The sequence below is a fragment of the Sporanaerobacter sp. genome (assembly GCF_047830725.1).
GTDB lineage: Bacteria > Bacillota > Clostridia > Tissierellales > Sporanaerobacteraceae > Sporanaerobacter.
This window is the reverse complement of record NZ_CP181252.1, coordinates 2,017,452-2,075,122: the sequence shown is the minus strand read 5'-3', so window position 1 is coordinate 2,075,122 and position 57,671 is coordinate 2,017,452. Positions and strand designations below refer to the sequence as shown.

The window sequence follows — 57,671 nt, the reverse complement described above, 5'->3', positions numbered from 1 at the left end:
TTTGATGCTTTGTATTATTTTAAATCAGGTCTTAAAATACTAGCATCACGCAAATAAACATGACTTACTTGATTTTGTTCCATATTAGAATTACATAATATCATCACTCTAATGCATTTTTTTAAACTTCTCACAACTTCCATTTCATTGAAACACATTAATGCAGCTTTGGTATATCCCATCAATCTAGCAGCCTTTGCAGGATATTCTGCATTTAAATCTTTTGTAGTGGAAAATAAAATACTTATAACACTATTTGGGTCTATCTTATTTCTTTTTTCAATCTCTTTTATTAATTCAATAGTGCTATCGATTATATCTTCACTATTATTTTCATTTACAGTAATTGCACCTCTTATAGCAACTGTGTTCAAGTTATCACTATCCTTTTTAATTATATATTAAAAAACAAAATCACTCAAGCTATTTTAGCCTTACTTTGCCTAAAATTTCTATACTTTGAGATGTTGAAATTATAGTATCTAGCTTTGGATATTCAATATTACTACTAACTCCAACCACTTTCAATCTTACATTGTTTGTATATTTTGTTCCATCAATTTCAATTAAATCATTTTCATATACTTGTATTTTAAGCTCATCATTTTCTGAAAAATCATCTATTGGTTCGCCATTTACTAATATTTCAGTTTGTCTATACTCTTTATCAATGAGACTAAGAACGACAATACCCTTATCAAACTGCTTATCATTCAATGGCAAAAATTTGATTTCACTATTATACCCTGCAGTACTCATAATATTTTCATCTTTAACATTTATAAACTGTATACAAACCAATGTTAGCAAGCTTATAATTGACAATGTAAAAATTATGGATTCAATTTTATTGAACAAATTGTTCATAGCTACCTCCAAATAATATCATTTATTTATTTATTATTTTATGTAATAGTTATGAAAATAATGTATAAATGACATTACTTTGAAGCTAACAATTGACCCCGGCTAAATAGCCTGTTGAGTATGCAATTTGGAGATTAAACCCTCCAGTCAATGCATCTACATCTATTACTTCTCCTGCAAAATATAGACCTTCTACAATTTTGGATTCCATAGTAGATGGGTTAATTTCAAAAGTTGAAACACCTCCAGAAGTAACAATAGCTTCTTCTATAGGTCTAAATTTTTTAAATTTCAATTCAATATTCTTAAAAACTTTTACAAGCCTTAGTCTTTCTTCTTTCGTAATCTGATTTATAACCTTATCTTCATCTATATCAGAAAGTTTCAATACAACAGGTATTAAATTGAGAGGCAACAATTCTTTTAAACCATTCTTAATTGTCTTGTTATTATATTTATCAAAATCTCTAAGTATTCTATCATCTAACTTTTTCTCTGATAGTGCCGGTTTTAAATCTATAAACAATTTTATGTTTCGTTTTTGATATTTATTGATTATATTACTCATACTTAAAACTATGGGGCCAGAAATTCCAAAATGAGTAAATAACATTTCACCAAATTCTTCATGAATTTTTTTATTATTCACATATGCAGAAAGAAGCACATTTTTTAAAGTCATTCCTTGTAGTTGTTTAATCCAAGTCTCTTCAACTTCAATAGGTACCAGTGCTGGTTTTGGAGCAACTATTGTATGCCCTAATTTTTGGGCAAACTTATATCCGTCTCCTGTAGAGCCAGTTGTAGGATAGGACTTTCCCCCTGTAGCTATAATTATTTTCTCAAATTTTTCCTTTGAACCATCTCTAAATATCAATGTAAAAACATTACTTTCATATACGATATCTATCACTTCTTTATTTAGAACAATTTCTACACTATTTGATATTAAAAATTTTCTCATAGTAGAAATAACATCGCTAGATTTATCTGTTATTGGGAAAACTCTATTGCCTCTTTCAACTTTAGTTTTTAATCCATAACTATTTAAAAGATTTAAAATATCTTGATTGGTGAAGCTATAAAATGCACTATACAAAAATTCATTGTTAGTCATCACATTGTCAAAAAAATCTTCTATGGGAGCACTATTAGTTATATTGCATCGTCCTTTACCTGTTATATAAAGTTTCTTGCCTATTTTGTTGTTTTTATCAAAAAGCTTTACTTTTTTTCCACGAGAACCAGCAAATCCTGCTGCTATTATTCCAGCAGGTCCCCCTCCAATTACTGCTATATTACTCATATTTGTCCTCCTTTAAGTGACAAGTATCATTCAACAATTTTATCACATTATTGTGATCGCGAAACTCTATCATACTTAAACTAGTGTTGCCAATAGTCATTTTATTATAATATTTAATATCCATACCTACACATCCTAAAATAATAGTTTTTATTGTCGCACCATGAGAAACAACTAGAATATTTTTATCTGGATTAGATTTTAATATACTATCAATTTTATTCATTGCCCTATTCTGCACTTCATACAAAGTTTCAGCACCATCCATTTTAAAATTATGAGGCTCATTTATCCATATAAAATGCTCTTTAGAATTTTTTTCTGTTAATTCTTCTATGCTAAGGCCTTCCCAAGAACCAAATTGTATTTCTCTAAAAGCCTCAGATGGTGTTACTTTAAGATTTAATTTTTCTCCAATTATATTAGCTGTTTCACTAGCTCTTTTTAAATCGCTTGAATATATTATATCTATTTCTTCAAAAACTAATCTATTTGCAATTTTTTCAGCTTGTTTTTTGCCTTTTAGAGTTAAACATATATCTTTTTGTCCTTGAATTCTTTTTAAGTTATTCCATTCCGACTCTCCATGTCTTACTAAATACAATTTTTGCATATTTAATCTCCTTTCTTTTTTCATATATTATATAAATATTATAATACATTTAAAAGTTTTTTGTTTTTAAATGTATATCAATTATGATAAGATTTGTTATGATATCCATTTTGAAACTTTCAAAAAAAGTTTCAAAAAAAGGCTCCCATCGGAAGCCTTTTTTCTATCAATTGTTTTTATCCTTATTGTTTATATTATATATGCTATATTCTTTCCATATATTTTCTAAGTCTTCAAAGTAATTAGTTATATCTTCACGTTTTTCCATGCCTATAGCAATTATAAGAGAATTTATTAGACTCATTGGCGCCACTAATGAATCAACAAAAGAAACCATATTGCTATTGGCTATCAAAGTTATATCGGAAATTTGTGCTGCAGGCGAAAGTACGCTATCAGTTATACCTATTACTTTACAACCTTTATCTTTTACATAATTTAATGCATCTAAAGTTCTACTAGAATATCTAGGATAGCTAATTCCAATGACTACATCATTAGGATTTACTTTTAGCAATTGTTCAAATACATCACTAGGCCCTGCTGTTACAACTTTGACATTATTTAAAATGAAATTTAAATAAAATCCTAAATAACCTGCTAAAAATGATGAACTTCTAAGTCCTAATACATATACACATTCTCCATTTAGAATAGTTTCAACTGCTTTCTCAAAATTGTCATAGTCTAATTCATCAAAAGTTTTACTGATATTTGCTATATCCTTTTTAAAAACTTTTTTTGAAAGATTTTCTTTATTTGTATAATCATTTGTTAAAGATATTCTTTGTACTGTTGTTAATTTATTCTTAACCAATTCATGTAAATCACTTTGTAAATCTCTATATCCATCATATCCTAACGTATTTGCAAATCTAACTACCGTTGATTCACTTACTCCAACTACTTCTCCAAGCTTTGCTGCTGTCATAAAGGCAGCTTTATCATAATTAGCCATTATATATTCTGCTATCAATTTTTGACTTTTACTCAACTTAGAGAAATTCAATTGAATCAACTTGATTAAATCAGCATTTTCCTTCATAACACTCTTCCTTATGGTTTTTGATTAGATTGAAACCTTCTTCTAATGCTTTTTTATTTAATTCTTCAGTTCCGCGAGGTACCCTATTTAAAACAGCTTTTTCTAAAGAATCCTTATTTACTATTTTAGTAAGCTCATAAATACTTCCTAAAGCCACAATATTTGCAACCATTGGCTTCTTCAAATTTTCTTTAGCTGTTTTTAATATTGGAACACTGTAAGCTTTTATATCTTTTCTATTAGACTTATTTTCTACAGAGCTATCCAATATCAAGGTTCCACCCTCTCTTAAAAAATCTATATATTTATCATATGCTACTTGTGTAAGTGCCAATAATACATCACAATGTCTTACTTTTGGATAATTAATTTCATTCCCACTAATAATTACTTCAGCCTTGCTCGCCCCACCTCTTGCTTCAGGTCCGTAAGATTGAGATTGTACTACATTTTTCCCGTCTAAAAGTGCTGCTTCGGCTAAAATTATACCAGCTAAAATAAGCCCTTGTCCACCAGATCCACTTAATCTAAATTCTTGTTGACCCATAATATCTCTCCTTTAAAAATAATCAATTAGTCTTTGATATTCTTCTGTATATTCAGGCCTAGTATCTTTATACAACTCACCAACTAATATTTTCCCATTAAGTTCATCTTTACTCATCTTTTCAGCTGCCGCTATGTTAATTGAACTGTCCTTTAAATATTGCATCATATCCACAGCCTCACCTTTTTTATTCTTTCTACCATAATAAGTTGGACATATTGTCAATGTTTCAACAAATGAAAATCCTTTATTCTTTATTCCTTCTTCTATGAGCTTAATTATTAAATTTGGATTATATACAGTTCCTCTACCTACATAAGTTGACCCTGCCGCCTTAGCCAAATTGCAAAGATCAAAATTGCTGTCAATATTTCCATATGGAGCAGTAGTTCCTTTGTCTCCAGTAGGTGTAGTTGGTGAATATTGGCCTCCTGTCATTCCATATATGTTGTTATTATAAACTACTGTAGTTATATCTATATTTCTCCTAGCAGCATGAATTAAATGATTTCCACCTATAGCAGAACAATCTCCATCACCAGTAATAACTATAACATTTAATTCTGGTTTTGCCATTTTTATACCTGTAGCAAAAGCAAGAGCCCTACCATGAGTTGTGTGTATTGTATTAAAATCCAAATATCCTGATGCTCTTGAAGAACATCCAATACCAGATACAATACAAACTTTGTCTTTTTCTAAACCTAAATTATCTATGGCCTTAACTATAGAACGTGTTACAATCCCATTCCCACAGCCTGGACACCAAATATGAGGCAAACAATTTGTTCTAAAATACTTTTCTACCAATTCATTAGCCAATTTTTAAACCTCCTTAATTTTAGATAAAATTTCTTCAGGAGTTATTAGCTCTCCATTAACTCTACCATATTTATAAACTTCAGTATATTTTCCCGCTATTCTATCCACTTCTAAATAATATTGTCCTAAATTCATTTCAACTACAATTATTTTTTTAACTTTCTTAGCTAATTCTTCAACTTGTTTTTGAGGAAATGGCCATATTGTTATAGGTCTAAACATTCCCACTTTTATATTTTCATTCCTTGCAGCATTAACTGCACTCTTTACAGATCTTGCTGTTCCTCCATAAGCTACAATAGCTATTTCCGCATCATCTAATTTATATTCTTCATATGTAACTATATCATCAACATTGTTTGTTATCTTATCATTAAGTCTTTTTATCAAATTTTCTGCAATTTCTGGATTGGTTTTAGGAAATCCACTTTGATCGTGTACTAACCCAGTTACATGGAAACGATATCCATCTCCAAAAGCAGCCATTGGTGGCACCAATTCTCCTTCTTTAACTTCATAGGGATTGTATTTCTCTAGACCAATTTCTGGCTTCTTTCTATTTATTATTTCAATTTCATTATCATTTGGCAATTCCACTTTTTCCCTCATGTGAGCAATTACTTCATCCATCATTAATATTACTGGAGTTCTATATTTTTCTGCTAAATTAAAAGCTCTTATTGTAATATCAAAAGTTTCTCTTACAGATGATGGACATAAAACTATGATTGGGTGATCTCCATGAGTACCCCATCTAGTTTGCATAACATCTCCTTGCGCTGGTGATGTTGGAAGTCCAGTACTTGGTCCTCCTCTTTGAACATCTACTATAACACATGGAACTTCTGTAATAGAAGCATAACCAATATTCTCTTGCTTTAGGGAAAATCCAGGACCACTAGTTGCTGTCATGGATTTTAAACCAGCCAAAGAAGCACCTATTATTGCACCCATACTTGCAATTTCATCTTCCATTTGCACGAATTTACCTCCAACTTTAGGAAGTTCAGCTGCTGAAATTTCTGCAATTTCTGTTGATGGCGTAATAGGATATCCAGCATAAAACCTCATTCCTGCAGTTAAGGCACCTTCTACACATGCTTCATTACCTTGCATAAGTTTTATAACTCTTTCAGTCATTATTATTTACCTCCTAGATAAATAGCATAATCAGGACATCTCATTTCGCATTGACCACATTTAATACATGCATCTAAATCTTTAATATTTACCTTGCCATTCTTTAGTTCCAAAACATTTTTTGGGCAAAATGCTACACAAATTCCACAGCCTTTACACCAACTTTTATTAATATGTAGCACTTTAGAATTCTGTTCAGGCACTGTTTTTTCCCCCTTATTTAATTTTTCTAATTAAATAATATCAAATTAATTTTAATATTGCAAGATTTATTTCATTTTCTTATCATTTTATAAAAATTTGCAAGTTTTATTTCATATATGCTAATTTCATATATTTTCTCCAAAACAAAAGCCCCTAAGGGGCTTTTGTTTAAACTGGATAAGTCTTATATTCTTGATTTAACAAATTTGTGTCAATTTTATATTTTTCTGCTTGTCTATACTTAAAATAATCTATTGCTACTTGTGGGAATAGTGCATACGACAAAACATCTTCTTCTTGCTCCATGTATTCCTTTATATCTTCCCTTAAACTGTCTAATTCAGGTTCTAATAAATCTGCTGGACGACCAGTAAATACTTCTTCATCTCCAATAATCTTCTTCTTTATTTCTTCATTTATAGGAACTGTTGGTTTTCCATACAAACCTTTTACATAATTTTTAACTTCTGTAGGTACCATTTTGTATCTTTCACCTAGAACCACATTAAATACAGCTTGAGTACCTACCATTTGACTCATTGGAGTAACTAATGGTGGATAACCTAAGTCCTCTCTAACTTTTGGAACTTCTTCTAAGACTTCATCAAATTTATCTAAAGCACCTTGACTTTGCAATTGAGATACTAGATTAGATAGCATTCCTCCTGGCACCTGATATTTTAACGTTTTAGCATTAACTTCTAATACCTTTGGATTTAATAAACCTTCTTTAACATATTTATCTCTTAATCCTTTAAAGTAATCAGAAATTTCTAATAGCAAATCCATATCTAGGCCTGGATCATAAGGAGAACCTTTTAGTGAAGCCACCATTGGTTCTGTAGCTGGCTGGCTAGTCCCCATTCCCAAAGGAGAAATTGCAGTATCTATAATATCTGCTCCAGCTTCTATAGCTTTCATGTAAGTTTGATTAGCTATTCCACTAGTAAAGTGCGAATGAATTTGAATAGGTACTTTTACTGCTTTTTTTACTTTCTTTACCAATTCTTCTGCAGTATAAGGCAACAATATCCCTGACATGTCTTTTATGCATATAGAATCAGCTCCCATATTTTCTAACTCCTTAGCTAATTTTACATAATAATCTATATTATGAACTGGACTTACTGTATATGAAATTGCAGCTTGTGCATGACCTCCTGCTTTTTTTGTAGCTTTAATTGCAGTTTTTAAGTTTCTTGGATCGTTTAAAGCATCAAATATCCTAATTATATCAATGCCATTTTCAATAGATTTATTAACAAATTCCTCTACTACATCATCGGCATAATGTTTATATCCTAATAAGTTTTGACCTCTTAGAAGCATTTGAAGTTTAGTATTTTTAAATGCCTTTCTGAGTACTCTTAGTCTTTCCCATGGATCCTCATTTAAAAATCTCAAACACGAATCAAAAGTTGCCCCACCCCACACTTCCAATGAGTAATACCCTACATTGTCTAATTTTTCAGCAATAGGCAACATATCCTCTGTCCTCATTCTTGTTGCAATTAATGATTGGTGAGCATCTCTTAACACGGTTTCTGTTATTTTAACACCTGCCAATTTAATCCCTCCTAATAGTTATAATTTTTCTATGCCGTATAAAACTGGCGGACTATTTATTTGATTGATAAATTGAAACTTTAAAACATTGCATTCTTTTTGATTTATAACAGAAAAATATTTTTCTAATTCATTCTTTTCCTCTAATCCTCCTTCATGTCCAGTATAGCATATAATAAGTATAATTCCATTTTTAGATAGAATTTTTATACAGTTTTGAATTCCTAGAATTGTGGTATCTGGCCTAGTGACAATACTATGGTCTCCTCCTGGAAGATAACCTAAATTAAAAATTGCAAATTTTACTTCTTCATCTATGTACTTGAAAAGTTTTTCATGCCCATCATGGATGAGTTTAACCCTGTCATTTAAGCCTTCTCTTGTTAGTTTCTCTTGAGTCAAACTCAAAGCTTTATTTTGTATGTCAAATCCATAAACCTTACCTTTAGAACCTACAAGTTTCGCTAAATACAATGTGTCATTTCCATTTCCTACAGTACAATCAATCACAGTATCACCAAAAGAAATGATCTTATTCATTATACTTCTAGCTATTTCTAAAGCATTCATAAAATACTTATAACTCATTTCTTCCACTCCAAAATTTCATATTTCATATTGATACAAAATTAGACACTAATATTTACTAGTCAACTATATTATAATAAAATAACTTTCGTATTAAAAGGGTAAAAGAAGATTATAACAAAAACTTTAAACTTCAGAAAAAATTCTGAAGTTTAAAGTTTTTTCAAATATTCTATTTCATTGTCTTTAAGATATCTCCATTCGCCCTCTTTTAGTGTCCCCAATTTAATATTAGCAATACTTACTCTTTTCAATTCAATAACAGGATGATTTATTTTATCGCACATTTTTCTAACTTGTCTATTTTTGCCCTCGTGAATTTTTATCTCAACAATAGAGCTATCTGCATATTTTTTAAGAATATTTATCTCAGACTTTGAAGTAATATAATCATCTATTTTTAAACCATTTCTAAAATTGTTAAGCTCTACATGATTAGGTATACCTTGAATTTTAGCAATGTATACCTTTTCTATCTCAAAACTTGGATGAGTCAATTTATAAGTCAATTCTCCATCATTAGTTAAAAACAACAAACCAGAAGTATCATAATCAAGCCTTCCAATAGGATATATCCGCTCATCAATTCCGTCTATTAAATCAATTACTTTCTTGCGATTATATTCATCTTTCACTGTAGTCACATATCCAACTGGTTTATTGAGCATAATATATATCTTCTTTTTCTCTAATTTAATTTTTTTATTATCAACAGCTACTATATCTCTATTAGGATCAACCGTTGTACCTAATTCATTGACAACTTTTCCATTTACTTTCACTTTTCCTTCCTGTATCATTTTTTCTGATTTTCTCCTTGAAGCCACTCCACAAAGAGCCATGTATTTTTGTAACCTCATAAAATTCCTCCTATTTAAACTTTGGTTTACATAATATTTTTATCATATATCATATAGAGAGCCGTATTTTTTACCCTTTCTTTTATCGCATCTTTATCAGTTGTATACAATTTCAAAGTTTTCATTCGTTCGAAATAATTGCTACCTGCAAATGTATATCTTCTTCTAATCCCCTCTTTTGTTTCAAGCATTTCATTTGCATGTGCAATAATATCTCCAACTGCTAAAGTCCTAGGTAATTCTAAAAGTTTTTCCCCTTTAATCAATCTTACACTATTGTGTCCTGCCAAACTTCCAGTAGTGATCGCTTCTGTATGCCCTACAAATAATCCTGCTTTTTCTCCCCCACAAAAAAGATTATCAATTCCTTTAACTTTCATCGTATTTCCCCTTGGTGCCATAGATAAATATCTTACAGAATTCCCTATGCCCCCAGAATAGGGGTCTTCGTATCTAGCATTTTCTAGCCCTTTTATTTTTCTTAATTCATCCAATGGATAAAAAGATGTCATCATCTTTGCATGACCAGTATCCAATAATATAATGTTTTCTGCATATTCCTTTAAAGCATATTGCTGACAAACTTTCTTTGATAGTTTATCCATATTTACGTTTTCTTTAGGAACTGGTAAGATCACTACACCTTTTTCATTTAATTCCGTTCTTATTTCCTCACTTAAAGAATCTTTATTTAACTTACAAGAACCGCTAAAAGCACCATAAGTACCATCATCTTTTTGTCCCATTAAATCTCTTATTCCTGCCTTTTGACTAATACTTATTCTCGGACCAAAAGTCGGACATCTCAATATACACATTGAACATCCATTGCCATACTTTAAGCAATTCCCCATAGGTCCTGTTGAACCAGTAGTTTCAATAAATACATCTCCATAAACTACACTTTCATCGTCAAGAACTATTCCTTTTATTTTATTTATATCCATTATAACATCTACTGCTCTTTTTTTCGTCATTATTTCAATATCTAAATCATTAAGCAACTTTTTAACTTCTGGCTCTATTTTAGTTACATCATAAAGACTTGCATGTTCATGTCCAGGAAAATTTATATTCACATGTCTGGAAAATCTGTCGGTTATTTCAAATAATTCATATGCTCCTAAATTTATATTTTCCTCTGCTGCCGTAAATCGTCCATTATTTCTCATTATACCTCCAACATTTCCTAAACCCAGTAGCATATCAGTTCTCTCTATCAATATTACATTTGCACCTGCTTTTTTAGCAGTAATACTAGCAGCACATCCTGCCCATCCTCCACCTATTATAACAACATTTTTCACCATATCACCTCTAAATATAAAATATTTTAGGATTTACTTGTGCTTTGCACATTCTAACTTTATACCCACTTTTAGCTCTATTGATACAAGCCCCGCAAACGCCTTCCCCACAGCAAAATCTATTGTTATTTGTAGTTACAAATTTAATATCTGTATTGAATTCTTTTATTAGTTCATAAATAAATTTATGAACTAAATCTGAACCTGCACTAAATATTAATTCAATATTTTCTTCTTCAATTATTCTTCTAATTCTATTCTTACTCTCAAATATATGACCTTGATATAATTCCACATCTTCTTTATCAATAAAATCAAAAATATATGTTCTATTTAACTTTCCTTTATCTAAAAAAAGTACTATATTATTGCCATTTTTTTTCATAGTTTTAATTGGCAAAACTATAGATGACTGTCCAATACCTTTTGATATGACTAGGCAATTAGTATTAATTAATTTATTGAAATTTACAGTTCCTATTACCCCGTTCCAATAAGGTCCTCTAATTAAAAATCTATCTACATTGTTTAACGATTTTGTCTTACAACCTGTATTTTGATAAGCAATATAAATAAACTTGTCATCTTCAACATCTAAAATAGACATTGGTACATCAAAATAAGTTTTCTTATCTTCAGGTCGAATAAATACATATGAACCTGGCCTTTTTAATTCTTTTACCAATTCATCTTGAACTTCAATTTTTAAAATAAAAGAATTGTTCCCCATATCTTTGCAATATACTTTTTGTGCATTATAAGTTTTTCTACCCTCTTTTATTTTTTTATTACTCATATAGTATTCATTTAATATGCATACTCCATTCCAGCCACAGTCGCAGGTATCCTTTCCTTGAAGTAATGAACAAGATATGCAATTAAGAGTACCCGCCAGTTCACATGGACAATATTCACTTCCTGCATCTGTGCACTTAAATATATCTGTCATAAACTTTCCCCCTCTTTTGCCACTTAATAATAAAATATTATTTTTCAAAAAATATGTTCCTGTTTTAAGATAAAAAATAAAAGAGCCTAATTCTTTAGACTCTTCAAAATTCTCTTAAAATAGCTGATTTCCTTTACTTCATATTTAGAAATTAAATTGCTAGTATATAAGAGCTCCCCATCTAAATATACCGATATTTTCCCTATTTTATCGCCAATTTTTATTGGTGCTTGTATTTCATCAGGTAATTTTGTAGATATTTTTATTTTTTCTTTTTCATTTTCCTTTAAAGGCAAAACACATAAGTCATCTACAACTACAGGTAAAAAATCCAATTCTCCATTTATTACTTTTACATTACTTACAAATTGGCCAATATCATAGATAATATGTGAAGAATAATTTTCAAATCCATAATCAAGCATTTTATAGCAATCATTAAACCAATCTCCGTCATTTAACACTATCGCAATAATTTGCATACCTTCTCTTGTAGCACTAGAAACCAGACATCTGCCAGATCTCTTTGTATATCCTATTTTCACTCCATCTCCACCTTCATATTGCCAAAGAGTTTTATTTTTATTATAGAAATAATTGTTCTTATCTCTATTCGCAATATAGATCTTGGTTTTAACTATTTCTTTGAATTTTTCATGCTTTAATGCTTCTCTGGTAATTAACGCTAAGTCATAAGCAGTAGTATAGTGATTTTCTGCATCTAAGCCATTTGGATTGACAAAGCTTGTATTAATGGCTCCAATATCTTTTGCTTTATCATTCATCATATTTATAAATTTTTTTAAATCTCCTCCTATATAATTTCCTATTGCTACAGAGGCATCATTCCCAGACCTCAACATCAATCCATACAAAAGATCTTTTAGACTAATTTTTTCATTTTCATAAAGATAAATACTTGAACCTTCAATTCCCACTGACTCCTTACCAATTTCTACTATATCCTCCATATCACCTTCTTCTATAGCTATAAGTGCTGTCATTATCTTTGTTGTACTAGCCATGGGTAATTTTTCATGAGGATTAAATGAATAAAGAATTCTTCCAGATTTCGCATCCATAAGTATTGCACTCTCGGCTTTTATCTCAGGAACAGTAGCAAAAGAATAGGAGCTTATAAATACTAGGATTAACACTATTGCAATAACTTTTTTAATCACCATTTTCCCTCCATTACAATACAAATAATAGAAGCAGAAAATTTCTGCTTCTTAACTATTTTATATCACTCATATCAACATTAATCTCATTATCGCTTTGATTATCTTTACTAGTTAAATTAGTGATTAATTTCCCCATTAAATCAAATAAATTATTTAATGCATTGCTACCTTCATCTACTGGCATAAGCTTCATCTGATTGTTTCCTACAATCATAAATGCTACAGGATTAACTGTCACTCCAGCACCAGTGCCCCCTCCAAAAGGCAACTTTTCTTCTTCTGTATTGTCTTCTTTTCTACACTTTTTACCTAAAGTATTAAATTCAGTCCCTCCAGAAGCAAATCCAAAAGAAACCTTTGATACAGGTATAATAACTGAGCCATCCGGAGATTGAACTGGATCACCGACTATAATATTTACATCTACCATATCCTTTAAACTACTCATTGTTGTTTCCATAAGTCCTTGAATAGGATGTGTTGGCATTTTTTTCACCACCTTTAATTTTCATAATAAGTAGATATAAACTCACAATAATAATATAAACAAAATTCCAGCTAATTATACAACTAAATTGACTTTCTATATTGTCAGAGTTGAAATTCGGGAAAATATTTACATATATTTCTTTTACCTTTTTGTTGTTAGTAATAATCCCCAATACCCAATTCTTAACTGACCATAATATACCAGTACTAATCCCAGTCAAAGCTGCATCTCCCAATCCAAAGCTAGTTAACCAATATATTTTTTTAATTTTAGCCTTTCTCAAAAAACAATTTATCCATTTTTTATTGTTTGAATAATACTTCTTAATTTTTTTAATCATATCAAATATTTTTTTATCTTTGTGTTCTTTATATTTTTCTGAAAACTTCCCTTCATATTGGGATTTTATTTTAGCAGTATCAAATTTATATTTTATAAGTCCAAATAAAATTACTAAGCTAATTTTAATATTAAATTTTCCATTCCACTTTATTGAAATATGTATATGTATAGGCATAAATAGGAGTATAATCAAAATAAAGAGCAGTATCCATTTCATAAGTTCACCTCATTTATTTTAAGGCTATAAATATTGTCCCCATAAAAAAAGAAAAATAATACAAATAAATGTACTATTTTTCCTCTTCTATATCAACATCAAGTTTTTCTAAAGGCGGTAAATCATCTAAATTTTTTAAACCAAAATACTTTAAAAATTCTGTAGTAGTTCCATATAATATCGGCCTGCCAGTTTTTTCTAGTCTTCCTTGTTCTTCTATTAGCCCCTTTTCTAAAAGAGTATCTATTGCCTTATCACATCTGACACCCCTTATTATTTCTATTTCGCTCTTTGTTATAGGCTGTCTATAGGCAATTATAGATAAGGTTTCTAATGCCGCATTTGACAAATTTTTACTTGATTTTGGATTATATAATTTTTTTATCCATTCAAAATGTTCTGGACGAGTTGACAATTGATAACTATCATCAATTTGAATTATTCTTATACCTCTTCTCTCAAAGTTAAATTTATCCATCATTTCTTGCAATAATTTTTGTGTTTCTTTATCATCCAACTCAATTATATTAGAAATATCTTTTAACGAAAGAGGGTCTCCCCATATGAAAAGTAAGGCTTCAATTATAGATTTCATCTCTTTTTCATCCATACTCTAGCACCTCTTCTATTTACTTTTTAATCAAAATAATATCATCAAAATTCTTATATTGTCTAATTAATATATACTTTTGTTTTGCTAATTCTAATATAGACAAAAAAGTTACTATTATATCTGAACGAGTGGCTGCATCATCAAACAATTGGCTAAACTTAATTTTGTGCTTACTTTCAAGTAAATTTTTCAAATTGTCAATAGACTCTTCAATAGTAATTTCATCTCTCTCGATTTCATCTATGTCAATTGTTTTATTTTTCTTTTCCCTTTTTCTCAATACATTATTCAATACATCTACCAACTGCTCTAAATTCATTTCTTCTAAGTCTAGTTCTTCTTCTGCATAATAGCTCATATCTTCCCTAGGTTTATAAAAAACTTTATTTTGTATTTCTTCATGAATTTTAAGTTCTTCAGCAATTTTTTTATATTTTTTATATTCGACCAATTTTTTCACCAAATCTACTCTTGGATCTATTTCTTCCATTTCTAATTGATCGGTACTATTATCAACTTTTGACGGCAATAGCATCTTTGATTTGATTTCTAACAAAGTTGAAGCCATAACTAAAAATTCACTTGCTATTCCCAGATCTAATTCATTCATTTGACTTAAATACCCCATATACTGATTAGTTATTTCACTAATAGGAATATCATATATATCTACTTTTGCTCTTTCTATAAGATGCAGCAATAAATCCAATGGCCCTTCAAAAGCATTAAGTACTATTTTATATTCCATATTTATACTCCTAACTTACAATTTTCAAAAGTAACTTTAAACTCATATTTATTAACGGTCCTAATATCTTATCAATGGTATTTGTAATTATCAAAGCAACTAGTACTAAATATAAATACTTTTCATATTTATAAAACATATATTCATATTTAACTGGAAGTAAACTAGCTACAATTTTTGAACCATCTAGTGGGGGAAAAGGCAACAAATTAAAAACTCCCAACATTACATTATACCACAAAGTAATCACTAAGCTTTCCATAACTATATCATTTTTTATAAATCCCATAGAAATAATTAAAGCAGATATTGTAGCAACTACAAAATTAGTTGAAGGCCCTGCCAAAGACACCAATATTGTATCTCTTTTTCTGTTTTTAAAATAATTTGGGTTAATGGGAACTGGTTTAGCCCAGCCAAATCTAAATACAAGCATACATATAAATCCAACAATATCTATATGTTTAAGTGGATTTAATGTAAGTCTACCTGCTTCTTTTGCAGTAGGGTCTCCTAATCTATAAGCAGTATATCCATGAGCTACTTCATGAAAAATAATAGCAATAAAAAGTCCTGGAAGGGAAATTAATTTATCATATAGCATGTCCAACCCTCTCTTTCAAAATTAAGCTAGATATATTTTATAATTTATTTTTGAAAAATACAAATATATCTAGCTTTCATATAAAAGTATTTATTATTTTTCTAATAGATTTTTAAATACCTTTTTTAACATATCCTTAAAATTCGCTTTATCTACAGAATTTTTTGAGACTATATTTATCCTATCTATTTCTTTTCCGTTAAATTTTATTATCAATTCACCTAATTTCCCATGATTAGCAACAGGTGCCAAAATAGATTCTGACAATATAATTTCTTTTTCTAAACTTCCTTCAGAACCTTTTGGCAATAAAATATATGCATCCCTTTCCAAAACTGCTTCTACTTCCTCACTACTACCTTTTTCAACTAAAACTTTTCCCATCAAATCATTTTTTCTTCCAGCAATAATAGAATCATAGTTGGCAAAACCATAATCTAATAATTTTTTTGTTTCGTTAAATCTTATTTTAGACGTCTCACATCCCAATATTACAGCTATCAACTGTAAATTGCCTCTTTTAGCTGAGGCAGAAAGACAAAAACCAGCTTCAGAAGTTGAACCTGTCTTGATTCCATTAGCACCTTCATAATCTCTTATTAATCTATTAGTATTTACAAGACTTTGAACAACATCTTTATTCTTTCCAACTTTAATTTCACTCATCCACAGATTCAACCAATCATGTATTTTGGGGTATTTTAGAAGTTCTTTACTCATTATTCCAATATCATATGCTGTTGTATAATGGTCTTCATTTGGCAATCCTGTTACATTCACGAAATTTGTATTATTCATTCCCAGTTCTTTTGCATGTTCATTCATTTTTTTTACAAATAATTCTTCACTTCCTGATATATGTTCAGCAAGAGCAACACTAGCATCATTTGCAGATCTTAGACAAATTGCTTTAAGTAAATTTTCAATAGTTTGTATTTCCCCTTCTTCTAAATAAACTTGACTACCTCCCATCCCAGCTGCATTAGAACTTATAACAACTTCATCGTTTAAATTTATAATCCCTTTTTCTAAAGATTCCATTGCTATTAGTAAAACCATTATTTTAGTAATACTAGCTGGGGGAAGTTTCTCATGAGAATTTTTCTCATATATAATATTCCCAGAATTATAGTCAATAAGTATTGCAGCCTTCCCATTTATTTCAAAAATAGATTCTGCAAATGAAATATTTATTGAAGACAATAAAATCAACATCCCTAAAAAAGCAGAAAGATATTTCCTATTTTTGTGAAAAAAAATCAATTTATTACCTCCTTATCTCTCATATTTAATCTTATATTAACCATTAAATATGAACTTATTCGAAATCTATAAAATTTAGGTAATAAATTGATTTTTAATTAAGAAATTTAAAACACTAATATATGGGATAAAATATTTTTTTAAAAAAGCTCTGTTTTATCCTTATTTACTTCTGCATAAATTAATTTCTTAGTCTCAGCATTTTTTTCTCCAATTTGTATTATATTCCTTATGTTTTTTTCTACTTCCTCAATTTTTCCCATATCATTTCCATGCACATATGCAAGTACATCGCCTTTTTCAACCTTTTCATCAACTTTTTTATTTAAAACTATACCAGCCGATAAATCTATTTGTGATTCTTTAGTTTCTCTACCAGCACCTAAAATAAGTGCACATTTTCCAATATCCTCTGCATTCATAGACTTTATATAACCATCCATATCACTTCTAACTTCAACAACATAATTAGCTTTAGGTAAAAGCTCAGGATTTTCAATATAATCGGTATCCCCATGTTGATATCTAACAAGTTCTAACAACTTAGAATAAGCCTTCCCAGAATTCACAACTTCCATTAGTAGCTCTCTTGCTTCCACTTCATCTGAACATTTTTTAGCAAGGACTAATAATTTTGAACCTATTGCCAAACAAAGTTCATAGAAGTCTTTAGGTCCTTTCCCTTTAAGCGTATCTATTGCTTCTTTTACTTCTAATGAATTCCCAACTGCATATCCTAAAGGTTCATCCATATTTGTAACTAAAGCAACTGTTTCTCTGCCAAAACCCGTACCTATATCAACCATTTCTTTTGCAAGTAAAAGTCCATGATCTAAATCTTTCATAAAAGCACCACTTCCAACTTTTACATCAAGAACTATTGCATCTGAACCAATGGCTAACTTTTTACTCATGATACTACCCGCAATCAGAGAAATATTTTCTACTGTAGCAGTTACATCTCTAAGAGAATATAATTTTTTATCTGCGGGTGTAATATTAGCAGTTTGACTACAAATAGCTATATTTATGTCATTAGCATTTTTTACAAATTCTTCTCTTGACAATTCAACTTTAAAGTCTTTAATTGATTCCAATTTATCCAATGTTCCACCAGTATGCCCTAATCCTCTTCCTGACATTTTGACAAAAGGCACACCACAAGCGGCGATCATAGGTCCTAATGCAATTGTAGTTTTATCTCCTACTCCACCAGTACTATGTTTGTCTACTTTAATACCTTTTATATTTGATAAATCTACAATTTCTCCAGAATTAATCATAGCTTTTGTTAAATCTAATGTTTCTCTTTTATTCATTTTGTTGAAATAAATAGCCATTAAAAGTGAAGCAACCTGATAATCAGGTATATTCCCATTTGTATAATTTTCAACAAAAAAATTGATTTCTTCTGTTGAAAGTTCGCCACCATCTCTTTTTTTCTTTATGATATCATACATTCTCATTGCCATATAACCACCCCTAGTATATGTTTTTTACTATTTCTTTAACCAATTTTTGAAATGTTTCTTTAACTCTTTCAGAAGTCTCCATAACTTCTTCATGATTTAGTGGCTTGTCTAATATTCCAGCTGCCATATTAGTAATACAAGAAATACCTAAAACCTTTATTCCTCCATGCCTTGCCACAATTACCTCTGGTACTGTAGACATGCCTACAGCTCCTGCACCAACAACTTCTGCCAACTTTATTTCAGCTGGTGTCTCATAAGTTGGTCCAGTAAACCACATATAAGTACCTTCTCTTAAACTTACTCCAATATTATTTGCTGATTTTTTTGCAATATCTATCAATTCTTTATCATAAGCATTTGTCATATCTAAAAATCTTGGTCCTAATTCATCATAGTTTTTGCCAAGCAATGGATTTTTCCCTGTGAAATTTATATGGTCCCTAATAATCATTAAATCTCCAGGTTCAAAGTTTCTATTCACTCCCCCTGCTGCATTTGTAACTATAATAATTTCTACTCCTATAGCTTTCATAACTCTTATTGGAAATGTAACTTCTTCTAGTGAATAACCTTCATAAAAATGAAATCTTCCCTGCATAGCAACAACTCTTTTACCCTCTAATTTCCCAATAATCAATCTACCCTTATGTCCAGCCACAGTTGAAGTTGGAAAATTAGGTATATCTTTATAGTCAATAGCTACAGCCTCTTCTACTTGTTCAGCTAAATCACCTAATCCCGAACCAAGTATTATACCAATTTGAGGTTTTAAATCTATTTTAGATAAAATATAATTTGCACTTTCATCAATCTTTTTTATAAAACTCATGTTATCCCTCCTAAGCTCTTGGATGTGTTTTTTTATATACTTCTCGCAATTTTTTATCACTAGTTGCAAAAGAATACATTTGAGTAGTAGAAATATCAGAATGCCCTAACATTTCTTGTACTGATTTTAAATCAGCACCATTTTGCAAAAGATGAACTGCAAAAGAATGTCTAAGGGTATGAGGAGTTATCTTTTTATTTATATTCGTTTTACTTGTATAATATTTAATTATTTTCCAAAATCCTTGTCTTGTTAATCTTTTTCCATGGTAATTTATAAACAATGCCAATTCTTCATGATTTTTTAAAGCCTTATATCTATATTCTTCATTGTATAGTCTCAAACAGTTCAAAGCCGTATTGCCTATCGGTACTGCTCTTTCATTTGATGTATTTTTATCTAAAACAATATAACCAACTTCAAAATTTATATCATCTATATCTAACGCTATAAGCTCAGAAACTCTAATTCCAGTAGCATATAAAACTTCAAGCATAGCCTTGTCACGAACCCCCTTGAAGCTATCTGCTTCTGGCTGTGATAGCAACAAATCAACCTCTTTTTGTGTTAAAATCTCTGGCATTTTTTTATCTTGTCTAGGCGAGTGCAAATTTAATGTTGGATCTTCTTTTATTGTACCTTTGTTCAATAAATACTGATAAAAAGATCTCAATGAAGCCAATTTTCTAGATATAGTTGACGTTGCCATGCCATTTTTTTGTAAATACATTAAATACGTTATAACAATAGTTTTATTTACATTCAGTAAATCCAATGAACTATATTTTTTTATATATTCATTAAATTGTTGTATATCCCGTAAATATGAATCTAAAGTATTGTTTGATAATTCCTTTTCATCTCTCAAATAGCAAAAGAAATTATTGATTATTTCATCCATAAAAATATCTCCTTTAAAAGCCTATTAATACTTACCCTATTTAAGTTCAACATTGATTTTTAAAATCCTTTAATTGTTTTTAAATTAATCTAGTTGATATAGTCGGTAATTAATCTCATGAAAATTGGTGTTATATATGCTTCAACTAAACTTCCAATAAATATCACTATAGAAAATAACAAAATTAGAATAGAATAATTGATAAAATTAGAAAATAAGTTGTTATAATTATTTTTTATTTTTTTGCCTTTTACATTGTTTAGTGAAAAATTTATACCTATCGAAGATATAGATACAATGCCTGGTATTATAAATAAATTTTGAGGCATTATTGCAAGAACAGAAAATAGAAATCCCTTAGCTCCAAATTCATTGACTAAAAATCCAACAGTAAATCCTAAAGCAAACCCTCTTAACACTACAATTACTGGAATGATTGGAATTCCAATTATGATTGCTCCTGTGAGCCATATTATAAGTACTGTCCTAAAATTATTTTTAATAGATTCCTTAAGTAAAATTAAATTATCTATCTCATTGTCATTCATTAATACAAAAAAAGAATTAAAAAAGCCCAAAATTTTATTTTTCTGATCAATACTCAACATCTTTATAGTTATAGCACCAACGACTATGCCGATAATTAAAAGTACCGACATAGTAAAATATGCTACAAAATTTCCTTCTAAATGTTTAGATATCCAAACTCTTAACTTATGTCGCAAAACTATATCCTCCTTTCATTAGATATACAAGCCTATATGAAATACTATGCATAAAAGGAGGATATTATCACCTACTATATTTATTTATTAGACAAATAATCACGTGCTACCATAGCCCCAATTATAGTTTTGCTATCAATTATTTCTCCCTTATCAATCATATCTATTAAGTCTTCAAGTTTAACTTTCACAAGTTCTATATACTCATCTTTTTCTGGTTCTGCCTGACCTGCAATTAATCCATTAGCCAAAAATAAATAAATCTTTTCATTTGAAAATCCAGGTGATGTATAAAATTCTAGCAAGTATTCAATTTTACTTGAAGTATAACCTGTTTCTTCTTTTAACTCCCTTATTGCAGTTTCCTTAGGTTCTTCTCCAATTTCTAATTTCCCAGCAGGAATTTCCAACAATTCTCTCTCTACAGCTTTTCTATACTGTTTTACAAGTACAATCTCGTTTTGATTAGTTAATGCTACTATTGCAACTGCTCCTGGGTGTTCTACAATTTCTCTTTTAGAATACTTTTTATCTGGCAATTCCACTGTATCTATTCGTAAATTTAAAACCTTGCCCTCATATATTTTTTCGGTTTTCATGGTTTTTTCTTCAAAATCCATTTAAACATCCTCCTCCCCATCAAGGTACAAAAAAGTACTTTTAGCAACAGCACCTAAAGTAATAAAATAATCTGCATCTTCCTTCAAATCTCTACCCATAGTTGAAACATTTAAATTAAAATAGTCTAATGCCTTAATAATCTCACTGCCTTCTTCATAAATAATGTTATGCTTTTCAAATAAATTTTTATTTATTAATTGTTCTCTAATCAAATTGTCTTTATCTTTAGTTAGATACGGAATTACTAATTTGCCCTTAGTATTGCAGGCCGTAGATAGAGCCGTTAGGGTATGATGGCTTATGCCTCTATGCCTCTCTCTATTGTCCTTAAAACTAATTCTGGGAGCTACAAAAGGTATGCCTCCAAGATTGTTTACAGCATCTATTATATAACCTTGTTCAATACCACTAAACCCATATTTAGTACCAGTACCTGCAATTCCTGGTCCCATTGTAATTATAGTTACATCACCATTTAATATTTCTTTAGCAGCAATAAGCCCTGAATATATATTTACACATTCAATATCTCCACCAAAAGCATTGCCGATAGTTATAGTGCTATTTATAATTTCCTTATCCTTTAAAGATTTGACGGTATTGCTAAATTGTATAGGTAATGCTCCTCCATCAGTCATTATATAGTTTATTTTCAGCGAAGGCTTAAGCCACTTAAGCATACTTGCAAGAGGAGCTAACATACTATGCAATGTCCCTACAATAAAAACACTTCCATTTAAACTAGTAAATTCATTAAACAATTCATGATAAGGACTATCTTCTTCTTCTGCTGCCAAACATTTTAATTGAAATGGAGTATATCTAAGTTTCATTATATGACCTTTACCTTCAATTTTACTATTTTCATTGCTATAATTGAAAATAACAAAATGATATCCTCCAGTTCCCAAAGACAATTCTACTGCAGTTGTATTTAATATTAACTCATCTCCAATATCTACAGGTCCAGTTAACTCATTGTAATTGATAGCTTTAGATAAATCACCATCTATATTTACTTCTACCCAAGTAGTATCTTTATCTTTTCTCAAAATGCTATTAACAATGCCTTTTCTATAACTAATCAGCTTAAAACCCTCCTATCTTCCTAAATTATCAATATATCTTAAAAACTTATTTTTTTCAATTAGCTTTGAAAATGAAACAAATTCTGAAAGCATTTGAACTATAATCAAAGCAATTAAATAAATTATCTTTATTTTTAAATCATGAGTAATTGCACAATAAGTACCTAAAGTTATTCCTAGAGAATTTGAACCTACATCACCCATCATAGCATTAGCTTTTAAATCTATAGGCAAATACTTAAACAATATACCAAAAAAAGAAAATAACAAAATACTTAAATCATTGTACCAAGAAGTAATCAATAAAATTATGGAAACAAGTATAAATACTTTAGAAGCTCTTCCTGGTCGCAAATCAAAGAGATTGATAAGATTGGTGAACAAAGCAATAAGCAATGTATTTATTATTATTTCTATTACACTATTAGAAATATAGAGAGAGATTATTAAAGCAGCTAAAAAACCTACACTTGCTTTAAGCCCCCCTGTAGTCAATTTACCATTTAATAGAGATTTTATATGTCCTTTAAATCCTTTAATATTTTTATCTCCCACCAAATCATCTAAAAGTCCAACTAGGCCAATAAGAATAAATGTAATCAAGTAAATCAACACATAATGCCTCAAACCTTCTGATATAAATAAATTCATTAAGCTTAAAGTAATAGTCTGTACGATAATAAATAACAAACCCATACTTGAAGGTATCTCTTCATTTTTATAGTTAGTACACAAGCAATTGTTTTCTTTTAGCATATTTAACAAAAATGGTGTTCCTATAATAGAAAGTATCATACTAATAAAAAAACTCAAAATACTAATTTTATAAACTTCCATGAACTCACCTTCTAAAAAATAATACTATAAGCGTACCCAATATGTCAAAAAACTGTTTACCTCTATGAACAAAATCTTTAAATGTCCTTCCTGTTTCTCTATGCCTCATATTTACTTCCACTTCTTTAATGGAAAAACCATTTCTTAATGCTCCCACAGTCATAGCAACTTCTATACCATATCTATTTGGAATATAGTAGATGCTATTTATGACATCTTTTTTATATACTCTTTGTCCAGAAAGTGTGGTATCTAACTTTTCACCTGTATACATATATACCCCATTCTTTGCTAATCTTTTTACAAATCCAAAACCACCTTTTTTTAATGCTTTAGGAAATTTTGCAATAGTCACATCTGCTTCATTGTTAATTACAGGATATATAAGTTTTTCAATTTCAACACTAGTTTTACCTAAATCCCCATCCACCAAAACTAAATAATCAAATTCAATTTCACTTATAGCTTTTTTTATAGCATATCCCTTACCTCTATTTTTGTCTAATTTTATGAGGTTTATATCTAAATTATTCAATACTTCCACAGTATTGTCAGTAGAACCATCATCTACTACTACTATTTCATCAATAATGTCTATTTCTTTTAATTTTTCTATGGTGTCTAATATTGTATCCTCTTCATTATATACAGGTATCACAGCTATAACTCTTCCACTACACTTCATACTATCTCTCCTCATTCTAAAATAACATCACTTGGATTGGGAATCAAACTTTCTGCGCTAGGCTTTACACCATAATATCCTGGTCTGCCTTCCATAGCCATAATTAAAGCAACCTTTCCAATAACAGTATCGACATTATCTACTGTGGATATTCTATAGTTCTTATACTCACTGATATAAGAAAAATTAACTTTAGTTTTTTCTATTCCAATAATAGGTGTTTCTGATCTTTTGCTAACCTCTACTATCTTTCTATCTAAATAATTTATTCTATCAAAATCTTCTTTTTCGCTTCCACCTGCTATAACAATATAATCCACAGGTTCATCTGCACTACCAACCATATTTATTAATCCATATTCTCCATATAATTCTATAATCTCTTTATTATTTCCAGATATAATTGCATTAGTTAAATCTTCTATGCCTTTATCAATAATGTTTCCTTTTATTTCTATATTTTCTTCTCCATTTGAATATATTTCTTTTAATAATTCTTCATTTAAAAACTTGTCCTTTATTGTCACAATACTAACTACATCTGCCCCAGCCATACCCAAAGTTTTACCTATTCCTGAATAAATATATTCATCATTAGTCTCAATTATAGCTACTTTTAAACCTGCTAATCTATTTTTTATGATTTCAGGATAAATCAATTCACTAAAATTTGCATATTGAGAATTTTCCAATTCTAAAATATCCACTTCATCCTTTAAATTTTGATTTTCCTCTTTTAAATAGTCAAATTTTTCTTCTAATTTTGTGACCAAATCATCTCTTTGCTCCTCTATAAATTCATTTGCATCCAGTGAAAACCCAATATAAATTCCTATGGCTAATGCCAAAAATATTGAAACAATAGATATTACATAAAATTTCATATTAGGAATCAAAATATCGCCTCCTACACTCCAAACATTATTTTAAGTCTTATCTTAATAAGTTGCATTAACTCTTTCATAGGAGGAAACATTATTGTAATAACTATGATTGGAATTAACGCAGCAATACCAAGACCTATTACATGTCTTAATTTTAAATGACTTTTATAAAGCTTATTGACTCCCTTTGCATCCACTAATTTAGAGCCAACTTTTAATCTAACTAAAAAAGTACTCGCCATCCCATTTCTGCCTTTTTCTAAAAAATCTATCATATTGTTATGAGTCCCCACAGCAACAATTAAATCAGCATTATTGGCATAAGCAAGTAATAATGCTATATCCTCGCTAGTACCTGGAGAAGGAAAAACAACAGCATTTAAACCTAATTTTTTTACTCTTTCAAGTCCAGGTGCTTCTCCATTCGTATATGCATGTACTACTATCTCTTTGCTCATTTTTAAACACCTATCACTAATGCTATCCATGTCTCCAATGACCATATCTGGGATATACCCAAATTCTAAAAGTGCATCTCCTCCACCATCAACTCCAATTAAAACTGGATGTACTTCATGTATATAAGCTTGAACTGTTTCCAAATCTCTTTTATAGTCTTTTCCCCTAACTACTACCAATACATGTCTATTATTCATCTTAGTCTTAACTTTAGGAATTGGAACTTTTCCGGTCACAAGTCCCTTTTCTTTTTTAGCATATTCTAAAGTATTTTCAATAAATCTATCTAATTCTTTTTCAAAATTTTCATACCCAATTCCCAATAAATATTCGATTCTTTCACTATCAAGCAAATTACATTTACATATAACTTTTCCATTCTTAATTATTTCTTCATCAGATATCTCTATTGTCTCTCCTTCTTTGATTAACTCAAATAAATCAGTATCACAAACTTCAAAAATTGGAATTCCAGCTTCCAGTAAAATAGAAGGTCCTTGATTTGGATATCGTCCACTTATAGTTTCTTCAGTGTTTATTATACACTTAATTTTTGACTCAACTAGCGAATTAGCTGCAATTTCATCTAAATCTTTATGTGCAATCAAAGCTATGTCCCCTGGCTTTAACCTTTTAATGAGATTTTTCGTTCTTTTATCTTTTTTTACTTTGCCCTTTAAATACATTTTAATCCTCCAAATCTATTATTTATATAGTATTTCCCTATATAAATAAATAATCCAATTTGAATACATAATCTTTCTATTTTATTATAACATAAAAATATAGCCTCATGAATAATAACTATTCACAAGGCTATATTTTTACATTTTATTTTCTGCCATTTCCTGTTCTAATCTCAATTTATCAGCAACCATTGCAATAAATTCACTATTAGTTGGCTTTCCTTTGTCGGTATGAACAGTATAGCCAAAAATACTATTAATAGTATCAACCTTTCCTCTACTCCAAGCTACTTCTATAGCATGTCTAATAGCTCTTTCTACTCTACTTGGTGTAGTATTATATTTTTCTGCTATAGAAGGATATAATTCTTTTGTCACCGCGCTAAGCAATTCAACATTTTCTACAACCATTGTAATAGCTTCTCTCAAATACAAATATCCTTTTATATGAGCTGGAACACCAATTTCATGAATGATATTAGTTATTTTAGCTTCCATATTCATACTATTATCAACAGTTCCCACAGTTTCTTTTGGAATATCTATATATTTTTTAGAATTGATCTTCTTAATAGGAATATCTGCAATTTCCTTTAATCTCTTAATGAATATATCAAAATCAAAAGGCTTAACCACATAATAATCAGCTCCCAGCTCTATAGCTTTTTGAGTGATTCTGTCTTGTCCTACAGCTGACAATACTATAATCTTTGGATATTTATCCAATCTCATAGTATTTATTTGTTCTAATACCCCTAATCCATCTAAATGTGGCATAATAATATCCAATATTAAAACATCTGGTTTTATTTCTGGTATCATGTCCAGTGCTTCCAACCCATCCTTTGCAAAACCTAAAACTTCAAAATCCTCCTGTTTTTCTAGATATTCGTTTAAAATATCACAAAATTCTTTGTTGTCATCTGCAACTAATATCTTAACTTTCTCCAAAATAATTACCCCCCTGTATGTATTCTATAATATACTTTTATTTATTCGACAAAGAATTTTTATTTCCTTCTAGTTTTCCATTTTTTATCTACATTTTTTAGAAAAGGCTTCCATTGGAAGCCTTTTAATAATCAAGTAAACCTTTTTTTGTTTCTGCAAATTCACTTTTTGTTTTATAATTAAAATCTGCTTGTTTCAACATCCAATCTATATATATCCCATATCCTTTTGTAGGATCGTTGACAAATACATGGGTTACAGCTCCTATTAACTTTCCATCTTGTATTATGGGACTTCCACTCATTCCTTGTACAATACCGCCAGTTTTTTGCAACAATTTTTTATCTGTAATTCTTATTATCATACTTTTTTGCTCTGGAAAAGGCTGACTTTGTACTTTAACTATTTCAATTTCATACTTTTGTACTTTATTGTCATTAATAGTAGTTAAAATATAAGCTTTTCCTTCTTTAACTTCTTCTTGAAATCCTACAGGTAAAGGTTTTAATTTATTGTTTTCTAAATTATTCTCATATAGCTTTCCATATATTCCAAACTCAGTATTGCTTGTTATATCCCCTAAAGCATCTTGAGTCTCATAAAAAGCTCCTTTTATCTCTCCAGGACTTCCTTTACTTCCTTGTTCAATTTCAGATATTCTAGCACTCATTATTTTGCCATTCTCTATTTTTAGCAATTCTCCCGTATCTATATCTGTAATTCCATGGCCTAAAGCTCCAAAAATTCTTGTATTCTCATCGTAAAAAGTTAAAATACCTATACCAGCTGTTTTATCTCTCACCCATATACCTAATCTATAGCAATTGTCCTGAATACTCTTTCTAGGTCTTACTTGAGTAGTAAACTGAACATTATTTCTTTCAATAACTATATCTATAGTTTCATTTTTTATACTATTTAAAAGTTCTACAACATGTTCAGCATCTTTTACTTTTTCCCCATCAATCTCCAATATACTATCTCCGACTTTTATTCCCCCATCTTTGGCAGGACTATACCTTTTGCCATCAACTCCTATAATATCTGTTACTGCTACTACTAGGACTCCTCTAGTATTCAATCTAACGCCAATAGAATTCCCTCCAGGCGTCAAATAAACTCTTTCTAATACATTTACTTCAATATCTCTTACGGGAATTATTCCAAGCAATTTAAGCTGCAATTTTGCTATACCAGATTGAATACTATCAAATTCATAAGATTTTTTTAACGACAGGGTATTTTGGCTACAAGATTCACAATCTACAACATCATTATCTTGCAAAATCTTTATTGTAAAAGGAAAAAATACATCAAAAGCTTTTTTATCTCCTTTCACAATATTGATTTTATCAGGATAACAACTGAAAATACACAATTGAAATAAACAGAAAGCAATCACAATAGTCAAAATTATAGATAATTGTCGTTTATATCTTGAATACTTTTGCAAGTAATATCACTCTCCCAATTTTCCCCTTTTTCATACTCACCTCCAAAAAATATTATTTGCAAATATAATTTAGCCTTTTCTTCGCATATTTATTCTCAGTAATTATTAATGATTATGTAAAGTAAAATAAATTTTGCCTTTATAATGAAAAAACACTTTATACTTAAGTATAAAGTGTTTCAACGATTTTTTATTTTTACAGCCAAATTCAACATTTCTTTAGCATGCATTTTAGTTGTATCAGTCAAATCAACGCCTCCAAGTAGTCTTGACAATTCTTCAATTCTTTCTTCAAAAGATAATTTTTTTATTTGAGTAACAGTTCTACTCCCACATATATTTTTATAAATTGAAAAATGAGTATCAGCCAACGCAGCTATTTGAGGTAAATGTGAAACGCAAATAATTTGGTGTTTCTTTGAAATATTGGCGATTTTTTCTCCAACAACTTGAGCAGTTCTACCACTAATTCCTGTATCAATTTCATCAAAAATAAGACATGGTATCTTGTCATACTCAGCAAGTATGGATTTAAAAGCCAACATTATCCTAGACATTTCTCCTCCCGATACTATCTTTGACAATGGCTTTAAATCTTCTCCCGGATTTGTTGATATCAAAAATTCTAAATTGTCAAAGCCCTCAGGTGTAAAATGGCTGTACTTTTTAAAACTCACTTTAAACAATACATTGCTCATATTGAGTTCTTTCAATTCTTCTGAAAGAGACTCTTCAAGAATTGATGCTATTTCTTTTCTTTTATTAGATAATTCCTCACATTTAGCCTCTAACAATTTTTCTATCTTTTCTATTTCATTTCTAATATGACTAATTTCCTTTTCGTTGTTCAATAGTATTTGAAATCTTTCATATATCTCATTTCTATAGGTAATTATTTCATCGATATTGTTTCCATATTTCTTTTTTAATTTATTTATAGTATCTAAACGCTCTTCTAAAAAAGCTAATCTTTCTTCATCTACAGTAATATTATCTAAATAATATCTCAAATCTCCAGATAAATCCTGCAACTCAAAACCTATACTTGTAAAACTTTCATAATATTTTTTTATTTCAATATCTAGATTTTTAATTCCACCAATCAATGAAATGACTCTATTTATAGCATCAATTATAGAAAATCCTTCATATTCTTTGGATTGAAGAATATTTAATGCTTCACTGATATTTGATTCAATTTCTTTTATATTTGACAATTTGTTATATTCCCTTGCAATTTCTTCCTCTTCTTCTTTTGATAATTTTGCACTATCTATTTCTTCTATTTGATATTTTAACAAATCAATTTCCCTATCTTTTTCTATTTCGTCCATAGACAAATCTTTTAATTTTTTTCTCTGAAATACAAGTTCATTGTAATATATATATATATCTTCCTTCAAACTTCTAAAGTTAGAATCTCCAAAAGAATCAATAATATGTATGTGATTTTCTGAATTTAACAAGGATTGATGTTCGTGTTGCCCATGTATATCAATTAAATACTTCGTAACATTGTTAAGCATTCCAAGAGTTACTGTTCTACCATTTATTCTCGATATACTTCTACCAGTTGAATATACCTCCCTAGTAATTAATAAATAGTCATTTTTTTCATTTTCTATGCCATATTCATCTAAAATTTTATTAATTTCAATAGGTTTTTCCAAATAAAAAAGGCCTTCTAAAATAGCCTTGTCACACCCAGTACGAATTAAGTCCTTATTTGCCCTTCCGCCTAAAATCATACCAATGGCATCTACTATTACTGATTTTCCAGCTCCTGTTTCTCCTGTCAACACATTGAAGCCTTTTGAAAAATTTATATGCAATTTTTCAGCAACAGCAAAATTTTCAATATTTAACTCAACAAGCATATTAATACCCCCGTTTAATTGAGTAATTTTTGAAAAGACTTAATTATAATATCAATATTTTCTATATCACCAATAGCTACAAAAATTGTATCATCACCAGCTATGGTGCCTACAATTCCTTCAATCTTTAGAACATCTATAGCAGAAGCACATATTTGAGCAGCACCAGGCAGTGTTTTTATAACTAAAATATGTCCTGCCACATCAAAATTAACTATTGAACTTTTAAATATTTTTATCAATCTATCTGTGGTGCCTTCCACATTATCATCAATAACTGCATATTTATATTTTCCACTATTAGTTAAAACCTTGACCAATCTCAATTCTTTTATATCTCTTGAAATCGTAGCTTGGGTAATATCGATACCAGACTTTTTTAAGTAATCGGCCAATTCTTCTTGGGTTTCTATCTCGTATTTTTCTATTAATTCCAATATTCTCCTTTGTCTAGCGTACTTCTTCATAATTTCCTCCTTGATTCGGATAGCCTTCATAAAATTACAACATTGTGTGCGAATTAGCAACAACTTCTTCAATCAATTTTTCAATGTTTTTTTCGTCAATGTTTCCACACTTTTTTAAATGAAATAGATATTCTATATTTCCTGTACCACCTTTTATAGGCGAATAAGTAATATCTTTGACAAAAAGGCCTGTGTTTAAACAAAATCTATAAATATCTAAAAGTACTTCTTTATGCACTTTTGGATCTTTTATTATTCCTTTTTTACCAACCTTGTCTCTTCCAGCTTCAAACTGAGGCTTAACCAATGAAACTATTTCACCATTGTCCGAAATCAATTCCATAGCCACTGGCAAAACTAGTTTTAACGATATAAAAGATACATCGATTGAAGCAAAATCAGCTAGTTCTCCAATATCTTCTTTAGTTACATATCTTATATTGGTTCTTTCCTTCAATATCACTCTTTTATCCTGTCTCAGCTTCCAATCTATTTGACCATATCCTACATCAATAGCATATACCTTTTTGGCCCCATTTTTAAGCATACAATCTGTAAATCCACCTGTAGAAGCTCCTATATCTAATGCAACTTTATCCTTTAAATATAAATTAAAACATTCTATTGCCTTTTCCAATTTAAGTCCCCCTCTACTCACATAGGGAATTAAATCGCCTTTTATGACAATAGAGCTATCTACATTCACTTTTTCACCAGGTTTATCAATACGCTTATCATCAACAAATACTATACCTTCCATGATGAGCCTCTTACCTTTTTCTCTCGATTCAACTAAATTTTTTTCTACAAGAAGTATGTCTATTCTTTCTTTACTCATACAATCTCTCCTAAGTATTATCTAATTCCATTTTTCCTTTTTCCCTCATGCAAAATATTCATCTTAAAATTATTTTCGATAAATTTAAGCATTTTAGATATCTGAAAAATAATTTTTTCAGAATTGTCCATTGCTATTCCCTTGCCTATAGCTTTGCCCCCAACAGTAAAGGAAGCAATTAAAGCCGTAACTATGATACTCAACATAGTAGCACTTTTAAAATCATATCGTTCAATTAGCTTATAAATAATTGTCGTTCCAGCTGCTCCACTAATAATTCCACAAATATCTCCAATAACATCATTGCAAAAATTTGAAACTTGCCCAGCGTTCCTGATTAATTTAACCGCATATTTAGCTTCTTCGACTTTATTTGCTGCCATAGCATGAAAAGGTTTCTCATCAGAAGCAGTAACGGCAATACCTATAATATCAAATATAATCCCTATAAATATTATGACTATTAGTATTAAAAAGGCTGCTAATATATCAAGATTAGACATTAAATTTTCTGTAATTAAACTAAAAAAAACTGCCATCAAAAAAGTCCAAAATGTTGTAATAAAAATCCACCTTCTATTCCGCTTTCGCGGAATGCTGTCATCATCTTTCTTTTTCATCTATTACTAACCCTCCAATTCATAATAGAACAAAAGCTGATAGCAAATGCTATCAGCTCACACGAGTGGCGATATGTTAAGTAAATCTTACGGCTTAAGGTCTAGCAGGATTTCCCAGACAGCAACTGAATGTCGCCATATCAGCGGTTTCCCTTTAATACTGTCTCTACTCTGTCGCCAAAAGTAGAACTAGATTACCACTTAGTCCGCACTGTAATCCTTAACACATCTCCCTTGGTAGAACAGTCTAGGAGTTTTCCTCAACAGCCATTCTATTCCTTAGCCTCTTTTGCAAAACAGGTTTCGACAACAAAATTTTATTTTCTTCGGGCCCTTCCGAAAATAAAATCGAACTTGTCATCTGCCTATTTCACTCAAGGCAGGCTACTCTGCATGTAATAATTAGTTACATAGCAGGTTTATCTTGTCATATTGCCAAAATGACAAGTCTCCACGAAGGTAGGGTCAACGCCCACATGCCATTGTGGATCGCCCCATCCTTCTTACTCCCAGAAATAGCCCCCGACTGGGCGTCGAAAGCCAAAACCAGGAACTTCATCGATATGCCCTTTGACGGATTTTTAGCCCCGCCTTCAGGAATAGTTGCGCTGACTAGAATACTGTGCCACTCTAAGCCAAACATATTATAGCATAAATTTTCATAGATTTCAATTTCAAAAACATATTATTTGTTCCTATAAATTAAACAATTTGCAAATTCTACTAAGAACATAGTATCTTCATCCTCAAATATTTTTAAAGCTTCTTGTGCATTTTCGCTCAATCTTTTTACCTCTTTTTCAGCTTCGTCTAAAGAATGATAAGTTAAATAAGTAGTTTTATTTACTTTTTCATCACTATTCTTATCCAAAATATCATCTCTAATTTGAAATGCAATACCAATGGAATTGCCATATTGTCTCAAAGCTTCTATTTCTACAGCATTCCCCCCTCCTATAATGCCTCCAGATACAACTGAAGCTTCAATAAGAGCTGCAGTCTTGCATTCATACATAAATTGTAGTTCTATTTCATTTATACCCTTTTTATCGGATAAAATATCAACAACTTGACCTCCGATCATTCCATCCACACCTGCAGCATTGCATATCTCCTTAAAAGCTTTAGTATATTTGTGGAAACTTTCTTTATCATTAGATTTGCTTAAAATATATTCAATCATTATTTCATATGCTAAATTTAAAAGTCCATCACCTGCCAAAATTGCAATAGCTTCTCCGAATACCTTGTGATTAGTTGGATTTCCCCTTCTAAAATCATCATTGTCCATAGCTGGTAAATCATCATGTATAAGTGAATATGTATGTATCATTTCCATAGCCAAGGCAAAAGGTATTGCTTCTTCATAATTCCCACTTATCATTTGACAACTTTTTAAAAGCAATATAGGCCTTATTCTTTTACCACCTGTAAAAAGGCTATATTTCATAGCTTCAAATATCTTCTCCTGATATCCTGATTTACCTATAAACAAACTATTTAATTCATCATCTATAACTGATTGTATTTCTAAAATTTCTTCTGTTAAATTCATCAATTAGCCCTCCATTTGAAAATTTTCTTCTATTTCCACCCCTTTTTCATCTTTTAATATAATCTTAATTTCTCCTTCAACTTTGTTCAATTTTTTTGACAAGTATTGGTACAATTCGATACCGTTTTTGAAATAATTAAAAGCTTCTTCTAGAGATAAGTCTTCATTCTCAAGTTTATCAATTATTTCTTCAAGTTTCTTTACTCCCTCTTCATAAGGCATATTATTTAAATTCATTCCTAAACTCCCCTTTATTAATTTTTACCACATTCCCTTCAATCATACCATTTTTTAATATTACAGTAAATTTTTCGCCAATCTTTAAATTATCCACTGTTTTAACGATTTTTCCACCTTTATCTAGCAAAATTGAATATCCTCTATTTACAGATGACAATGGACTAAGTAAATTCAATTTATCTCCTAATTTTTCAATTTCTCTATAATAAGCCTCTATCTTAACATTGAAATTTTTATTTAAATCTTTAAACAAATTATCTATATACTGTCTGTTTTGATTTAATTTAATCTCAGGATTGTTGTAATCTAGTTTATTTTTATAATATTCTAATTCTCTAAATTTGTATTCTTTAAAAGCCAAAATATTAGTAATCAATTTATCGTAATCATCATCTAGACTATATTTTAAACTATTTAATTCTGGCACTGCCAATTCAGCTGCAGCCGATGGAGTTGGAGCTCTTAAATCAGCCACAAAATCCGCAATAGTAAAATCTGTTTCATGACCTACAGCAGATATGATTGGTTTTTCTAAACTATACATTGTTCTTGCAAGAGATTCGTCATTGAAAGCATATAATTCTTCAATAGAACCCCCACCTCTACCTGTGATGATAAGGTCTATATCTTCTCTATTGTCAAAATACCTTATACCTTCTATGATTTCTTTTGGAGCTCCTTCTCCTTGAACCAAAACTGGATATACTATTAAATCGGCTATAGGAAACCTTCTCTTTATGACATTAATTATATCTTTAATAGCCGCACCAGTAGATGAAGTAACAATTCCAATTTTTTGAGGAAATCTAGGAATACTTTTTTTATGAGATTCATCAAAAAGCCCTTCTAATTCTAATTTATTTTTTAATTTATTAAAAGCTATATATAAATCTCCTATACCAGATTCCCTAATATTTTTTACATAAAACTGATAATCTCCATCTCTTTCAAAAACCGATATATAACCTGATGCAATAACTTTCATGCCATCCTTCAAATTTATGTCAACACATTGATTGTCACTTTTAAACATCACACATCTCATTCTGCTCTTTTCATCTTTCAATGAAAAATACATATGGCCACTATAATGATGTTTGAAATTAGAAATTTCCCCTTCTACACATAAATTGGTCAATATAAAATCACTAGCTAGCACTCTTTTTATGTATTGATTTACTTCACTTACCTTTAAAGGCTTACCAGACATACTAAAACCCCCACATATGACCAGTTTTTATTTTGCTCAAATAAGATACTCCTATGGCATTGTCCGAACAAAAAGATCTTTCTGGAACATATATATTTATACCTTGAGTATGTAAATCGTTCTTAAGATTTTCCCTTATGAATAAATTAGAAGCCACTCCACCTACTAGCAATACATCATTTATATCATGTTTTCTACATCCATATAAAATTATTTTTTCTAAACTCAAGTAAATTGTATTGAATAAAGTTTTAACTATATCTTTCTTTTCATACCTTCCAATATCAATTAATCTATTGAAAAAATTCTCATATCCAGAAAAATTAGCCCAAGTATCTTCTATTTTTAAGGCCAATCTTTCATCAACTATATCGCCATTTTGAGATATATTATCCATTTTACTACCACACGGAAATGTTAAGCCTAATTTGACACCAATTCTATCAATAAGCTGTCCTATACTTATATCAAGAGTACCCCCCACTATATCTATATTCAAATTATCTTTGTTGTTGTCTACAAGGAGCAATTCCGTAGTTCCTCCCGATATATGAAACGCTAAAAAATTGTCTTTTTTCTCAAGAGGAGAATTCATCATACCTGCTCCAATATGACCTTCTTGATGACTAAATTCTTTAAAAGGAACACCTAAGATTCTAGATATAATATATGCCTGTCCTTTACCCACTGTAAAAACAGGCATATATGATCCTTCAATGTTTCTTGGTTTTCCACTGGTAGATACAGATACTATCTTTCTAGTTTCAACTGATTTAGCCAATTCATCCAAAATTAAAGGTAAATTCTTTATATGTTTAAAAACTGCTTCCTGTTGCCTTAATCCCTTTTTATTTTTTTCCACTTCTAAAATCTTTCTTAAATCAAATACAATATCATTATTTTCATCAACAACTGCAACAGAAGTAGTATATGCACTTGTATCAATTCCCAAATAATAATTATTCATCATTGCTCATCTCTGTACGTACAAAACTGCCCAGTACACCATTGACAAATTTTGCCGATTCTTCTGTGCTATATTTCTTGCATGTTTCTATAGCTTCATTTATACAAACTTCCATTGGAATATCTTCTCTAAATTTGAGTTCATATATTGCTATTCTTAAAACAGATAAATCGACTTTTGCTAATCTATATATCTTCCAGCCTTTTATATGTTTTTCTATGATTGCATCAATTTTCCCTAGATTATTCGTGATTGTTCCCACTGCATGATTTATATATTGGATTTCATCATCTGCGAATTCGTGTTCACTTATGTATGTATTCATACTATCATCAGAATAATCTTTATTGATTTCCATCTGAAACAATATTTTCATAGTTTCTTCTCTTGCTACTTTTCTACTCATATCTTTCCTCCTCGAATATAAGCTAATATTAATTTATTGATTTAAGTTTATTTTTCCCTACCTGGAGGAAGTATCCTATCCAATATTTCCCTGAAATCCTCTTGATTATCTTTTTTCTTTCCCAAATAAAATCCAAACCAAGTACACAAAACTATAAATAGAGTCCTAAAAAAACCAATAGTTAGTACAAGTATAGCAATAATAAATCCTATTATAGTGCCAATGGTTTTCCCTTTATTTTCTTCCACTATTTGAATGAATTTTAAAAATATCTCCTTAGCCACCTTCAAAACACCTCTACAAATTATTTTACAACTCTAGTTGGTGCTGTTACGCTGCTAATTTCAACTCTAACTTCACTTACTTCTACTCCTGTACATTTTTCCACATGATCCTTTACTTTATCCTGAAGTTCAATAGTTGTTTCAGGAATATTTATTTCAGGTGACACTTCACCTTTTAAATATATAGTTAAAACTCCCTCAAAAACATTTACTGTAGTTTTCACATTTTTTATACCTGTGAATTTATTAGCAACTGATTCTACCAAACCTTCAACTGTTTGAGTTGAGATTTTTAATTCTCCAAAGTTTGTATGTCTAATCAAGAAAGCTTCCTTCTTAGATTTTTTATTTCCTTTAACACCAGAAACTAAAAATCTAATACTCACTAATAAAAAAGCCAGTCCTACAATTGAATATACATAATTGCCTTTCATAGATTCCAAATATCCAGTCATACTGTTTATTGACAAAAAATCAAATTGATCAAAAGGAAATAACATTAACAATATAGAAAGTACTGCAAGACAAAAAGTATATATTGTTAAAATCAATCTATCTATGATATTCAAATTTCTCCTCCTCCTAAAAAATACTAAATTTACCCTCTGGATGTTCAGAGGGTAAATTTTTATTTAACTCTAGATTCCTCTTCCACTTTTTCTTCTTTAGGTATATTTACACCTTGAACATTTACATTTACTTCAACAACATCTAGTCCCGTCATAGTTTCAACAGCATTTTTTACATTTTCCTGTATAGATTGAGCTACTTCTGAAATTCTAGAGCCATAATTTATTACAACAAAAAGATCTATTGCACACTCTTTTTCTCCTACTTCTACTTTTACTCCTTTAGACAAACTTTTCATTCCAAGTGCTTCTGTAATACCACTGGTTACACCACCACTCATACCTGCAACTCCATCAACCTCAGTGGCTGCTAAACCAGCTATTATAGCTACAACTTCATTAGCTATTTTTACAGAACCATATTCCATTCCTTCATTATCAATAGCATCTACCATTTTTGCCCACCTCCAATTTAATAAGATTATATAAGTTTATTATACCAGAAGTAAGGCTAGTTTACAAACATTTCTAAAGTTTTTTCATTATTTTTATATTAGAGGAATCGAAGTTTGTTTCACTTTTTACAATTTCTAATATTTTAACTACATCCTGCTCTGTTAACTCATCTGTAGACACTACCACCTTTACTCCGTCCTCTTTTAAAAATACCAGAGCTTCTTCAAATCCTTTTGCCTTAATAAGTCCTTCTATATATAACTCCTTTTCTGATAAATTTCCCAATCTTATCATTTCATTTTGAGCTTTTGTTATCATTTCACTACTACTTTTTTCATCTTCTACGATTTCTTTCAATCTTTCAACTAAATTTCCCCTCATCTTATCCCTTGCCAATCTGTATTCTATAAAATAGTTGTTGCTTTTTAAATTTTCCTCTCTACTTAAAGTTTCTTCTATGCTAGAATTTATGTCTTCTGTCAATTGAGATATGTTTTCTTCATTATTTCCCTCAACAATTTCCACTTCACTTTCTTCGTTTTCAGATATAGCTTCTATAATCGACTTTTCTTCATTGTTTGCTGCCTTTTCCATCTCCATTTCTTCATGCTTTTGATATTCACTAGCAACTTTTGACATGGATTTTTGAGTAAGTTGATGATTGACATATCCAGTCAATACCAATAGACAAACTAAAATTGCTATTATAGCTGGCTTTTTCATACTAAACATAAAAATTCCCCCTTAATTGCTAGAATATACTTCTACTTTATTCCCAGATATACCCAAAGCCGTTTTAACTGCTTGATACAATTCTTCTTTTATTTCTATATTTTCTGCTCCTTCTGCTACAACTATAACCCCTTTAACTTTAGGTTTTATCTCTTTTAAGACTATTATATTTCCTTCACTTCCTCTAGTAACAACTTGAATAGAAGAATCCTCTCTTATTATCTCTCTAACACCTCCTTGTGAATCTTTTTCACTTGTCTTTTCTTGATTTTGAGTTGTATTCATAGCTGGTATTTTTTCAGTAGTTTCTTCTAATGTTATCATCACTTTTACTTTTCCAACTCCCTTTATTTCTCCTAAGATGTTTTCTAATTTTCTTTCAAGGAGCATAGCATAGTCCTCCATATAGTTGTTCTCTATAACTTTCTCCTTATTTTCATCTTTCTTAAATACATCTTCTTGTGATTTATCAGCTTTAAATACACTTGCCGCAATCAGTAACATAGTTCCAACAATGAGTATTATTAAAAGATTATTCATAAATTTTTTATTTGTGATTTTATCTGAGATTTGCTTATACTTTTCTTTAAAGTTCATTTTATTCACCTGCCATTTTTCTATTTAAGTAAACTGAAATTCTATCTGTAGGCAAATTGTACTGTTTAGAAATGATATTTACTATTTTTTCGCTATCCTTTAATTCTTCTCTATTCAGTGTTTTGTTATTGTTCAATTTTACACATACTTCTTTTGTATTATCTACTTTAATTATATCTTTATCCTTTATGTCTTCTTCTTTGTATTCCAAAACTAACTCTATTTTTTTTATTTGTCCATAATCTTCATCTTCCGTGTCCTCAACAATTAAAACATTTAAAACTGACACTTTATAGTCAGAATTGTACTCTATTTGATCTTTTATGTCCTCCTTTAGTTTGTTTATATATACACTAGTTATCTGATCTTGCTGTAAAGCCTCTATACTATCACTTTCTTTGTATTCATTATTGAATCTATTTATACTTGTAAAAATATTTCTTTCTATATCTATATCTTTATTTATAAATTTTATGAATGGATTTATCACTACTATAATGATTAAAAAACCAATTATCATATCTATAAACCGCTTCATATTTCCCTTTGGAAGTACTATTTCTAAAAATGATATAAATATAGACATATATACTATATCTATCACCCAATTCTTTATAAACTCTATTGTCACAATCTCACCACCTACCTCAACATCATCGAAATATTTCCAGCCTCAACTATTATAGTGATAGTTATAAAAAACATCATAGAAACTGAAATTATACTGACAAGTATCAATACAAGTGATTTACTCACCTCATTTAAACTATCTCCAATTCGCATAGTAGAAATAGGTTCTATAAGTACTATAAGAACTTTGTATATGAATATTAGTGCAACTATTTGAATTGTTGGAAAAACACATATTAAAAAGAGTGCAAACAATCCTATACCCCCAACAGCATTTTTTAGTATGAGAGAACAACCTACTACAGTATCCATGGCATCCGATAAGAATTTCCCTACAACAGGTATAAACTTATCTACTGCAAATTTTGCTGTTCTTGCTGTAATACCATCGACCTTTGAAGCTACACCATATACAGACATAATTCCTATAAAAACAGTCAGTGAAACTCCAAGAATTGTAACAACTATTTGTCTCATAAGCTCGGACAATTTTGTAAATTGAACTTTTTCAGAAATTCTACTTATAATCCCTACGATAAATGAAAAAAATATTAATGGAAATATTATATCCTTTATAAGTATGCCAATTATATTTACAGTTCCCAATACCATTGGATGAAAAATAGCATTGGTAATTGTTCCTCCTACAGCAACTAATAGAGTTAATAAAATAGGCAATATTATTTCCATAAAATTAACCATTTTGTCTACAGTACTTTGTCCAAGAACCATAATTGTTGCAAAACTCTTAATGACTATAGTTGTTATAAGTATATAACATATATAGTAGGCCAATTCTCCAACACTATCTTTTTCAAAAGAAGTCTGCAAATTAGTTAATACTGCACACATAATAGTTATTGCTAATATTTGTATAAGTAATGACAAATTTTCAATTGCTTCATTAAAAAACAGTTTTCCTATTCCCTGCAGTATATCAAAACTATCTATAGTTCTTTCGCCTTTAATAATTGAACTAATAAATTCTTTAAGAGTAATCTTAGGAAAATATCTAAAAGACTCATTTTCTAAATCCACAATTGTCTCTTCAAGTTCCTTTAAATTTAAGCTCTCAAACTGTTCTATGATAAATCCAATATTTTCATCTTTTGATTTAATTTCATCTCCATAACCATGGAGGGGTAAAAAAATAATTAAAAACATTATAAAAATAGCTATCCTTTTATTTTTCATATTTACTCACCTTTAAGGCAAAATTTCAAAAATTAAATCCATCAAAGCCATCAAAATAGGTATAGCCAATACCATTATAATCACTTTGCCACCTAATTCAATTTTAGATGCAATAGACTCTTCTCCAGCATCTCTCGATATTTGAGCACCAAATTCAACAATGTATGCAATTCCAATTATCTTCAATATTGTAGTAAAAAATACAAAATCTACATCTGCATTTTTAGCCATATTTGTTAGTACTTGTACAACGATTTTAAGCTTATCCGCCACAATATAAAATATGACTATACTGGTAATTATACTGGTCAATACAGCAAATTCCGGCTTATCATCTTTAAGCAACATAATCATGACCGTAGCTACTATACCTATGACTACTATTTGCAATGCTTCCATTTCATCACTTCCTATCTAGTACAGTTGGAATAAGGTCTTTATATCACTAAATAACTGACTTATATATTTTAGAACTATTCCAAGTACTAGTACCACTCCTAAAAGAGTTGTTATAAATGCAAATTCTTCTTTACCTGCCTTGTCAAGTACCATGTGCAAAACTGCAGTCAATATACCAATACTGGCAATTTTAAAAATCAAATCTACATTCATGCTTTTCTCTCCCTTATATCAAAATAACAACTATAGCCAATCCTGCCAAAAACCCTAAATTTTTAAACATCTTCTCATTTTTATCTTTTTCAATTCTTGCCTCGTCTTCCAATGTTTTTATTTGAGTAAGAATTAATTTGAAATTTTTTTCTTGATCTGTTCTATCTGAGGATCCTATGGATCTTCCAAGAGTCATAAACATTTCTATATCTTCATTTTTGAAATTGAGTTCATTTTTCATTGTGTCGCCAACTGACAAAAAAGAATCAAAAATTGTACATTCTCTATCTTTATTTAATTTTTCTATTATCAATCTAAATATATAAGATACTTTTTTATTTCCCTTGTTGTAAACATTCATAAATGCTTCAGGCAAGGGATTGGCTCCATATATTATTTCGGTTTCCAATAGCTTGATACAATTTTCTAAATATATAAGATTTTCCAATCTTTCTTTATAACTTTTCCCATATATATATCCCATCAAGCTAGTGGAAAATAATACAAGTATACTACCTGTCAATTTTAATTTTAATATAAGCATATTTTTACCTCTTTCAATAGAAAATTGATTTAAATGTACATCCATCTATTATGTCACAAATTGTTCCTACTCCTTGAGAATTATCCATAATGATGATTCTTTCAAATATTTTTCTTTCTATTATTTCTCCAAGGCCATTCTTAGTCAATATATCTTCTAAATCCTCACCATGAACAGTAGAAATAAGTTTTATCCCAGCCTTTAGTGCCTCATTTATAGCTTTTATATCCTCATAACCACCAAGTTCATCTGTAGCAATAACTTCTGGAGACATAGAACGGATAAGCATGATTATGCCATCACTTTTAAGGCAACCATCCAATATATCAGTTCTCATTCCTACTTTTTTTTGTGGTACTCCATTATATACTCCTGCTATTTCTGATCTTTCATCTACAACTCCAACCTTCATCCCTCTAATATTTAATTCAGGAATACCATCACTAATATTCCTGATTATATCTCTTAAGAGAGTGGTCTTGCCACACTGCGGCGGAGACACTATCAATGTATTGTAAATTGAATTGGGGTATTTTATTATATATTTCATTATCCTATCAGATATGCCTATTTTTTCTCTAGCAATTCTAATATTTAACGATGAAATATTTCTTATAGTTTCAACTCCCTTAGAGTTGTATACTGTCTTGCCTGCAATCCCTACCCTATGACCTCCTCTTAAAGTTATAAATCCGTTTCTTATTTCTTCCTCAAAAGCATATATAGAATAATTACTTATAATTTGAAAAGTTTTATTTAGCTGTTCTCCTCTTACAACAAAACCTTCTTTTTCATATTTTGACAATTGGCCTTTACTTGAAACATAGTAGTCCTTAGCTTCTCCTGAAATCATCAAGGGTTTTTCATTTCTAATTCTTATCTCCTCTATATTTGCTTTTTTATTATCTGGAATTTTGTATAATATGTCACTGATTTCAGGATCCAAATATTCTAGCAAATAATTAAATATCGCTATTTCATTATTCTCCATAACATGTCCTCCTTTCTAATATATAGTATGTCCAAGGTTAAATAATATGCTTTTATTTTTAAAAAAATAAGGTCTGAAACACAATTGTGTTTCAGACCTTAAACAATTTTTATTCAATGTCTATATCTTCTGGTGAATGGTTTGAACATTTTTCATCACATTCACAAAAATCTTCATCTTCCATGTAGTCAAAGTCATCATCATCAAAATATAAGTCATCATACTCATCTAAAAATCCAAATACTTCTTCTTCCACATCCGCTAAATCTTCATCCATATAGCTTACATACTCATCAACATCGTCTATTTTCTCATCCACTTCACCCAAGGCATTGGCAAAATCATCAAGGACATCAATGATTTGTAGAAGAAGTTTACCTTCTTTGCTAGATTCTTCTATTCCTAGTCCATCAGCCAAACCCCTTAAATAAGAAACTTTTTGAAACAATTCATTCATTCTAATCCCTCCTTAAGTTTTATTTTAATTATTCCCTAAACTCTTGACAAATACTCACCAGTTCTAGTGTCAATCTTTATCTTGTCACCTTCATTGATGAATAGTGGAACATTAATAACAGCACCTGTTTCAACAGTAGCTGGCTTTGTAGCTCCAGTAGCTGTATCACCTTTGACACCAGGTTCTGTATGTGTTATTACAAGTTCAACAAAATTTGGTGGCACAACTTCAAAAGCCTTACCTTGATAAAATCTGATGATAGCTGTATCATTTTCTTTGATGTACATTATAGCTTCTTCCACATCCTCTTTAGCTAATGGCAATTGTTCATAAGTTTCATTGTCCATGAAGTAATACAATTCTCCATCATTATATAAATACTGCATCTCTTTAGTTTCAATATGTGCCTTTGGATATTTATCATTTGGATTGAAAGTTGTTTCCTTTGTTGCACCACTAATTACATTTTTTATTTTGGCCCTTACAAATGCTGCTCCTTTTCCGGGTTTAACATGTTGGAAATCGATTATTTGATATACATCTCCATCCATTTCAAAAGTTACACCTTTTCTAAAATCACTTGCTGAAATCATTCAAAAAACCTCCTACTAAAAATTATTTCTACTTTAAATTTTTAAATGCTTCTAAGGCTAAAATATAACTATATGGTCCAAATCCTGTTATTTGTCCAGAACAAACTGGAGCAATAACAGATGTTTTTCTAAATTCCTCTCTTCCATATATATTTGATAAATGTACTTCAATAACAGGAATTTCAAGAGCTTCTATCGCATCTCTTATAGCTATACTATAGTGAGTATAGGCACCTGCATTTATTATAACACCATCATATTCTCCATGCAAAGCTACATGGAGTTTCCCCAATATATCTCCTTCATAATCTGATTGAAAAATATCCACTTCATATTTAAACTCATGAGCTTTATTTTCAATCATAGAATTTAGTTCATCTAAAGTTCTATCTCCATAATACTTTTTATTTCTATAACCTAAAATATTCAGGTTTGGACCATGGATCACTAGTATCTTCATTTTATGCCCTTCTCTATTCTTCTTTTTCATTTTTATTATAGCAATCCTTTCATGTTACTACAAGACTAATGTTTATCATAATAAAAAATTATTTCATCCCCTATACTTTCAATAGATTTATCATCTACATCTATTATGTAATCACAAGAACTGTAATATAGCTTTTTTCTCTCTAAAAAAAGTTTTTTTACCTTTTCATATATATCTTCTTCATTCATAAGCAACGGCCTATCTACATCTGATGAATTTAAATTTCTAACAATAGTTTCTATTTTCCCATTCAAGAAAAAAATTATACCATTTCTCCTAAGTGCATGAATATTGTCCTTTCTTAATACTATCCCTCCACCAGTAGAAATTAAAATATTTTCTTTGTCAGCTATTTCTTTGACAACTTGAACTTCAATAGTTCTAAAAAAATCTTCTCCATAAATGTCAAAGGTATCTTTTATTGACATACTTGTTTTTTCTTCTATCAAATCATCAGTATCAATTTGAACAATATTTAATTTTTTTGATATGTATTTACCTATTGTTGTCTTTCCTATACCACTAGGGCCTATTAAAACTATATTTTTCATATTGTCACCTATAGAAATATTAAGAATGTTGAGGCTTCCTATTTACTTTTTCAATAGCCTTGGCAACTTCCTTCACAACATCAGCTTCAAATTGTAAATTCAAATTATTTGCTCTCTCATATAGCTCACCTTTTTCAGTTACAACATATTTAGGTGGCAAATGATTTAGTGCTATTGCTGCTATGTCCAATCTGCATTTTTCACAATCACATATATCTTTTCTTGTTTTTAATATTTTATCTATGGCATACTTAACTTCATCTTCCATAATATTATATAATTTCATTTCTATCACCTTTCATTGCATAATAGAATTTTCTTTAATTGCGTAAATTTCAGGTTCAACAAAATTAGATAGATATACACCATATTTTTCTACTATGCCTAATTTATATTCCAAACTAGTCTGACTTTCAATTGATTTTTCATTTCCTCTATAATTGTTCAAAATGACAAGTCCGTTTATCTCAGGTTTGTCTTCGGAAAAAACTTCTAATTCTCCATCATCAATTAAAATTATACCATTGAAAGCAATAGCATCAAATATGTTTAAATCACCCTTTACATATATTATTCCATTTAAATCCCCATTGTCAAATTTGTTCTCATTTATAATAGATATTTGGCATTTATCTCCATCAGGTTTGTTGACTATAATAAAAACTTCATTTTTGTCTAAAAAATCTTGATGCACAGGAATATCCTTTTCATAACGGTAATAATCAATTCTAATTTTACCTTCTCCTAGAATACATATATTTACTTTGTCAAAATTAGAAGACTCAATACATTGAATTTTATTCTCAAAATCATACAATTTAAAATCATCAAATATATCTTTAAAAAACTCTTCATCTTCTACATTGTTCTTCGATATTATTGACCCATTGTTTATGTATTTAAAATTTATGATATTGAACATTCCAGTAGCAGTTTTTTCTATTGAATCATAAATACCCGTAGATACAATTTCACCTTTCAATATACCATTTTCTCTATGTATATTTGTCACTTTTACATAATTTGTATCACCCGAACTAAAGGAAATATCCTTTAAAAATATTTTACCTTTGTCTCCAATGTTTCCCTCATGCCCATATTTAATATAATATTTCAACATTGGAATTAATTCTTCTCTGTAATATTTATCTTCATTAAAACATATATATATCTTGTCTTCGGCTCTGTAAGATGATTGAGTGCTTTTCAAACTTGTGCTTACTATTAAGCTGTCCAAGTAGACAGAGTATACAAAAAAAATTAGCTACAATCATTACAAAACTCCAAATAAGCACTGCTAATATAATTATTGATCCATCATTTTTTGTCATATAAACACCTCTACTAGTAGCTTACAGGGCATCTTATATATATTTCTATATTGAATCTCATTTCTCTTCCCATGTCCCCAGACAATAAAATATTTAGTACTATTTTTTTATTTTTAAAATCTATATAAGTTCCATCAATAGATTTTACATTTGAGGCAATAGTATTGACTCCATTAAAAGAAGAAAACCTTATGGCATTTATATTTGGACCTTCTGCTGTAACTCTTTTAAGGCTATTCCCATCTTTATAGTAAAGTATATATTTATATATGTATTTGTCATCACTAAGTTTCTTCTCCAATGTTTTCAAAACAAATCCAACATTATTTTTGAATTTGTCATTTAAACCCTTGAATTTAACTGTAGATATGATTTCATCCGAAGTTTTTATTTCTTGCTTCATATATTCAATAATATATCTACCATTTAGAGATAAATCATTTCTTTCTTCTTCAATTAAATTTATATTTATACAATAATTAAATACAGAATAAAAAGCCAAAGCTAAAATAGAACTAGCAGCTAATCCTGCAACAAGCTCAATCAATGTAAAACCTTTTTTATCTTTTTCTTTTAGGTTTTGGAATATAAGCTTCAAGAACCACATCTTTTATCCTCTCGCTATTTTCTTTTGAGGTAATATTAACTCTTATTTTCCATAGGTTTTCATTTTGATTTATTTTATTTATCTTAATCAAGTATTTATATTCTTCTCTATCAAATATTGGCAGTTCTACTTCTGCTGTAGTTTCTCTACAAAACCTTTCCATTAAAATTTTCAATCTCATATCCAATATGTATTCATCATTTTCACTATCAAATTCAAAAGCCTTTATTCTTTCTAAAACAGTTTCTGCAAAATATTTCATATCATTTTTAGTTTCTAGCAGATATAAATTATTTTGTGCAGAATTTATAATTGGAAAAAAGGTCACTGATATAATCCCCAATAGAAACATCCCCAACAATACTTCCAATAGTATGAATCCCCTACGATTCATTTGGCCTCATCTCCATCAATATAAATATTGACTTTTCCAGTTGCAACTTCCACTGTTAATTCAATTTTCTTTCCTTTTCTACTCTTCATATTTACCGTTCCCGCCTTTGAAGGTGCTCCTGTAGGAGTAAAACATATACTACCGTGATTAGGATTTGGGGAATTTGCGAAAGTTGTATCTATTAGTTTCAGTCCACTTTCCATAGATTTCTTTTTTATCATACTTCGTTCTTTGTCATATTTATATATAGTATAATAATTTTCTTTGGGGTAAATTTCCACACTATACCTTCTGACATCAATTATAGCCATATTTCTGGCAAAAATAATATCATTTTTAAATTCCAGTAGTTCCTTTCTTTCTTTAGTATTAATTAAGAATTCATCCCTTGGTGCTGCAATAGCCAAAACAATGGACAAAATAGCAAGAGTTATGACAATTTCTATTAATGTAGTCCCCCTAGACCTCATTTTCATCATCTCTAATTTGGTTTTAGATATAATTCTACATAAAAATAAAATATCCTTCTTTTTTGCTAATTTTTCCACTCATTTAAAAGATATAACATATAAATTGTTTCTCCTCTAGTTATTTTGTTGTCATAATTTGCAAAACTTTTAGAGCGTATCCCCTTTTGATATAGCATCTTGTTTGAAGTATTGCTCCATTTAAAGGTTTTACTTTCAGTCACTTTTTTCATTATATCTTCAACTTCTCGATAAGTCATAGGTAAGTTTAAATTTAAAACATTTTCTTTATTTCCACTTATATATCCTTTATTTAAGCTATATTCAACTACTTTTTCATAATTTTTATATTCACTATAATCTTTATATGTCTTAGCTCTAATTGCTTCTTCTGGCAAATCCCATTTATAGACTTTGTTCAAAACCATGAGAAACTGACCTTTGGTCATATAGCTATCAGGTCTAAATTTCTTATCTTTATAAGCAGAAATATATTTTCTTCTAATATAAGTCTCTATTTCATCCCTTGCCCAATGACCCCTTATATCATGACACTTAACATAAGTTTTATCTATAAATAGAGCATAACTAGAACCTTTTTCTTTTATGGAATTTGGCACAATATAGGTTTTAATTCTATTTTCTTCAATAGTACTTGGCATATAAAGCCATTCTCCATTGACAAATTTGTATATACCACCAGTATCAGGTCCATAGTATTCAAATGACAATTCGATTTTTTTATCTTTATTGAACTCTTTTATACTATTTAAAACTTCTATATTATAAATTTCTGAAGCAGCAATTAAATTCTCATTAGCTTTCACATTTTCATTTTTGCCATCATTGTACAGTTTAAGCAATACATCATTGAAATAAGTTCCACTTGGAATAGCTATTTTAAGCTTCTTATCTTCAGATTCTATTTCCCTACCACTAATAGGTACTACTACAGTTTCAGCTAAGATTAAAGCTTTTTCTTTATTTAATTTTTGATAAGTCTTTATATAGGCCTCTTCAAACCCATCTCTATATCCACTTATGAACCCATCTCTATACCTTTCATTGTCCAAATATAAATCGTATTCATAAATGAGTTCTGAATTGGATTTGAAATGTTTCGATATATCATTTTTTTGTCTCAAAAAATAGTCATTTTGTGCTGCTTGTTCTCCTATTTTAGTTCCTACTTCTTTTCCATCTTCATAAGCAGTCTCACTTTTCAATTTATTTAAATCCACATTTCCCTCTCTAAATCCCTCACTATAAGCTTTTTCATAGGCATTTTTAAATCCTGTCAAAAAACCATCTACATATTTTTCTGAATCTCTGTTTAATACAAATTCCCTTCTAATTTCTCCTTGAGAAGGAAAATTCCTATTCCAATTGCTTGTTTTGCCCTCAGAATAATCTTTTCTCCCATTAATTTTTCCAAACATTTCTCCAAAAATAGTTCCATCTTTTATACCTTCATCATAAGAAATTTTTTGAGGTTCTAAATTTGCCTCTCTATAAGATTCTTCATAAGATTTTTGAAAGCTTTCTTTAAAATCTTTCAAAAAACTATTTCTATATCCAATTGTCTCCAGATCTAAATTGAACATATTTATAATAGTCTTATCTGTTGGTTTGGCCTTGGACCAGTTATTTTTTTTACCTTCAAAATAATCCCTTTGTCCATATACTTGGCCTAGCAAAAGGCCAAAGCTTTGTCCATAATTCGTTTTTTCATTTTTTTCTTGTTTTTTATCTGTATTTGTACTTATACTTCCAGAAGTATATCCTTCTAAATATCCTTTTATATATCCAGCCTTGTAATTAGCCACTATATTTGACATGACAAGCTTATCATCCTTGTATTCTTTGTACATACTCTCTATTTCTGAATCCTTAGGCATATCTCTATTGTAATCACTAGTAAGCTCTTTGTTTTTATCTAAATAGCCTGCTATATTCCCATGATTATATCCTGTTTCTCTTGCCTCTTCATATACTTTGTCATATTTATCTTTTTCATCTGCATATATAGGCATAGAAAATGCAAAAGATAAAAGTATACTTAAAGCTAAAAACAAACTAATTTTTTTCATTTTCATCACCTTTTCTATTATTTAGGTATAACCAATATCCTCTCAGGTCTTAAATCTTTGTTTCCTGAAAGATCATTTGCATTCATTATGATTTTTTTCTTTGAAGTTCTTCCATAATATTTCATAGCTATAGATTCAAGAGTATCTCCTTCTTTAACAATATAAAAAGTATAGCTACCCTCATAAGTACTATCTTTTTCTTCAATTTGTGGATATACACATTCCATTCTATCTAAAAGTACCACTCCAAAATCTTCTCTGCCATTTGCCAATTCTAAATACATCTTGTCCAATTTTAGAGGATACATATTCAAATCTTCTGGTGGCTTTGCCTCTATGTACTTCCAACCAATCCAGCTTATACCCTTCAAAACTTCCAAATCAATTTTTTCTCCCATTTGGCCTTCAAATCTAATCCCTAATGTAACAGGTGAATATCCATATGAATACATCCAAAATCCTATATCGTCTGGCGGATATTTAAAATTTATATTTCTCTCTCTAAAATCCAAATAAGCTCTATTCTCTTTCTCAACAGCCAAGATATTGTACTCAAATCTCAAAGAATACTTTCCTTCTTTAGCTTTTCTTGACCTATATACATTTCCCTTTGTATTCAAATGAGAAGGTACAAAATATACTTTGCCTTCATCAAAACTCTCTACTAAAATCTTGTTGAGCTTTTCTTGACTTTCTTCAGAAGGCGAAAAACTCCCCGAATTTTCAAATTCATTACTCCCCATTTCTTCATCCATGCCAACTATATCTCCCTCTTTTGCCTCTTTATATTCAACAAAAGGTTTAAAGGGATTTTCTTTCTCAATATTCAAAATTGTGTCTATAGCTATAAAATCCTCGCCTTTTTCAAAAATAGTTTCTGAACTATAGGCTTTCAATCTCAATTCTCCTATTAAATTCTCCTCATCTTGATCTATGATGAGACTGGTAATCAAAAGCTTTCTAGGACTTTTCTCAATTTTATTCATCAGCTTTAGCAAATCCTCGTATTTTCCCTTGTAGGGAATAGATATATCCATAGTATTTATAGGTATTCCTCTTATCTCTTCTATTTGAGGTTCGCTAAAATTGAGATTTGATATTTCTAAATTGGAATCATCCAACATTTCATTTAATAGAAAAATTATTTGAGATTGATCCAATTTGGGAAAATATTCGAGTAGCAATGTATCCTTTTCTCTATTTAAAGAAATAAAATCTTCATTTATCCCTTTTGCTCTAGCTAATATACCGCTATTTTCTATTGCTTTTTCTTCATATGCAATCTTTTTATCTTTGAGACTTTGAAGATTATTCCTCTGGGATGTAAATATAAATCTATTGAATATCCAAAAAATCACAACTACTCCCAACAAGACAAGTAAATATTTTTCATTCTTCGATAGATTCATTCCCTTCATTTTCAGTTTCATTTTCATCTTCTTGGGTTCTATTTTCGTCTCCATTGTCATCCTCATCCTTTAATTTAATATTTAAAGAAAAATTATAATATCCATCTTCAAAAGATATATTGGATATAAAAGATTCTTCAAAACCAATAGTACTTTTTAAACTATGTTCAAACTCTGCAATAGAGTATTTATCTTTCGATATCCCTTCAATTTGGATAGAAAGAGTATCTAAACTCATAGATTTCAAAAAGACCTCTTCTGGTGTTCTAGAAGTTATATTTTGAAGCAAATATTCATGGATGATATCTCTATCTTCTATGTATTTATCTACAATTTTCAATTGTTCCACTTTTTCTTTTATACCATATATTTCTTTTTCTTGAAATTTAAGCTCTTCTATTCTTTTTTCTATGCTTTCATCTTCAGCCTCTAATTTAAGTTTTGCTACTTCTCTATTCAATTTTGCAATTTTTATTTGATTTATAATTCCATAAAATATCATGCACAATACAATTAAAACCATTGTTCCATAAAATATCAATTCTTTATCTATTTTAAATTCTTTTTTCTCAATATATGGTTCAAAAAAATTTAAATCTTTCATTTTTTTAGCTCCTCAATTCTAATTATCGAACTAACACAGTTTAAATATTTATTTAAATCCTCACTAAAAAAAACTTTATCAAATCCAGATACAACTATTGCAGGAATACCAAAATAACTTGAAAACAAATTGCTTATGCCTTTTATTTTTGAAAGGCCACCATAAAGTAATATGACTTGAATACTATTTCCCATTTCTCTAGAATCATAATATCTAAATATAAGATCTATTTTGTCCATTATATCTTCCAAACTAGATCTTATAATACTCAATATTCTATCATCATCTAAATAATCAGCATCAATCCTATTTACATCCTGTATTTGTCTTTTTGCCTCTTCCACTTCATCTTTAGTGTATTCAAAAAAATTGAGTATGCCCATATCCATTTCGTATCCACCAATTTCTATTATACGGCTTACCTGCAATATATTGTTTTTTGTTATAGTTACATTGGTATTGTGAAAGCCTAAATCAATAGCTGCAAAAGTTATCTCTTGAGTATCATATCGTCCATTTATAAGAGAATTGTATTTTAGCATTTTGCATATTCCATTTGATTGAAAATCCAGTACTGTAGGCTTCAATTCCAATTCTTTAAGTAGTGCAAAATGGCTTTCTACTATTTCTTTAGGTATAGCAATTAAAAGTACATTCAATTTGTTTACATTGTCTTCTTCTACTACGCCAATAGTCTTGTGCTGAACAATATATCCCTCTGGATTCATGGGCAAATATTCATCTAATTGAAATTTCAGTATTCCGTTAATTTCTTCTTCTTCTACATAGGGAATAGTCACTTCTCTAGTGATAATAGCTGTACTTTTTATAGTCATATAGACTGTATCCGATGAAACCTTGTTGTTTTTTAGTTGTTCTTTTAGCATATAATACAGCAGTTCTTTGTCTATTATATATCCATTTTCATAGGCTCCTTCTGGAGTCAAGAAGGAAAAATATTTATCTATGACTATACCTTTATTTGTCATCTTTCCTTCAACTACTTTGGTTTCATAGGAACCTATGTCTATAGATACTACTTTTTTATTAGGCATAAAATTTGGCAATTGCAATTGGTTGTCCCCCTTTCTAGATCATTTATTCTTCTCCACATTAACGCTTCAAATAATATATTCTATTAGATCCTTCAATGTTTACATTCAATTTATCTATATTATTGAGTAGAAATTCAAATTCAATTTCAAATTCTTTCTCTTTTTCTTTACTAATAACTATAACTTTCATAATTTCTTTTTCCTCAGTAGACATGAATATTATATTTTCTAAATTATTTCCGTATTGATTTTCTGAAATTATTTCACCATTTTCTATTGTTTGTTTAGCTAAATAATTGTTATATCCATCATTTTTTATAGATAAACAATAATATCTATTGCCTTTATTTTTTATATTATTCTCATCCATTTCAATAACTTTCGCATTGCGTAGCTCTTTAATAATAAAATCAGAAACTAGTCTGGAATTTTTTTGTGTAAAACTTTGTTCAACAGACGCGTTAAATACTCTTTTGCTCATTATATAAATATTAAAAATTAATCCAACAATCGCCATCATAAATGCAAGGCTTAACAGCAATTCAATTAATGTGATTCCTTTATTATTCATATTTAATATCTCTCCCCAAATAATTACATCACCTTGAAGGAACAAAGGTTATTATCGTTACAGCTTTTTTATCATTGGAATTTGAAGTAACAATATTTCCTGTTATTGGACCAGTTGAAATTATATTCCTATCTGAATTCGAAAACTTGATATTGATAGTTTCACTTTGTTTACTTAATTGAGAATCTCCATCTACTACTGATATATTTTTGATTGCTTTATCTATTTTTTCTTGAGCATTAAATACACTTTTAGTTCTAGTTCCAGATGATATTATATTTTTATAGTTGTTAGGTAAACATGATAAAAGTACAACTGATAATATACCAATAATAGAAATCGAAAGGATAACCTCTATCAATGTAAAACCTTTTTTATTACAAATATTTTTTAATATGTTCCCTCTATTCATTTTTTTCATCTCCAATACTTTATCATATACCCATTACTAGAGCCTTTTTCAGTTTCAATTGGTATTTTATTTTCAAGGGAAGGATCGTGCATTATATCATAATTGCCAGAAACCTCTACGTTGCCACCAACAACTGCGCCTTTTATTGTAGCATTGCCATGAAATAATACCTTAGCATTTGGGGCATATATTATACCTTTGTAAGTCTCATTGTTCCCATTATAATATAGATTTGCACCACCAGTAATTATGTCACCTCTTACGAAACTGTTACCTGTGATTTCTAAATCTGCAGCACCTATATATAAAGAAGCATATAAATCTATATTTCCATGTAACGTTAATTTATCCTTACCTCTATAATATAATCTTGTTTGTTCTGCTTTGCCTATAATAGAAGTATTTCCAATCATATTTATAGAATCATCTACGTAAATAAACACATTTTTATCTCCAACAACCCTTATAGAACCTTGACAATTTAAAGTTTTCGTACGAATAGTTATATCTCTTGTCCCAGCATTTATAATTAAAGTAGCTCCCGGGCCAATAACTATACTATTGTAACAACCATCACTGTTAATTGTTTTATATGCAAAGTAATTTAAATATATATCCCCTTTGTCAGGTAAATCTTCAGGGTATTGTGGCAAAACTGGTATAGGGTATTCTCTCACTTTATCTAATTTTTTAATATTTGGTTTTGCATATCCACTTCTATAGCTGACAATTTCATTTTCATTTCCCTCAGGATTTATGTATATAGTACCATCTATCTTTGTGTTACCACGAATACAAATAGAATCACTGTCTTGAGAATTGGAACCAATAGCTCCTTTTATATAGACATTTCCCCGAACATCAGTATTGCCTTTAGAAAAAATAGCTGAATCAAATTTAAATAAGTCTGTATTGTTCTGATTTAATACTATTGTGACCTTATCAGTAATATATCCACTATCTCCATTTGAAACTTTTCCTATAGAAGATATCACTAATTCTTTATCTATCTTATCTATAATGACTTCAAAAAATCCTTCACCAAAATCTTGAGGTGAACTTGAAAACGGGAACTTCATCGCACTAAATTTTTCAATATCTTCACTTTCCATAGTTGTTATCCAATCAGCAGTAGCCACAGCTCCTGAACGTGCAATATAATATGCTTGCATTTTTTTCTGTTGAAACATTGCCTGTTTTGCTTCACTAATAGAAATAGTATTTAAGGCTATGCTGAACATAATCAAAATACTGGATACAACTATTACCATGATTAAAGTTGAACCTTTATCTTTTTTCATAACTCTTTATCACCCTTAAAAAAACATTATAAAATAAAAGTTTGAATATACCATCCGATAATTTCTTCTCCCCACAACGTTACTATCATAAAGGCTATGCATATAAATGGGCCGAAGGGGATTGGGTCTTTTTTTCCCTTGATTTTAAATAATAATAAAAATATAGATATGATTGCGCCAAGAATGAATGATAGAAATATGTTTAATAAGGTAAATTTGATACCTAAAATAAATCCAAGTACACCAATGAGTTTTATATCTCCTCCACCTATTCCACCTTTTGATATTATGGCTATAATTAAAAATATACCACTGGAAATAATTAGTGCTAATATACTATTGATAATATTTGGGGATGTATCATACAATATAAATTGTGGTAGTTTATATATGATTGCTGAAATAAATATAAATATATTAAGTGAATCTGGAATGATTTGAAAATTAAAATCTATGAAACTTATAATCTATAAAATACTGAATATGATTGAGTAAAATATGAAATCTATGCTAAGTTCCCCCAAAATGTTTAAATAATAATCAATATATTAAACCATTCAAAATTCAACAATAGGGTACTGCAGGGAGATAGGCTCTCCACAGTAGCTACATTTTCCCCTTTGATAAATATAACTCAATACTAGGTATCAAATTGTACCACTTCAAAGGAGTGCCACAGCTTGGGCAATGAGAAGATGGAAATACGATTGATTCTTCTCTTGGTATTCTATATATACATACATTTAGAAATGAACCAATGATTGTGCCTATTATGAATATAAATATCTGAATATGAATCCTATGAGTATAGATTTATGTAGCCAGATCCTTTAGAGATAATTCACCGTGGAATTAGTTAGGTTATCGTTATTTGTTTATTAAACCAGGAGTTACAGTTATTCCCCCATTTTTTATTTCTACCCTATATTTTTCATTCTTGCAGTCTTTCCCCTTCTTTAGTTGTTAATACTCATCACTATCTTCTTTTTTCGTATATACTATTGTTGTTTCAACTATTGTTCTAACCCCTCTGGTACCATAGGCCAATCCTGTAAATATTTACCCCACTCCTCAGATTTAGCTTTCCTTATCCCATGTTGTATCACTTCCACCATCTGCCAAAAACATATTAGCTGCACTTTCTAATGTTCTAACATTAGCATTATGAGCTGTTATTGCTGCATTTTTTCTAGAACTTGTCATCTTGGCACAGCTATTGCTGCCAATATTCCTAGTATTGCTATTACAACTACCAATTCAATCAATGTAAATCCTCTGTTGTCTTTACTTAATTTCTTTACAAAGTATTCAAACATTTTTCTTCCCCCTTAATTTTTTATAATTTTTATAAATGCTGACATTTATTTATATTCTATAACATCACCTCCTCAAATTGATATTGTTTTTTTTTTTATTTTATGTATAAAAAAGGCTGCATAAATATAAACTTTTATAATTTATGCAGCCGAACGATCATGCTATCAAGGATAGCTTTAGACTCTGGCTTTGCGTCACTACCTTTCGATAGTTTTGCCCTGAAACCTACTGTACTGTGTTCACCATATCAAACATTGGCATTGCCATAGCTATGACTATAAATCCAATGATGAGTGCCATGACCACTATGAGTATAGGTTCTAATGCTGTTGTCATTTTTTGAAGAGATACTTCTACTTCATCA

75 protein-coding genes and 1 riboswitch (1 of these 76 only partly in view) are annotated in these 57,671 nt (G+C 29.6%); all 75 genes read right to left on the bottom strand.

Features of this window, described 5'->3' with window-relative positions; genetic code table 11:
• Positions 1-14: 14 nt before the first annotated feature.
• Complete coding sequence (gene aroH, locus ACFWUA_RS10420) at positions 15-374, bottom strand: chorismate mutase (protein WP_416197956.1); 360 nt, start codon at positions 372-374, stop codon at positions 15-17.
• A 49-nt stretch (positions 375-423) separates the two neighbouring features.
• Positions 424-867: a hypothetical protein gene (locus ACFWUA_RS10415; RefSeq protein ID WP_416197955.1), complete on the bottom strand. Its 444-nt coding sequence runs from the start codon at positions 865-867 to the stop codon at positions 424-426.
• A gap of 85 nt (positions 868-952) precedes the next feature.
• Positions 953-2,173 (bottom strand): NAD(P)/FAD-dependent oxidoreductase, encoded by a 1,221-nt coding sequence (locus ACFWUA_RS10410; protein WP_416197954.1) that lies wholly within the window; start codon positions 2,171-2,173, stop codon positions 953-955.
• Positions 2,166-2,786 (bottom strand): histidine phosphatase family protein, encoded by a 621-nt coding sequence (locus ACFWUA_RS10405; RefSeq protein WP_416197953.1) that lies wholly within the window; start codon positions 2,784-2,786, stop codon positions 2,166-2,168. The genes ACFWUA_RS10410 and ACFWUA_RS10405 overlap by 8 nt, the downstream gene beginning before the upstream one ends.
• A gap of 166 nt (positions 2,787-2,952) precedes the next feature.
• Positions 2,953-3,831, bottom strand: a complete 879-nt coding sequence (locus ACFWUA_RS10400) for a MurR/RpiR family transcriptional regulator (RefSeq protein ID WP_416197952.1) — start codon at positions 3,829-3,831, stop codon at positions 2,953-2,955.
• Positions 3,815-4,378: a 2-oxoacid:acceptor oxidoreductase family protein gene (locus ACFWUA_RS10395; protein WP_416197951.1), complete on the bottom strand. Its 564-nt coding sequence runs from the start codon at positions 4,376-4,378 to the stop codon at positions 3,815-3,817. Before ACFWUA_RS10395 ends, ACFWUA_RS10400 begins: the two co-directional genes overlap by 17 nt.
• A 12-nt stretch (positions 4,379-4,390) precedes the next feature.
• Complete coding sequence (locus tag ACFWUA_RS10390; RefSeq protein WP_416197950.1) at positions 4,391-5,200, bottom strand: 2-oxoacid:ferredoxin oxidoreductase subunit beta; 810 nt, start codon at positions 5,198-5,200, stop codon at positions 4,391-4,393.
• A 3-nt stretch (positions 5,201-5,203) separates the two neighbouring features.
• On the bottom strand, positions 5,204-6,340 hold the full coding sequence (locus ACFWUA_RS10385) for a 2-oxoacid:acceptor oxidoreductase subunit alpha (protein ID WP_416197949.1): 1,137 nt from the start codon (positions 6,338-6,340) through the stop codon (positions 5,204-5,206).
• A 2-nt stretch (positions 6,341-6,342) separates the two neighbouring features.
• The gene (locus tag ACFWUA_RS10380) at positions 6,343-6,543 is read right to left on the bottom strand and encodes a 4Fe-4S dicluster domain-containing protein (protein ID WP_416197948.1); all 201 of its coding nucleotides are present in this window, start codon (positions 6,541-6,543) and stop codon (positions 6,343-6,345) included.
• Between the two features lie 169 nt (positions 6,544-6,712).
• Complete coding sequence (locus ACFWUA_RS10375; RefSeq protein WP_416197947.1) at positions 6,713-8,110, bottom strand: oxaloacetate decarboxylase subunit alpha; 1,398 nt, start codon at positions 8,108-8,110, stop codon at positions 6,713-6,715.
• Between the two features lie 18 nt (positions 8,111-8,128).
• Positions 8,129-8,698, bottom strand: coding sequence for a class I SAM-dependent methyltransferase (locus ACFWUA_RS10370; protein ID WP_416197946.1), 570 nt, complete (start codon positions 8,696-8,698; stop codon positions 8,129-8,131).
• Positions 8,699-8,850: 152 nt separating this feature from the next.
• Positions 8,851-9,558, bottom strand: a complete 708-nt coding sequence (locus ACFWUA_RS10365; RefSeq protein WP_416197945.1) for a pseudouridine synthase — start codon at positions 9,556-9,558, stop codon at positions 8,851-8,853.
• A gap of 26 nt (positions 9,559-9,584) precedes the next feature.
• A complete protein-coding gene (locus ACFWUA_RS10360; protein ID WP_416197944.1) occupies positions 9,585-10,868 on the bottom strand; it encodes an FAD-dependent oxidoreductase in 1,284 nt (427 codons plus the stop codon).
• Positions 10,869-10,875: 7 nt separating this feature from the next.
• Entirely contained in the window at positions 10,876-11,814 is a 939-nt protein-coding gene (locus ACFWUA_RS10355; RefSeq protein ID WP_416197943.1) for a sulfide/dihydroorotate dehydrogenase-like FAD/NAD-binding protein, read from the bottom strand.
• 86 nt (positions 11,815-11,900) lie between these two features.
• On the bottom strand, positions 11,901-12,998 hold the full coding sequence (locus ACFWUA_RS10350; RefSeq protein WP_416197942.1) for a D-alanyl-D-alanine carboxypeptidase family protein: 1,098 nt from the start codon (positions 12,996-12,998) through the stop codon (positions 11,901-11,903).
• A gap of 52 nt (positions 12,999-13,050) precedes the next feature.
• Positions 13,051-13,485 (bottom strand): GerW family sporulation protein, encoded by a 435-nt coding sequence (gene ytfJ / locus ACFWUA_RS10345; protein WP_416197941.1) that lies wholly within the window; start codon positions 13,483-13,485, stop codon positions 13,051-13,053.
• The gene (locus ACFWUA_RS10340; protein WP_416197940.1) at positions 13,439-14,047 is read right to left on the bottom strand and encodes a DUF2953 domain-containing protein; all 609 of its coding nucleotides are present in this window, start codon (positions 14,045-14,047) and stop codon (positions 13,439-13,441) included. Before ACFWUA_RS10340 ends, ytfJ begins: the two co-directional genes overlap by 47 nt.
• Positions 14,048-14,120: 73 nt before the next feature.
• Positions 14,121-14,657 carry an SMC-Scp complex subunit ScpB gene (gene scpB / locus ACFWUA_RS10335; RefSeq protein WP_416197939.1) on the bottom strand — a complete coding sequence of 179 codons (537 nt, stop codon included), beginning with the start codon at positions 14,655-14,657 and terminating at the stop codon, positions 14,121-14,123.
• A 19-nt stretch (positions 14,658-14,676) separates the two neighbouring features.
• Entirely contained in the window at positions 14,677-15,408 is a 732-nt protein-coding gene (locus ACFWUA_RS10330) for a segregation and condensation protein A (protein ID WP_416197938.1), read from the bottom strand.
• A 10-nt stretch (positions 15,409-15,418) separates the two neighbouring features.
• Positions 15,419-16,012 (bottom strand): site-2 protease family protein, encoded by a 594-nt coding sequence (locus ACFWUA_RS10325; RefSeq protein ID WP_416197937.1) that lies wholly within the window; start codon positions 16,010-16,012, stop codon positions 15,419-15,421.
• A 93-nt stretch (positions 16,013-16,105) separates the two neighbouring features.
• Entirely contained in the window at positions 16,106-17,275 is a 1,170-nt protein-coding gene (locus ACFWUA_RS10320; RefSeq protein ID WP_416197936.1) for a D-alanyl-D-alanine carboxypeptidase family protein, read from the bottom strand.
• Positions 17,276-17,415: 140 nt separating this feature from the next.
• A complete protein-coding gene (locus ACFWUA_RS10315) occupies positions 17,416-18,741 on the bottom strand; it encodes a pyrimidine-nucleoside phosphorylase (RefSeq protein ID WP_416199200.1) in 1,326 nt (441 codons plus the stop codon).
• 16 nt (positions 18,742-18,757) lie between these two features.
• Entirely contained in the window at positions 18,758-19,579 is an 822-nt protein-coding gene (locus tag ACFWUA_RS10310) for a purine-nucleoside phosphorylase (RefSeq protein ID WP_416197935.1), read from the bottom strand.
• 10 nt (positions 19,580-19,589) lie between these two features.
• Positions 19,590-20,480 carry a site-specific tyrosine recombinase XerD gene (gene xerD / locus ACFWUA_RS10305; protein WP_416197934.1) on the bottom strand — a complete coding sequence of 297 codons (891 nt, stop codon included), beginning with the start codon at positions 20,478-20,480 and terminating at the stop codon, positions 19,590-19,592.
• A gap of 89 nt (positions 20,481-20,569) precedes the next feature.
• A complete protein-coding gene (spoIIM, locus tag ACFWUA_RS10300; RefSeq protein WP_416197933.1) occupies positions 20,570-21,205 on the bottom strand; it encodes a stage II sporulation protein M in 636 nt (211 codons plus the stop codon).
• 80 nt (positions 21,206-21,285) lie between these two features.
• Positions 21,286-21,825, bottom strand: coding sequence for an NUDIX hydrolase (locus tag ACFWUA_RS10295; RefSeq protein WP_416197932.1), 540 nt, complete (start codon positions 21,823-21,825; stop codon positions 21,286-21,288).
• A complete protein-coding gene (locus ACFWUA_RS10290) occupies positions 21,826-22,878 on the bottom strand; it encodes a DUF3866 family protein (protein ID WP_416197931.1) in 1,053 nt (350 codons plus the stop codon).
• Positions 22,879-22,926: 48 nt separating this feature from the next.
• Positions 22,927-23,751 (bottom strand): phospho-N-acetylmuramoyl-pentapeptide-transferase, encoded by an 825-nt coding sequence (locus tag ACFWUA_RS10285; RefSeq protein WP_416197930.1) that lies wholly within the window; start codon positions 23,749-23,751, stop codon positions 22,927-22,929.
• Between the two features lie 4 nt (positions 23,752-23,755).
• Complete coding sequence (locus ACFWUA_RS10280) at positions 23,756-24,436, bottom strand: glycosyltransferase family 2 protein (RefSeq protein ID WP_416197929.1); 681 nt, start codon at positions 24,434-24,436, stop codon at positions 23,756-23,758.
• A gap of 11 nt (positions 24,437-24,447) precedes the next feature.
• Positions 24,448-25,332, bottom strand: coding sequence for a copper transporter (locus tag ACFWUA_RS10275; protein WP_416197928.1), 885 nt, complete (start codon positions 25,330-25,332; stop codon positions 24,448-24,450).
• A gap of 11 nt (positions 25,333-25,343) precedes the next feature.
• Positions 25,344-26,465, bottom strand: a complete 1,122-nt coding sequence (gene steA / locus ACFWUA_RS10270; RefSeq protein ID WP_416197927.1) for a putative cytokinetic ring protein SteA — start codon at positions 26,463-26,465, stop codon at positions 25,344-25,346.
• Between the two features lie 138 nt (positions 26,466-26,603).
• Entirely contained in the window at positions 26,604-27,416 is an 813-nt protein-coding gene (spo0A, locus tag ACFWUA_RS10265) for a sporulation transcription factor Spo0A (protein ID WP_416197926.1), read from the bottom strand.
• 124 nt (positions 27,417-27,540) lie between these two features.
• Positions 27,541-28,869: a SpoIVB peptidase gene (spoIVB, locus tag ACFWUA_RS10260; RefSeq protein ID WP_416197925.1), complete on the bottom strand. Its 1,329-nt coding sequence runs from the start codon at positions 28,867-28,869 to the stop codon at positions 27,541-27,543.
• Between the two features lie 179 nt (positions 28,870-29,048).
• The gene (gene recN, locus ACFWUA_RS10255; RefSeq protein WP_416197924.1) at positions 29,049-30,746 is read right to left on the bottom strand and encodes a DNA repair protein RecN; all 1,698 of its coding nucleotides are present in this window, start codon (positions 30,744-30,746) and stop codon (positions 29,049-29,051) included.
• A 14-nt stretch (positions 30,747-30,760) separates the two neighbouring features.
• Complete coding sequence (locus ACFWUA_RS10250; protein WP_416197923.1) at positions 30,761-31,213, bottom strand: arginine repressor; 453 nt, start codon at positions 31,211-31,213, stop codon at positions 30,761-30,763.
• Positions 31,214-31,247: 34 nt separating this feature from the next.
• A complete protein-coding gene (locus tag ACFWUA_RS10245; RefSeq protein WP_416197922.1) occupies positions 31,248-32,051 on the bottom strand; it encodes a TlyA family RNA methyltransferase in 804 nt (267 codons plus the stop codon).
• Positions 32,052-32,068: 17 nt separating this feature from the next.
• The gene (locus ACFWUA_RS10240) at positions 32,069-32,671 is read right to left on the bottom strand and encodes a CNNM domain-containing protein (protein WP_416197921.1); all 603 of its coding nucleotides are present in this window, start codon (positions 32,669-32,671) and stop codon (positions 32,069-32,071) included.
• Between the two features lie 685 nt (positions 32,672-33,356).
• A complete protein-coding gene (locus tag ACFWUA_RS10235) occupies positions 33,357-34,226 on the bottom strand; it encodes a polyprenyl synthetase family protein (RefSeq protein ID WP_416197920.1) in 870 nt (289 codons plus the stop codon).
• Between the two features lie 3 nt (positions 34,227-34,229).
• Entirely contained in the window at positions 34,230-34,463 is a 234-nt protein-coding gene (gene xseB, locus ACFWUA_RS10230) for an exodeoxyribonuclease VII small subunit (protein WP_416197919.1), read from the bottom strand.
• Positions 34,450-35,676 carry an exodeoxyribonuclease VII large subunit gene (gene xseA, locus ACFWUA_RS10225; RefSeq protein WP_416197918.1) on the bottom strand — a complete coding sequence of 409 codons (1,227 nt, stop codon included), beginning with the start codon at positions 35,674-35,676 and terminating at the stop codon, positions 34,450-34,452. Before xseA ends, xseB begins: the two co-directional genes overlap by 14 nt.
• A 1-nt stretch (position 35,677) precedes the next feature.
• Complete coding sequence (locus ACFWUA_RS10220; protein ID WP_416197917.1) at positions 35,678-36,643, bottom strand: hypothetical protein; 966 nt, start codon at positions 36,641-36,643, stop codon at positions 35,678-35,680.
• Positions 36,636-37,049 (bottom strand): transcription antitermination factor NusB, encoded by a 414-nt coding sequence (gene nusB / locus ACFWUA_RS10215; protein ID WP_416197916.1) that lies wholly within the window; start codon positions 37,047-37,049, stop codon positions 36,636-36,638. Before nusB ends, ACFWUA_RS10220 begins: the two co-directional genes overlap by 8 nt.
• Positions 37,050-37,096: 47 nt before the next feature.
• Positions 37,097-37,333 (bottom strand): DUF2273 domain-containing protein, encoded by a 237-nt coding sequence (locus tag ACFWUA_RS10210; RefSeq protein WP_416197915.1) that lies wholly within the window; start codon positions 37,331-37,333, stop codon positions 37,097-37,099.
• 20 nt (positions 37,334-37,353) lie between these two features.
• Positions 37,354-37,902, bottom strand: a complete 549-nt coding sequence (gene amaP, locus ACFWUA_RS10205; RefSeq protein ID WP_416197914.1) for an alkaline shock response membrane anchor protein AmaP — start codon at positions 37,900-37,902, stop codon at positions 37,354-37,356.
• A 59-nt stretch (positions 37,903-37,961) separates the two neighbouring features.
• Positions 37,962-38,357, bottom strand: a complete 396-nt coding sequence (locus tag ACFWUA_RS10200) for an Asp23/Gls24 family envelope stress response protein (RefSeq protein ID WP_352404851.1) — start codon at positions 38,355-38,357, stop codon at positions 37,962-37,964.
• 73 nt (positions 38,358-38,430) lie between these two features.
• Complete coding sequence (locus ACFWUA_RS10195) at positions 38,431-39,090, bottom strand: SpoIIIAH-like family protein (protein WP_416197913.1); 660 nt, start codon at positions 39,088-39,090, stop codon at positions 38,431-38,433.
• A 12-nt stretch (positions 39,091-39,102) separates the two neighbouring features.
• Positions 39,103-39,687: a sporulation stage III protein AG gene (locus ACFWUA_RS10190; protein WP_416197912.1), complete on the bottom strand. Its 585-nt coding sequence runs from the start codon at positions 39,685-39,687 to the stop codon at positions 39,103-39,105.
• Between the two features lies 1 nt (position 39,688).
• Positions 39,689-40,318, bottom strand: coding sequence for a stage III sporulation protein AF (gene spoIIIAF, locus ACFWUA_RS10185; RefSeq protein WP_416197911.1), 630 nt, complete (start codon positions 40,316-40,318; stop codon positions 39,689-39,691).
• 11 nt (positions 40,319-40,329) lie between these two features.
• Positions 40,330-41,511 carry a stage III sporulation protein AE gene (gene spoIIIAE, locus ACFWUA_RS10180; RefSeq protein WP_416197910.1) on the bottom strand — a complete coding sequence of 394 codons (1,182 nt, stop codon included), beginning with the start codon at positions 41,509-41,511 and terminating at the stop codon, positions 40,330-40,332.
• A gap of 12 nt (positions 41,512-41,523) precedes the next feature.
• Complete coding sequence (spoIIIAD, locus tag ACFWUA_RS10175; RefSeq protein WP_416197909.1) at positions 41,524-41,910, bottom strand: stage III sporulation protein AD; 387 nt, start codon at positions 41,908-41,910, stop codon at positions 41,524-41,526.
• 15 nt (positions 41,911-41,925) lie between these two features.
• Positions 41,926-42,123 carry a stage III sporulation protein AC gene (gene spoIIIAC / locus ACFWUA_RS10170; RefSeq protein ID WP_416197908.1) on the bottom strand — a complete coding sequence of 66 codons (198 nt, stop codon included), beginning with the start codon at positions 42,121-42,123 and terminating at the stop codon, positions 41,926-41,928.
• Between the two features lie 13 nt (positions 42,124-42,136).
• Positions 42,137-42,667, bottom strand: a complete 531-nt coding sequence (locus ACFWUA_RS10165) for a stage III sporulation protein AB (protein WP_416197907.1) — start codon at positions 42,665-42,667, stop codon at positions 42,137-42,139.
• A 13-nt stretch (positions 42,668-42,680) separates the two neighbouring features.
• Complete coding sequence (gene spoIIIAA / locus ACFWUA_RS10160) at positions 42,681-43,658, bottom strand: stage III sporulation protein AA (RefSeq protein WP_416197906.1); 978 nt, start codon at positions 43,656-43,658, stop codon at positions 42,681-42,683.
• 109 nt (positions 43,659-43,767) lie between these two features.
• The gene (locus tag ACFWUA_RS10155; protein ID WP_416197905.1) at positions 43,768-44,115 is read right to left on the bottom strand and encodes a CD1247 N-terminal domain-containing protein; all 348 of its coding nucleotides are present in this window, start codon (positions 44,113-44,115) and stop codon (positions 43,768-43,770) included.
• A 35-nt stretch (positions 44,116-44,150) separates the two neighbouring features.
• Entirely contained in the window at positions 44,151-44,708 is a 558-nt protein-coding gene (efp, locus tag ACFWUA_RS10150) for an elongation factor P (protein ID WP_416197904.1), read from the bottom strand.
• A 28-nt stretch (positions 44,709-44,736) separates the two neighbouring features.
• A complete protein-coding gene (gene aroQ / locus ACFWUA_RS10145; protein WP_416197903.1) occupies positions 44,737-45,168 on the bottom strand; it encodes a type II 3-dehydroquinate dehydratase in 432 nt (143 codons plus the stop codon).
• A gap of 65 nt (positions 45,169-45,233) precedes the next feature.
• Positions 45,234-45,749, bottom strand: a complete 516-nt coding sequence (locus ACFWUA_RS10140) for a shikimate kinase (protein WP_416197902.1) — start codon at positions 45,747-45,749, stop codon at positions 45,234-45,236.
• 19 nt (positions 45,750-45,768) lie between these two features.
• Entirely contained in the window at positions 45,769-46,035 is a 267-nt protein-coding gene (locus tag ACFWUA_RS10135) for a late competence development ComFB family protein (protein WP_416197901.1), read from the bottom strand.
• Between the two features lie 12 nt (positions 46,036-46,047).
• Positions 46,048-46,959: a hypothetical protein gene (locus ACFWUA_RS10130; RefSeq protein WP_416197900.1), complete on the bottom strand. Its 912-nt coding sequence runs from the start codon at positions 46,957-46,959 to the stop codon at positions 46,048-46,050.
• A gap of 134 nt (positions 46,960-47,093) precedes the next feature.
• Positions 47,094-47,687: a PilW family protein gene (locus ACFWUA_RS10125; protein WP_416197899.1), complete on the bottom strand. Its 594-nt coding sequence runs from the start codon at positions 47,685-47,687 to the stop codon at positions 47,094-47,096.
• Positions 47,641-48,081 carry a type II secretion system protein gene (locus ACFWUA_RS10120; RefSeq protein WP_416197898.1) on the bottom strand — a complete coding sequence of 147 codons (441 nt, stop codon included), beginning with the start codon at positions 48,079-48,081 and terminating at the stop codon, positions 47,641-47,643. The genes ACFWUA_RS10125 and ACFWUA_RS10120 overlap by 47 nt, the downstream gene beginning before the upstream one ends.
• A complete protein-coding gene (locus ACFWUA_RS10115; RefSeq protein ID WP_416197897.1) occupies positions 48,078-48,551 on the bottom strand; it encodes a pilus assembly FimT family protein in 474 nt (157 codons plus the stop codon). Before ACFWUA_RS10115 ends, ACFWUA_RS10120 begins: the two co-directional genes overlap by 4 nt.
• Before the next feature lie 65 nt (positions 48,552-48,616).
• The gene (locus ACFWUA_RS10110; protein WP_416197896.1) at positions 48,617-50,638 is read right to left on the bottom strand and encodes an S-layer homology domain-containing protein; all 2,022 of its coding nucleotides are present in this window, start codon (positions 50,636-50,638) and stop codon (positions 48,617-48,619) included.
• A gap of 17 nt (positions 50,639-50,655) precedes the next feature.
• A complete protein-coding gene (locus tag ACFWUA_RS10105; RefSeq protein ID WP_416197895.1) occupies positions 50,656-52,101 on the bottom strand; it encodes a LysM peptidoglycan-binding domain-containing protein in 1,446 nt (481 codons plus the stop codon).
• Complete coding sequence (locus ACFWUA_RS10100) at positions 52,028-52,651, bottom strand: PilN domain-containing protein (RefSeq protein WP_416197894.1); 624 nt, start codon at positions 52,649-52,651, stop codon at positions 52,028-52,030. The genes ACFWUA_RS10105 and ACFWUA_RS10100 overlap by 74 nt, the downstream gene beginning before the upstream one ends.
• Positions 52,648-53,724 carry a pilus assembly protein PilM gene (pilM, locus tag ACFWUA_RS10095; RefSeq protein ID WP_416197893.1) on the bottom strand — a complete coding sequence of 359 codons (1,077 nt, stop codon included), beginning with the start codon at positions 53,722-53,724 and terminating at the stop codon, positions 52,648-52,650. Before pilM ends, ACFWUA_RS10100 begins: the two co-directional genes overlap by 4 nt.
• A gap of 40 nt (positions 53,725-53,764) precedes the next feature.
• Entirely contained in the window at positions 53,765-54,277 is a 513-nt protein-coding gene (locus ACFWUA_RS10090; protein WP_416197892.1) for a PilW family protein, read from the bottom strand.
• A gap of 28 nt (positions 54,278-54,305) precedes the next feature.
• Positions 54,306-54,689, bottom strand: a complete 384-nt coding sequence (locus ACFWUA_RS10085) for a prepilin-type N-terminal cleavage/methylation domain-containing protein (RefSeq protein WP_416197891.1) — start codon at positions 54,687-54,689, stop codon at positions 54,306-54,308.
• A 5-nt stretch (positions 54,690-54,694) separates the two neighbouring features.
• Complete coding sequence (locus ACFWUA_RS10080; protein ID WP_416197890.1) at positions 54,695-55,990, bottom strand: pilus assembly PilX N-terminal domain-containing protein; 1,296 nt, start codon at positions 55,988-55,990, stop codon at positions 54,695-54,697.
• A 26-nt stretch (positions 55,991-56,016) separates the two neighbouring features.
• Positions 56,017-56,400, bottom strand: coding sequence for a prepilin peptidase (locus tag ACFWUA_RS10075; protein WP_416199199.1), 384 nt, complete (start codon positions 56,398-56,400; stop codon positions 56,017-56,019).
• 147 nt (positions 56,401-56,547) lie between these two features.
• The gene (locus tag ACFWUA_RS10070; RefSeq protein WP_416199198.1) at positions 56,548-56,628 is read right to left on the bottom strand and encodes a prepilin peptidase; all 81 of its coding nucleotides are present in this window, start codon (positions 56,626-56,628) and stop codon (positions 56,548-56,550) included.
• Complete coding sequence (locus ACFWUA_RS10065) at positions 56,597-56,716, bottom strand: prepilin peptidase (RefSeq protein ID WP_416199197.1); 120 nt, start codon at positions 56,714-56,716, stop codon at positions 56,597-56,599. Before ACFWUA_RS10065 ends, ACFWUA_RS10070 begins: the two co-directional genes overlap by 32 nt.
• A gap of 351 nt (positions 56,717-57,067) precedes the next feature.
• Entirely contained in the window at positions 57,068-57,193 is a 126-nt protein-coding gene (locus tag ACFWUA_RS10060) for a hypothetical protein (RefSeq protein WP_416197889.1), read from the bottom strand.
• Entirely contained in the window at positions 57,190-57,306 is a 117-nt protein-coding gene (locus ACFWUA_RS10055; protein WP_416197888.1) for a type IV pilin protein, read from the bottom strand. The genes ACFWUA_RS10060 and ACFWUA_RS10055 overlap by 4 nt, the downstream gene beginning before the upstream one ends.
• Before the next feature lie 141 nt (positions 57,307-57,447).
• A riboswitch (cyclic di-GMP riboswitch) is annotated at positions 57,448-57,535 on the bottom strand.
• Positions 57,533-57,671, bottom strand: partial view of a type II secretion system F family protein gene (locus ACFWUA_RS10050; protein WP_416197887.1) — the end only. It continues 1,067 nt past the right edge of the window; only the last 139 of its 1,206 coding nucleotides appear in the window; its start codon lies off the right edge, out of view; it ends in the stop codon at positions 57,533-57,535. It overlaps the preceding riboswitch by 3 nt.

Bases quoted from the DNA above. Each gene is read 5' to 3' on its own strand.
- ACFWUA_RS10055 (WP_416197888.1), bottom strand. From the start codon at position 57,306: ATGTTTGAATACTTTGTAAAGAAATTAAGTAAAGACAACAGAGGATTT.
- ACFWUA_RS10330 (WP_416197938.1), bottom strand. From the start codon at position 15,408: ATGGAATATAAAATAGTACTTAATGCTTTTGAAGGGCCATTGGATTTA.
- ACFWUA_RS10200 (WP_352404851.1), bottom strand. From the start codon at position 38,357: ATGGTAGATGCTATTGATAATGAAGGAATGGAATATGGTTCTGTAAAA.
- ACFWUA_RS10400 (WP_416197952.1), bottom strand. From the start codon at position 3,831: ATGAAGGAAAATGCTGATTTAATCAAGTTGATTCAATTGAATTTCTCT.
- ACFWUA_RS10360 (WP_416197944.1), bottom strand. From the start codon at position 10,868: ATGGTGAAAAATGTTGTTATAATAGGTGGAGGATGGGCAGGATGTGCT.
- scpB (WP_416197939.1), bottom strand. From the start codon at position 14,657: ATGGATGAAAAAGAGATGAAATCTATAATTGAAGCCTTACTTTTCATA.
- ACFWUA_RS10245 (WP_416197922.1), bottom strand. From the start codon at position 32,051: ATGAGTAAAGAAAGAATAGACATACTTCTTGTAGAAAAAAATTTAGTT.
- ACFWUA_RS10405 (WP_416197953.1), bottom strand. From the start codon at position 2,786: ATGCAAAAATTGTATTTAGTAAGACATGGAGAGTCGGAATGGAATAAC.
- ACFWUA_RS10190 (WP_416197912.1), bottom strand. From the start codon at position 39,687: ATGAACTTTAAAGAAAAGTATAAGCAAATCTCAGATAAAATCACAAAT.
- ACFWUA_RS10085 (WP_416197891.1), bottom strand. From the start codon at position 54,689: ATGAATAGAGGGAACATATTAAAAAATATTTGTAATAAAAAAGGTTTT.
- ACFWUA_RS10125 (WP_416197899.1), bottom strand. From the start codon at position 47,687: ATGTGGTTCTTGAAGCTTATATTCCAAAACCTAAAAGAAAAAGATAAA.
- aroQ (WP_416197903.1), bottom strand. From the start codon at position 45,168: ATGAAGATACTAGTGATCCATGGTCCAAACCTGAATATTTTAGGTTAT.
- ACFWUA_RS10350 (WP_416197942.1), bottom strand. From the start codon at position 12,998: ATGGTGATTAAAAAAGTTATTGCAATAGTGTTAATCCTAGTATTTATA.
- ACFWUA_RS10285 (WP_416197930.1), bottom strand. From the start codon at position 23,751: ATGGAAGTTTATAAAATTAGTATTTTGAGTTTTTTTATTAGTATGATA.
- spoIIIAA (WP_416197906.1), bottom strand. From the start codon at position 43,658: ATGGAGAATAATGAAATAGCGATATTTAATTATTTGCTAGAATATTTG.
- ACFWUA_RS10280 (WP_416197929.1), bottom strand. From the start codon at position 24,436: ATGAAGTGTAGTGGAAGAGTTATAGCTGTGATACCTGTATATAATGAA.
- ACFWUA_RS10415 (WP_416197955.1), bottom strand. From the start codon at position 867: ATGAACAATTTGTTCAATAAAATTGAATCCATAATTTTTACATTGTCA.
- ACFWUA_RS10315 (WP_416199200.1), bottom strand. From the start codon at position 18,741: ATGAGAATGTATGATATCATAAAGAAAAAAAGAGATGGTGGCGAACTT.
- ACFWUA_RS10365 (WP_416197945.1), bottom strand. From the start codon at position 9,558: ATGAGGTTACAAAAATACATGGCTCTTTGTGGAGTGGCTTCAAGGAGA.
- ACFWUA_RS10410 (WP_416197954.1), bottom strand. From the start codon at position 2,173: ATGAGTAATATAGCAGTAATTGGAGGGGGACCTGCTGGAATAATAGCA.
- xerD (WP_416197934.1), bottom strand. From the start codon at position 20,480: ATGGATGAAATAATCAATAATTTCTTTTGCTATTTGAGAGATGAAAAG.
- ACFWUA_RS10235 (WP_416197920.1), bottom strand. From the start codon at position 34,226: ATGAATTTAACAGAAGAAATTTTAGAAATACAATCAGTTATAGATGAT.
- ACFWUA_RS10370 (WP_416197946.1), bottom strand. From the start codon at position 8,698: ATGAGTTATAAGTATTTTATGAATGCTTTAGAAATAGCTAGAAGTATA.
- ACFWUA_RS10325 (WP_416197937.1), bottom strand. From the start codon at position 16,012: ATGCTATATGATAAATTAATTTCCCTTCCAGGACTTTTTATTGCTATT.
- xseA (WP_416197918.1), bottom strand. From the start codon at position 35,676: ATGTCTGGTAAGCCTTTAAAGGTAAGTGAAGTAAATCAATACATAAAA.
- ACFWUA_RS10340 (WP_416197940.1), bottom strand. From the start codon at position 14,047: ATGAAATGGATACTGCTCTTTATTTTGATTATACTCCTATTTATGCCT.
- ACFWUA_RS10220 (WP_416197917.1), bottom strand. From the start codon at position 36,643: ATGAATAATTATTATTTGGGAATTGATACAAGTGCATATACTACTTCT.
- xseB (WP_416197919.1), bottom strand. From the start codon at position 34,463: ATGAATTTAAATAATATGCCTTATGAAGAGGGAGTAAAGAAACTTGAA.
- nusB (WP_416197916.1), bottom strand. From the start codon at position 37,049: ATGAGTAGAAAAGTAGCAAGAGAAGAAACTATGAAAATATTGTTTCAG.
- ytfJ (WP_416197941.1), bottom strand. From the start codon at position 13,485: ATGCCAACACATCCTATTCAAGGACTTATGGAAACAACAATGAGTAGT.
- ACFWUA_RS10090 (WP_416197892.1), bottom strand. From the start codon at position 54,277: ATGAATAATAAAGGAATCACATTAATTGAATTGCTGTTAAGCCTTGCA.
- ACFWUA_RS10250 (WP_416197923.1), bottom strand. From the start codon at position 31,213: ATGAAGAAGTACGCTAGACAAAGGAGAATATTGGAATTAATAGAAAAA.
- ACFWUA_RS10060 (WP_416197889.1), bottom strand. From the start codon at position 57,193: ATGACAAGTTCTAGAAAAAATGCAGCAATAACAGCTCATAATGCTAAT.
- steA (WP_416197927.1), bottom strand. From the start codon at position 26,465: ATGTATTTAAAGGGCAAAGTAAAAAAAGATAAAAGAACGAAAAATCTC.
- ACFWUA_RS10135 (WP_416197901.1), bottom strand. From the start codon at position 46,035: ATGAAATTATATAATATTATGGAAGATGAAGTTAAGTATGCCATAGAT.
- ACFWUA_RS10240 (WP_416197921.1), bottom strand. From the start codon at position 32,671: ATGAAAAAGAAAGATGATGACAGCATTCCGCGAAAGCGGAATAGAAGG.
- ACFWUA_RS10310 (WP_416197935.1), bottom strand. From the start codon at position 19,579: ATGAGTTTTATAAAAAAGATTGATGAAAGTGCAAATTATATTTTATCT.
- ACFWUA_RS10355 (WP_416197943.1), bottom strand. From the start codon at position 11,814: ATGACAGATATATTTAAGTGCACAGATGCAGGAAGTGAATATTGTCCA.
- spoIIIAC (WP_416197908.1), bottom strand. From the start codon at position 42,123: ATGAATGTAGATTTGATTTTTAAAATTGCCAGTATTGGTATATTGACT.
- ACFWUA_RS10100 (WP_416197894.1), bottom strand. From the start codon at position 52,651: ATGAAAGATTTAAATTTTTTTGAACCATATATTGAGAAAAAAGAATTT.
- ACFWUA_RS10195 (WP_416197913.1), bottom strand. From the start codon at position 39,090: ATGTTTAGTATGAAAAAGCCAGCTATAATAGCAATTTTAGTTTGTCTA.
- ACFWUA_RS10115 (WP_416197897.1), bottom strand. From the start codon at position 48,551: ATGAGGTCTAGGGGGACTACATTAATAGAAATTGTCATAACTCTTGCT.
- efp (WP_416197904.1), bottom strand. From the start codon at position 44,708: ATGATTTCAGCAAGTGATTTTAGAAAAGGTGTAACTTTTGAAATGGAT.
- recN (WP_416197924.1), bottom strand. From the start codon at position 30,746: ATGCTTGTTGAGTTAAATATTGAAAATTTTGCTGTTGCTGAAAAATTG.
- ACFWUA_RS10295 (WP_416197932.1), bottom strand. From the start codon at position 21,825: ATGGATTTTGAAGAAAAAACCATGAAAACCGAAAAAATATATGAGGGC.
- ACFWUA_RS10385 (WP_416197949.1), bottom strand. From the start codon at position 6,340: ATGACTGAAAGAGTTATAAAACTTATGCAAGGTAATGAAGCATGTGTA.
- spoIIIAE (WP_416197910.1), bottom strand. From the start codon at position 41,511: ATGAAAAATAAAAGGATAGCTATTTTTATAATGTTTTTAATTATTTTT.
- ACFWUA_RS10165 (WP_416197907.1), bottom strand. From the start codon at position 42,667: ATGCTTATATTAAAATTAAAATTGACAGGTAGTATACTTGTATTATTT.
- ACFWUA_RS10110 (WP_416197896.1), bottom strand. From the start codon at position 50,638: ATGAAAAAAATTAGTTTGTTTTTAGCTTTAAGTATACTTTTATCTTTT.
- ACFWUA_RS10120 (WP_416197898.1), bottom strand. From the start codon at position 48,081: ATGAATCGTAGGGGATTCATACTATTGGAAGTATTGTTGGGGATGTTT.
- ACFWUA_RS10395 (WP_416197951.1), bottom strand. From the start codon at position 4,378: ATGGGTCAACAAGAATTTAGATTAAGTGGATCTGGTGGACAAGGGCTT.
- ACFWUA_RS10140 (WP_416197902.1), bottom strand. From the start codon at position 45,749: ATGAAAAATATAGTTTTAATAGGCCCTAGTGGTATAGGAAAGACAACA.
- ACFWUA_RS10105 (WP_416197895.1), bottom strand. From the start codon at position 52,101: ATGGAGACGAAAATAGAACCCAAGAAGATGAAAATGAAACTGAAAATG.
- ACFWUA_RS10155 (WP_416197905.1), bottom strand. From the start codon at position 44,115: ATGAATGAATTGTTTCAAAAAGTTTCTTATTTAAGGGGTTTGGCTGAT.
- spoIIIAD (WP_416197909.1), bottom strand. From the start codon at position 41,910: ATGGAAGCATTGCAAATAGTAGTCATAGGTATAGTAGCTACGGTCATG.
- ACFWUA_RS10080 (WP_416197890.1), bottom strand. From the start codon at position 55,990: ATGAAAAAAGATAAAGGTTCAACTTTAATCATGGTAATAGTTGTATCC.